The sequence below is a fragment of the Myxococcus sp. CA005 genome (genome assembly GCF_006518205.1).
In the GTDB taxonomy this organism is placed as follows: domain Bacteria; phylum Myxococcota; class Myxococcia; order Myxococcales; family Myxococcaceae; genus Myxococcus; species Myxococcus xanthus.
This window is the reverse complement of record NZ_SRLV01000007.1, coordinates 115,344-158,362: the sequence shown is the minus strand read 5'-3', so window position 1 is coordinate 158,362 and position 43,019 is coordinate 115,344. Positions and strand designations below refer to the sequence as shown.

Annotated in this window: 34 protein-coding genes (1 of these 34 only partly in view); 28 read left to right on the top strand and 6 right to left on the bottom strand. The window is 66.4% G+C overall.

Annotation, left to right across the window (positions count from 1 at the left end; genetic code table 11):
* Window positions 1-488: 488 nt before the first annotated feature.
* A protein-coding gene (locus tag FMQ63_RS05035; RefSeq protein ID WP_086009337.1) for an IS3-like element ISMxa1 family transposase occupies window positions 489-1,683 on the bottom strand; the annotation gives its coding sequence in 2 pieces (ribosomal slippage) (window positions 489-1,392 and window positions 1,391-1,683; 1,197 coding nt in all).
* Between the two features lie 997 nt (window positions 1,684-2,680).
* On the opposite strand from FMQ63_RS05035, the gene FMQ63_RS05030 reads away from it, so the two are divergent.
* On the top strand, window positions 2,681-3,598 hold the full coding sequence (locus FMQ63_RS05030; RefSeq protein WP_044275700.1) for a hypothetical protein: 918 nt from the start codon (window positions 2,681-2,683) through the stop codon (window positions 3,596-3,598).
* Complete coding sequence (locus tag FMQ63_RS05025; protein WP_011554471.1) at window positions 3,595-7,155, top strand: DEAD/DEAH box helicase; 3,561 nt, start codon at window positions 3,595-3,597, stop codon at window positions 7,153-7,155. Before FMQ63_RS05030 ends, FMQ63_RS05025 begins: the two co-directional genes overlap by 4 nt.
* Window positions 7,156-7,430: 275 nt before the next feature.
* Here the strand turns inward: FMQ63_RS05025 and FMQ63_RS05020 are convergent, their stop codons facing one another.
* The 3 genes from FMQ63_RS05020 to FMQ63_RS05010 are packed head-to-tail and all read right to left on the bottom strand — an operon-like array spanning window position 7,431 to window position 10,049.
* Window positions 7,431-7,901, bottom strand: a complete 471-nt coding sequence (locus FMQ63_RS05020) for a hypothetical protein (RefSeq protein WP_020479162.1) — start codon at window positions 7,899-7,901, stop codon at window positions 7,431-7,433.
* Window positions 7,894-8,394, bottom strand: coding sequence for a hypothetical protein (locus tag FMQ63_RS05015; RefSeq protein WP_011554473.1), 501 nt, complete (start codon window positions 8,392-8,394; stop codon window positions 7,894-7,896). Before FMQ63_RS05015 ends, FMQ63_RS05020 begins: the two co-directional genes overlap by 8 nt.
* Window positions 8,391-10,049: a DUF2380 domain-containing protein gene (locus tag FMQ63_RS05010; RefSeq protein ID WP_309247161.1), complete on the bottom strand. Its 1,659-nt coding sequence runs from the start codon at window positions 10,047-10,049 to the stop codon at window positions 8,391-8,393. The genes FMQ63_RS05015 and FMQ63_RS05010 overlap by 4 nt, the downstream gene beginning before the upstream one ends.
* A gap of 281 nt (window positions 10,050-10,330) precedes the next feature.
* Between FMQ63_RS05010 and FMQ63_RS05005 the strand changes: the two genes are divergently transcribed.
* Entirely contained in the window at window positions 10,331-11,497 is a 1,167-nt protein-coding gene (locus FMQ63_RS05005; RefSeq protein ID WP_011554475.1) for a serine/threonine-protein kinase, read from the top strand.
* Between the two features lie 22 nt (window positions 11,498-11,519).
* On the opposite strand, the gene FMQ63_RS05000 is transcribed toward FMQ63_RS05005, so the two are convergent.
* On the bottom strand, window positions 11,520-11,867 hold the full coding sequence (locus FMQ63_RS05000) for a helix-turn-helix transcriptional regulator (protein ID WP_020479164.1): 348 nt from the start codon (window positions 11,865-11,867) through the stop codon (window positions 11,520-11,522).
* 135 nt (window positions 11,868-12,002) lie between these two features.
* On the bottom strand, window positions 12,003-12,254 hold the full coding sequence (locus tag FMQ63_RS04995) for a helix-turn-helix domain-containing protein (protein ID WP_225909340.1): 252 nt from the start codon (window positions 12,252-12,254) through the stop codon (window positions 12,003-12,005).
* Between the two features lie 199 nt (window positions 12,255-12,453).
* Between FMQ63_RS04995 and FMQ63_RS04990 the strand changes: the two genes are divergently transcribed.
* The 25 genes from FMQ63_RS04990 to FMQ63_RS04875 all read left to right on the top strand — a co-directional run.
* Complete coding sequence (locus FMQ63_RS04990; RefSeq protein ID WP_011554478.1) at window positions 12,454-14,406, top strand: serine/threonine-protein kinase; 1,953 nt, start codon at window positions 12,454-12,456, stop codon at window positions 14,404-14,406.
* A 9-nt stretch (window positions 14,407-14,415) separates the two neighbouring features.
* On the top strand, window positions 14,416-15,345 hold the full coding sequence (locus FMQ63_RS04985) for a DUF2381 family protein (RefSeq protein WP_011554479.1): 930 nt from the start codon (window positions 14,416-14,418) through the stop codon (window positions 15,343-15,345).
* Window positions 15,346-15,353: 8 nt separating this feature from the next.
* The gene (locus FMQ63_RS04980; protein WP_020479166.1) at window positions 15,354-15,704 is read left to right on the top strand and encodes a DUF2019 domain-containing protein; all 351 of its coding nucleotides are present in this window, start codon (window positions 15,354-15,356) and stop codon (window positions 15,702-15,704) included.
* Window positions 15,705-15,757: 53 nt separating this feature from the next.
* Window positions 15,758-16,108 carry a DUF2019 domain-containing protein gene (locus FMQ63_RS04975; protein WP_225909981.1) on the top strand — a complete coding sequence of 117 codons (351 nt, stop codon included), beginning with the start codon at window positions 15,758-15,760 and terminating at the stop codon, window positions 16,106-16,108.
* Between the two features lie 284 nt (window positions 16,109-16,392).
* Complete coding sequence (locus FMQ63_RS04970; RefSeq protein ID WP_026113982.1) at window positions 16,393-16,815, top strand: hypothetical protein; 423 nt, start codon at window positions 16,393-16,395, stop codon at window positions 16,813-16,815.
* Window positions 16,816-16,824: 9 nt separating this feature from the next.
* Entirely contained in the window at window positions 16,825-17,202 is a 378-nt protein-coding gene (locus FMQ63_RS04965; RefSeq protein WP_011554483.1) for a DUSAM domain-containing protein, read from the top strand.
* Between the two features lie 713 nt (window positions 17,203-17,915).
* Window positions 17,916-22,682: a DUF4157 domain-containing protein gene (locus FMQ63_RS04960; protein ID WP_225909341.1), complete on the top strand. Its 4,767-nt coding sequence runs from the start codon at window positions 17,916-17,918 to the stop codon at window positions 22,680-22,682.
* A 3-nt stretch (window positions 22,683-22,685) separates the two neighbouring features.
* On the top strand, window positions 22,686-23,435 hold the full coding sequence (locus tag FMQ63_RS04955; RefSeq protein ID WP_020477864.1) for a hypothetical protein: 750 nt from the start codon (window positions 22,686-22,688) through the stop codon (window positions 23,433-23,435).
* Window positions 23,432-24,466, top strand: a complete 1,035-nt coding sequence (locus FMQ63_RS04950) for a pentapeptide repeat-containing protein (protein ID WP_011554487.1) — start codon at window positions 23,432-23,434, stop codon at window positions 24,464-24,466. Before FMQ63_RS04955 ends, FMQ63_RS04950 begins: the two co-directional genes overlap by 4 nt.
* Before the next feature lie 151 nt (window positions 24,467-24,617).
* A complete protein-coding gene (locus tag FMQ63_RS04945) occupies window positions 24,618-25,211 on the top strand; it encodes a DUF4255 domain-containing protein (protein ID WP_074960177.1) in 594 nt (197 codons plus the stop codon).
* Window positions 25,208-25,939: a hypothetical protein gene (locus FMQ63_RS04940; RefSeq protein WP_074960179.1), complete on the top strand. Its 732-nt coding sequence runs from the start codon at window positions 25,208-25,210 to the stop codon at window positions 25,937-25,939. Before FMQ63_RS04945 ends, FMQ63_RS04940 begins: the two co-directional genes overlap by 4 nt.
* Window positions 25,940-25,995: 56 nt before the next feature.
* Window positions 25,996-28,368 (top strand): phage tail sheath subtilisin-like domain-containing protein, encoded by a 2,373-nt coding sequence (locus FMQ63_RS04935; RefSeq protein WP_225909342.1) that lies wholly within the window; start codon window positions 25,996-25,998, stop codon window positions 28,366-28,368.
* A gap of 18 nt (window positions 28,369-28,386) precedes the next feature.
* Window positions 28,387-28,842: a phage tail protein gene (locus FMQ63_RS04930; RefSeq protein ID WP_011554491.1), complete on the top strand. Its 456-nt coding sequence runs from the start codon at window positions 28,387-28,389 to the stop codon at window positions 28,840-28,842.
* 28 nt (window positions 28,843-28,870) lie between these two features.
* The gene (locus FMQ63_RS04925) at window positions 28,871-30,442 is read left to right on the top strand and encodes a hypothetical protein (protein ID WP_011554492.1); all 1,572 of its coding nucleotides are present in this window, start codon (window positions 28,871-28,873) and stop codon (window positions 30,440-30,442) included.
* Window positions 30,439-30,918 (top strand): phage tail protein, encoded by a 480-nt coding sequence (locus FMQ63_RS04920; protein WP_011554493.1) that lies wholly within the window; start codon window positions 30,439-30,441, stop codon window positions 30,916-30,918. The genes FMQ63_RS04925 and FMQ63_RS04920 overlap by 4 nt, the downstream gene beginning before the upstream one ends.
* A gap of 6 nt (window positions 30,919-30,924) precedes the next feature.
* Complete coding sequence (locus FMQ63_RS04915; RefSeq protein WP_011554494.1) at window positions 30,925-32,244, top strand: hypothetical protein; 1,320 nt, start codon at window positions 30,925-30,927, stop codon at window positions 32,242-32,244.
* 3 nt (window positions 32,245-32,247) lie between these two features.
* A complete protein-coding gene (locus FMQ63_RS37290) occupies window positions 32,248-32,421 on the top strand; it encodes a hypothetical protein (RefSeq protein ID WP_011554495.1) in 174 nt (57 codons plus the stop codon).
* 18 nt (window positions 32,422-32,439) lie between these two features.
* Window positions 32,440-33,516: a phage late control D family protein gene (locus FMQ63_RS04910; RefSeq protein ID WP_011554496.1), complete on the top strand. Its 1,077-nt coding sequence runs from the start codon at window positions 32,440-32,442 to the stop codon at window positions 33,514-33,516.
* Entirely contained in the window at window positions 33,513-34,211 is a 699-nt protein-coding gene (locus FMQ63_RS04905; RefSeq protein ID WP_011554497.1) for a phage baseplate assembly protein V, read from the top strand. The genes FMQ63_RS04910 and FMQ63_RS04905 overlap by 4 nt, the downstream gene beginning before the upstream one ends.
* On the top strand, window positions 34,205-35,749 hold the full coding sequence (locus FMQ63_RS04900; protein WP_216608685.1) for a hypothetical protein: 1,545 nt from the start codon (window positions 34,205-34,207) through the stop codon (window positions 35,747-35,749). Before FMQ63_RS04905 ends, FMQ63_RS04900 begins: the two co-directional genes overlap by 7 nt.
* Before the next feature lie 7 nt (window positions 35,750-35,756).
* Entirely contained in the window at window positions 35,757-36,158 is a 402-nt protein-coding gene (locus FMQ63_RS04895; RefSeq protein WP_011554499.1) for a GPW/gp25 family protein, read from the top strand.
* Window positions 36,159-38,501 carry a putative baseplate assembly protein gene (locus FMQ63_RS04890; protein WP_011554500.1) on the top strand — a complete coding sequence of 781 codons (2,343 nt, stop codon included), beginning with the start codon at window positions 36,159-36,161 and terminating at the stop codon, window positions 38,499-38,501.
* Window positions 38,501-40,921 (top strand): phage tail protein, encoded by a 2,421-nt coding sequence (locus FMQ63_RS04885; protein WP_011554501.1) that lies wholly within the window; start codon window positions 38,501-38,503, stop codon window positions 40,919-40,921. Before FMQ63_RS04890 ends, FMQ63_RS04885 begins: the two co-directional genes overlap by 1 nt.
* A gap of 5 nt (window positions 40,922-40,926) precedes the next feature.
* The gene (locus FMQ63_RS04880) at window positions 40,927-41,847 is read left to right on the top strand and encodes a hypothetical protein (RefSeq protein ID WP_225909343.1); all 921 of its coding nucleotides are present in this window, start codon (window positions 40,927-40,929) and stop codon (window positions 41,845-41,847) included.
* Between the two features lie 27 nt (window positions 41,848-41,874).
* On the top strand, window positions 41,875-43,019 hold the 5' portion of the coding sequence (locus FMQ63_RS04875) for a hypothetical protein (RefSeq protein WP_011554503.1). 709 nt of this gene lie beyond the right edge of the window; only the first 1,145 of its 1,854 coding nucleotides appear in the window; its start codon is at window positions 41,875-41,877; its stop codon lies off the right edge, out of view.

Below are 43,019 nucleotides of genomic sequence, written 5' to 3'. Positions count from 1 at the left end.
CTCCCTCCCCCCCCAGCAAATGATGCATCCTCTCGCGAAATCCTCGACGGAACCATCTCCGATCTTGTCAGCGCGATCAATCGCATTTCAAAAACACCCTCAACGCCGGACACCGATCGACCACAAAAGACGGCACACAACTCAACAACAGCCGACATTTCCTAGCGGTCTCGCCTCACCCATCCTCGAAACAAGGCCGCGAGTTCGCAAGCACGTGTACATCAGGGGATATACCAACGGGTCTTCCTGACGCAATGAGCGTGGCCATACCACTTCTGGACGACATGCTCGAAGCGACCGTGCACCATCCAAGTAGTGCAGTCCAAATCCTCGGGTAGTTGCGTGTTCCGGCGAAGGTGAGCCCCCATTCCGGCGCAAGCCGATCAGCCGTTCCGGCCACTGCGAGCAGTCGGAGCGTCAGCGACGCTGGGACGTTCGTTCTCTACTGAAGTTGCCCCGGTTCCGCAGAGCGTTCCGCGCTTTCGCCCTCAAGCGGCAGCGCGGTGCTTCTTCTCGTAACCAGCGGGTGACTCGTAGTCGAGCGCGGAGTGGCGCCGGAGCGGATTGTACCAGCCCTCGATGAAGCGGAAGACGGCCATCCGCGCCTCGGCGTGAGACGTGAAGCGGCGGCGTGCGAGCAGTTCGCACTCGAGCGTGGCGAAGAAGCTTTCACACATCGCGTTGTCGTACGCGTCGCCGACGCTGCCCATGGATGGGCGCACGCCAGCTTCCTTGCACCGAAGCCCGAAGCCAATCGAGGTGTACTGCGTCCCTTGGTCGCTGTGGTGCACGACGCTTTGGGGCTGACGCTGCCCCACAGCCATGTCGAGTGCCTGCACGACGAGCTCCGTCTTGAGGTGGCCAGCCATGGCCCAGCCGACGACTTTACGGCTCCATGCGTCAAGCACGACGGCGAGGTAGAGGAAACCGGCGTGCGTCGGAATGTACGTGATGTCAGCCACCCAGAGGTGGTCGGGTCCAGGGGCTACGAATTTCCGGTCGACCAGGTCGGGCGCAGGGCGTGCGCGCTCGTCGCGCGTCGTGGTGACGCACCACCTGCGGCGACTGACGCCCTCAAGGTGCGCTGCCCGCATGAGACGGGCGACACGCTTGCGGCCGATGTGCACGCCCTCTGCCGCGAGTTCGGCGTGGATGCGCGGCACGCCGTAGGTGCCGTCGCTCATCGCGTGGATGGCGCGAATGCGCTTGCTGAGGCCCGCGTCCGCGACCGCGCGCTTCGAGGGAAGGCGCGTCCGCCATGCGTGGTAGCCGCTCTCGGACACCTCCAGGACACGGCAGAGCGTCGTGATGCTGTGGACGGCCTGGTTCGCCTTCACGAGTCGGTACGCCGCTTGGGCGTCGCCACGGATTCCTGCGCGAACCAGGCCGCAGCTTTTTTAGGATGTCACGCTCCTCACGCAGCACCCGCACCTCGCGCCGCAGCCGCTCGAGTTCGGCGCGCTCGTCCGAGGCGGCCCTGCTCGCCCTCGGAGCTGGCCTGCTCTCGCCGTTGCTGCTGGGAGCGCTACTGCCACGACCCTCCAACTGCTTCTTCCAGTTGCGGATGCTCTGCTCGGTGCAGCCGAACTCTCGTGCGAGGCTTTTTCCGGAGCGGCCGGCTTTCAACAGCTCGACCACCCGCTCACGGAACTCCGGCGGGTATGGGGGACGTGACTTCGGCATCGTGGGACCCTTTTCGCACAGCGGGTGGAACTCCACGAAACCGGGGCAACTTCAATGCGGCTCTTTCGGGCAGTCCCCCACTGGGACAAGAGTTTCCGCAACTCCCGGAGTTGAACCTTTCGAAGGTCACGTCTCCCCAGAGCATCGCCCCAAGCAGCGAGGTAGTTTCGGACGTCCCTCTTGTAGTCTTGGGACAGTCCCTTCTCTGTGAAATGCCGCATGAGCCCAGCCAGCGTTTCCTCATCAATGACGACGGGAGCGTTCTCCGCTGCCGCTTGCCGCCTCGTGCGGTATTCGTCCGGGGCGCGCTCCCATAGCGCTAGTTCAGCGAGTGCCTCCCGCTCGCTGGCGACGTCGAGGGCCACGACTCGGCGCTGCCTCTCTATCACCCACACCAACCTACCCCGAGCCTCACGAACTCGCCCACCTACCCACTTGCCCACCCTCCTTGGTGCTGCTCCCATTCTGGACCTCGGTCGTTAGTGCGTCGTTAGCGCGCACCTTCCAAGTCCTTGATGGGGACGTTTTCCCTCTGTGGCCCAAGACTGCCTCCCTCGCCTTCAAAACCGGTGAGGGCCGCCGAGAGGCGTCCCTGGCGAGTTCGATTCCCGTGCCCTACCGCCAATTCCTCCGAGGGATTGCGGTCCACAGCAAGAGCATCAGAGCTGCCATCCTCCACCCAGGCACGTTCAACAGATGGCGCCAACTGTGCGTTACTACAGCACGTCTGTCAGTCTGAGGTCTAAACCGACCGCATGCCTCATCAGTGAAGCACCGGTCTGGGCAAACCAGCCTTGACAACAAGGGCTCTCCCCCATCGCACAGATCGCTCCCCGGCACCACTCACGCACAGCACAAGGCGTGTTCCTGAGTGGTTGAACTCCTCCCCAACCTTGACCCAAACTAGCCAAGCCCCCTTCACGACAGGTTCCCATCTACAGCAAGCAAGTGCAGTCCTCAACCCACGCATCAACAGCGCAACAAACACTGCCACATCATGATTCGAACCCGGCGAATTACACTCTCAAATCTCAACACATGGCTAGCAGAAAAAACCTTCAACTCAACAAACAACAACTACTCGCTTCGCCTATGGGACGAAGATCCCGCAGCTTTCAAAAACATAGAATCCGAACTAAGACTATACGTAGACGAAGCCCTAAATGACGCTCGCCAGCGACTACGTCGCGGCTTTACAGACACTCTTTCTCCATTCAAAGATACGCCCCAAGACCCCGCCGCCAACTACCCTGCCCTTCTCCACCAAGTCACGCTACAAGGATACTTGGGCGAGACACTCGGAATCATCGCCATCGAGCACTGGGGCGCACACGGACGAACAGACTGGCAAGTGCCGGCTTTTCTATTTCGATTTCACGATGTCGAATTTCAACACCTCGAACGCATCAACCAAAAATTGCGCGCAGGCGAAACATACGATCCCAACAACTCAAAGGAAATGCGCCCCGGGAGAACTGGCGATGACGGTCTTGCATTTATACGCGATGACACCGGCCTAATCACTCACGTACTCGCAATCGAGGCCAAATGCCTAACAAAGCACAGCGCCACTACTCTCTCCGATGCCCATGCAAAAATCGCAACCACACCACAAATACCCGACAGCATCCGTGAACTAATCGAGCTACTCTCAGAATACGACAACGCCCAAGCCCAAGGATGGCGCGAGGCCCTATTGAAGTTCAGGTACGAAGGACACAAGAACGCAACTAGACTCAACAGCGTCACATATGTCTGCGAAAACAAACCAATTCGCCCCCCCAAACCAACCTGGATGGCAGCAGACGCACCTCACTCGTCGTACAGCGCAAACCACAAACTCGAGGGGATGGAATTCCACATAAGAGACCTCACGAAAACCATAAACACCATCTACCGAATCGCAGCCAAATGACAACTCCCGAGACCCTTCGAATAGCCAGAATCGCTCGAGTTCAACTTGCCACCCCCGCGCTAACAGAATCACAAGCAAAACTATACAGCCAGAGCGCTCGCCTGCAAATGGGGCGATTAGGGCTCTCTAAGTTCACCTCAAACGACATTTCAGCTTCATTGGACGAGGCACTGCTTTTGATTCAGGCAGCGCTAATTGAAAAAAAGGCCGACAAGTCCGAAAGATGGCGTTCTGGAATGAAACGCGCAGGAGAAATCCTTGAGTGGTTGTCACAGCGCGACCTTAGACGAGCAGGCCAACCACTTCATTTTCTCTCAGCGGCAGCATATCAACTCGCAGGGTACCCAGCGCTCGCGCACGGACACATTCGCCAAATCCCAACTGGCGACCCGACGTCTGAAATTCTACGCGAATACCTCAGAGCCAACTTCCCAGGAACAATCAAAGCAATCAAATCCTACTGGGCAGGCTGCTCACGTCAGGAAACCGGCACGGACGGAACAGATGGCCACCTTTCCGACCTAGCCATCCAACACACCGTAATGTGCATTGGACTGATTTGCGAGCACCTCCGCACAGGCCGCGAAGAAAGAGTCGCCCGTGCTCTCGACAAACTCGATAAACTCGCGAGCGGATTTCTACACAGCAATGACCCTTACTCATGGATCCTCGCCCGACTAACAGCAGAGATCTCGCACAAGTACATCGAAACATCTCTTTGGACGCAAATAGATAACATCTCAACGAATTCACACGAGCTCGCAGCCTCTGCTCTTTCTCAGTTTGCACGAGCCTCTTTTACAAACTGTCGCGCCCTTGTGTGGCCTTCACAAGCAAAAGGAATCGAAAACCTCCGTACAGACGACTCTTTTATTCTATGCACACCAACAGGCTCAGGCAAGACCACAATCGCCACCCTTGCCGCAATCAAATCCCTATTCACCGCCCCCGCAACTGCTCCTAGCGACGACCAACGCCAATCCGGAAATCTCGTCCTATACTTAGTCCCATCCCGGGCACTTGCCGCTGAAGTTGAGTCTCGTCTTGAGCAGGATCTTCGCAGCGTCGCTCAAGATCCAGTCATCGTTACGGGGCTATATGGCGGAATTGACTGGGGACCTACCGACGCATGGATTGATAGCGACCGACCTACGGTCTTGATATGCACATTCGAAAAAGCAGACGCCCTGCTTCGGTATCTCGGCATTCTTTTTCTCCACCGTGTTCGACTAGTAGTCATAGACGAAGCACATATGGTGGATTTTGAGAGAAGCAATGCTTCCTCACTTGAAGACGGAACATCTCGTTCATTCCGCCTTGAACTACTCGGCACGCGACTCTTACGAGCCCAAGATGCCTATAATTTTCGCATAGTAGCCCTATCCGCCGTTGCCGCTAATGCAGCTCCCGCCTTAGCCCGTTGGGTTACAACCAATCGAGACTCCGTACCGACTCGTTCAGACTACAGAAGCACCAGGCAAATGCTTGGCCGTCTAGAAGTAAGTCCCACCGGAGTTTTTCGTATTACCTACGAACTCATGGATGGACGTTCATTGCGTTTCAAGAACGGACGGACATACGAGAAGCCATTTATTCCTGCACCGTTCCCCCCATTACCCAACGAAGTACAGGACAGCCTTGGGCCAGAAAAGCGGCTACGCGGCCCAACACTATGGGCAGCACTACACCTCGCAGCGCGCCGTTCTGACGACACCAGACCCACGGTACTTATCTCGTTAACTCAACACATTACACCATTCGCGGAAGACTGCTTAGAACACCTAGACTCATGGAACACTCACCTCCCCGACTACTTTCCAACACCACCAGCAACTGACACGTGGGCAAATTGTCTCGCATCCGTTGCGGACTACTTTTCGGCGGACTCAATAGAGTACAAACTACTAGTCCGTGGGATAGCAGTTCACCACGGCAAACTCCCTCCGCTTGTCTCGCGTCGCTTAAAACAAGTAATCGACTCTGGCCTTGTAAAAATCATCATTGCGACTTCAACCCTTTCGGAGGGAGTAAACATCTCCGTCAACTACCTACTGCTACCCAGCGTATTCCGTGCAAACGACGCATTCACAGTACAGGAGTTCAGCAACCTAATTGGGCGCGCAGGGCGACCAGGGGTTTCCACTGAAGGGCATGCTCTCGCCGTCCAGATGGCGGACAATGAAAAAGCTAATCGCCAGCGGCAAGGATTTGACACACTGGTACATGAACTCAAGGAAGTAACAGACAACGCAGCACTCAACGAACAAGAAGACGCATCAAGCCCACTATTCAATTTAATATTAGCCATATGGGACGCCTGGAGCGACATCTCGCCAGACGGCACTCAAGATGAATTTGAAGAGTGGCTCGAGATGACGGCAACCCAAAGCTCAGAAAACGCCGCCACCATACGGCTAGATGCGCTTGACAATTTCATCTTGTCAACAATCGAAGAAGTGGAGCAAATCAAAAACGGAGAACTATCCGATACTGAACTCGAAGACGAGCTCGCCCGCATTTGGCAGAAAACATATGCCCACGCCTGTACAACTGAAGAAGACAGACTGCGCTCAGCATGGCTGACACGGGGACTGTCACTTAAAAAATTTTACCCCTCCACCGACATCAGGCGTCGGATATACAAAAGCAGCTTACCTCCGCGCTCAGCGCTGGCTCTGATCGAGAAAACTGAAGATCTTCGTTCAGCACTTCTAGACGGCTCCGATTACGCCATCTGGCCATCAAACCTTCGCTTTGAGTTCGTCGCCAAAATAGTCAACCTCGTATCAGAAGTACCTTCGTTCTACATTTCGAAGAAATTTGGCTCGAAAAGATCAGAATTCACCGACTGGCAAAAGGTCCTCCAGTGGTGGCTCGCAAAAGACACTCTTTCGAAACAGCCCAGCCCCAAAGAACTGCCAAACTGGTTTGACTACGCGTCCCGAAACTTCCTATATCGCTCTAACTGGGGCATCGGAAGCAGCCTAGGACTCTTGCTAGATGCAGGTGATGGCTCAATGCCAATCCGCCCCCTTGAGATTTCCGACTGGCCACGCAGTGGCTTGCCGTGGATCGCATTCTGGCTAAAAGAACTTCTCTCCTGGGGAACTTTAGAGCCCGTGGCTGCATATCTTCTCGCGCGGGGTAACGCGGTAGATCGAAAACAAGCAGAAGCATCCGCATCCGAGTACTATTCTGCAGTGGCGGAAATGAACCTTACCCCCAATGAACTCTTAGATCCTCGACGCATCCGTAATTGGATTCAAGCCCACGCCCCCAAACCCAGCAAGCCACTTAAGAAAAGCCACTTTGAGATAAATGTCAGGCTCACACACGATCCCTCCCATTACAACCAGGGTCGCATGAGTGTTCAGCCCATAGAAACCGAAGACGGATTAAACTGGATTGAACCTGCAGGCTACATTGTCGCAGTTAGCGACAAGCCCGAAAACTGGCCATCACAAACCCAGCACTTGGACTTCGAGCTTCTCACTGTCGAAAGACAAGTATTCGGAAGTCCGTATCTAGCGCATTCGACCGCTCAAGAGAGCCAATAGCCCCTCTCGAAAATCGGGACTGAACTGGCTGTTGGCAAGGACCATCCCCAGGTTTAGGGGCATGGTCCAAGAACTTGGACCCTATGCATTCTGACAGAGTATCGCCCCTCTGCGTCCGCCACCGAGGCCCAAGAAGAAGGTGGGCCGACCACGGGCAAACGATGGTGTCCTTCCGGCAGGCCAGCCGAGGCGACATCTTCCCTGACACAGGGGGCCGGTACCGTCGGTCAAGTCCCGAATCGTGTGTAGTTGGTCCGGAGGGGGTTCCGGGGGGTTCAGACTTCTTCGTCCGGCAGGAGCGTGAGCAGCAGCTCGTCGTCGGGACGGAGCGGGCGCCAGCCGGGGGACGGTGGCGTGGCACGGAGCGCTGCCATGATCTGATCGGCGCGCGCTTGGTGAGTTTCTAGGGTGTAGGCAAACCAAGAGCCGAGCGATTCAGCGACCTTGAAACGGTTGGCGTCGTCCATCACAGCCGGCCAGCCTTCGGGGAGGCTCTCGGCGAGTTCTCGTACGAGCACATCGCGCACTAACCGCGTGACCTGCTTGTGCCGCGCTGCCTCGGCGAGCAATCCACTGAACACCTGCACCGCAGCGACGTCGCCCTTGCCAAGCTCATCGGCCAGTACGTACAGCGAGACGGCAGGGCGTGCCTCGGCGAAGGCAATGAGCGAATCGTAACCGCGCTCGCGGACCCGCTCATACAGGCGCGCCCTGATGCTCCCCCGCCAGGCACCTCCGTCACTCATCGACCTCTCCCGGAGACGAAGTCCAGACCTCTTCGTCCGGCAGGAGCGTGAGCAGCAGCTCGTCGTCGGGGGCGAGCGGACGCCAGCCGGGCGGTGGTGGCTTGGCGAGGAGCGCTGCGCTGACCTGTCTTGCTCTGTCCTGATGAGTATCTGGGGTGTAGGCAATCCACGAACTGAGCGCCTTGGCGACTTCGAAGCGGTTGGCGTCATTCAACACGGCCGGCCAGCCGTTGGGGAGACCTTCGGACAACTCGCGCACAAGTACGTCGCGAACAAAGCGTGTGACCTGCTTGCGCTGCTCCGCCTCGCCAAGCAATCCGCTCAATACTTGCACTGCTGCAACGTCATCCTTTCCAAGCTCTTCGGCCAGCAAGTACAACGGGACGGCAGGACGCGCCTTGGCAAAGGCGGTGAGCGAATCGTAGCCGTGCTCGCGGACCCGCTCATACAGGCGTGCCTTCACGTTGCCCTTCCAGGCACGCTCGTCGCTCATCGTCCTCTCCAGCGGGTGAAGTTCATCGGGATCTTATAGTCCCTCATATTCTTCGCGACGATCTCCAGGCTCTCGTTTCGCGTCAACATCCGTCCGGCCAACACCTCGGCCTCAAGCAATCGGCTCATGATCATCCGGTTCCATTCACCGGGCCATGTGCGTCCCAGCTTCCAGTCGCCCCCGCCGTGGATGGCCTCGTGGTGAGCCTGCTCCAGCTTGACGCAGAACTGGTCAATGTCCATGTCGCCAGTGAAGCCGCGCTTCTCGAACCATTCGCGGAACTCTTTTGGCAGGACGTGGTGCCGCGGTGGCTCGGCCATGCCAGCCCCCGCCTTGCCCGTCACGCGCATGGCACGCACTTCGGGTCCGTCGCCCAACGCCTCGCGCACGCCCTGCGGCAACTCGCCATGCGCCTGTGCCAGCATCACCTGGCCCGCCTGAATCCGCACGGCGGCACTGACGACGGACAGGGAGAGGACGCCTGCGCGCACCAACTGGCGCATCATCTCCACCCACTCGGCGGACACGACCGTTCGCGTGCCCATCATCACGCCGTTGCCTCCCACCGAGAGTCCAATGCCGAGCAAGGCGGGAGCGGACGGAGACACCGGGGGCAGCGAGAACTTCAACGCCGAAAGCAGGGTAAGCGCCTCGATGGCATCCTTGAGCACCAGCATCTTCGCGACGTTCTCGGCTCCCTTGCGCACGGTCGCGATGGTCGCGGCGAGCTCGCCCGAGAGCTGGCCTACAAGCGCGGGGACGTCTTGCGCCGCGGCCTCCATCTGCCCGGGCTCCAGAGAGGAGAGCGCCGCCATGGCGGGCTTGAGCATCTCCTGCCAGCGCCACAGATCCGCGAACATCCTCTCCACGCTGTAGAGCTGCTGGGCGAGCACGGCTTCAGCGAGGAGGAGAAAGTCGAGCCAGACGGCGAGCAGGAGCGAGCCCGTCATGGCGGCCTCAAGCCGTGGGCCAGCGAGGCGCAACAGCGCGAGCTGCATGTCCGGGTCCTCCACCTCCGAGGCGGCGTTGGCCAGCCGGGTGACGGCGGCGAGGTGGGCGTCAATCCACCGCAACTGCTGGGTGCCGAAATCGACGTAGCGGACGAAAACGCCGTCTCCGACGCGAATCCCCCGCCAACGGGCCTTCAGCCTGGAGAACTCGCCGGCGATGCGGCGGGTGGGGTCCGAAACGTCGAGAAAGGCGCTGCGAAATGCCAACTGGGCCGCGAGGGCACCCTGGTGCGCATCCCTCTCCGCGCGGTCCAGGCCCACCCCTGTCACTTCCACCCGGGAGGCCTGTCGCCGATGCAGCCGCTCCGGCGTTTCGGACTCAGGCATTGAGGCGAGGACACCCGGAGCCTCAACGCTTGGCCCCTCAACCGAGGTAGGCGCCGCCGCCTCGTGCGGCGCGTGACGGAGGTTCATCCCCCGGCCGGGCGGTGGTGTCAGTGACAGGCAGCCTGTGGACAGCAGGGCAAGAACGAGCAGCAGACCCACCCAAATTGCCCGGAGCGAGTCAGCGCGCATGGTCCATCCCAAGCCCACAGAGCCAAACGCCCCCGGGAACAGCGCACCTATGCCTTCCGGGAACAGCAGCCTGGATGTCATGGAGACCTCCGGAACAGGAGCCTCCTGACTACCACCCATCCCCGACATCCAAGAAAAGTCAGAATGTAGCCCCTTTGGCAGGGAGTATCTCCTCCGTGTCCTTTCGGCAGCCGAGCGTGAAGGGCCCTGGCGCCCCTCGGCACCGTCTTCGGCCCATTGGCGTAGCGCCGAGTCCCTGGGAGCGATTTCAATACCTGAAGGGTCTATAAATAGTAGACCCATGACCGCGACAGCCACCGAGCCCGACTGCCGCAGCCATGGCCAATCAGAGCGCCGGGATGCCCGTGCCAGCGCCCGCCGCGCGTCTCAACCCCACCAGGAGGCCGCCCATGACCGATGACAGCACGCCGACCCACGAAACGAAGTTCGAGGACCCGACGCCGGAGAACAGCTCCGACCTGGAGCGCGCCCGACCCGGGCTCCGGTTCACCATCGACACCACCACCTACGCGGCACTCCGCACGCTGGAGCGGCGGGGCAATGGCGAGGTGGTGCTCCTGGCCGAGCGTCACCTCCCCCATGGCCTCGCCGGGCATGTCACCATCAAACGCCTGCGCAACCCCGCATCCTTCGAGCGCTGCCAGCGGCTCATCGAGGAGGTCCAGCTCGCCTTCCGGCTCCACCACCCGGCCATCGCCCAGGTCCATCACCTGAAAATCCACGCCGACAGGCCGCACATCATCGCGGAGTACGTGGACGGCCCCACGCTGGACACCGTCATCAGCCTCGCCACCATGCGTGAGCGGCCGCTCTGCGCGCCCTTCGCCCTCTACATCGCCGCCGAGATTGCCGACGCCCTCCACCACTCGCACACGCTGAGGGATTCGGAGAACCGGCCGCTGGGCATCATCCACCGCGACGTCGCTCCTCGGAACATCCGCGTGGCCCGGAGTGGCGAGGTGAAGGTGACGGACTTCGGCGCCGCCTACTCGCTCATGGTGGGCCGGGAGGAGACCCCGGGCCTCCTGCTCAAGGGCGACGTGGCGTACGCCTCGCCCGAGTACCTGCTCCGCAAGCCCATGGATGGCCGGTCCGATATCTTCTCCCTGGGCCTCGTCCTCATGGAGATGCTGACGTGCAAGCACCTCTTCGACCTGGAGGACGCGCAGGCCCCCATCGCCGCCCTGGACGTGAAGACGGAGGAGGTGCCCTCCGTGCCCCTCACGCAGATGATCGCGCTCGTCAGCCGCTACCGCTCCGAGGACGTGGAGCACGCGATGGCGGGCCTGCCGGACGCGCTCAAGGCCATCATCCACAAGGCCCTCCAGCGCAAGCCCTCCGAGCGCTACACCTCGGCCGCCGAGCTGCGCGATGCCCTGCGGGCGGCGCTCGCGGCACAGGCCCAGCCCTTCGGACGGAAGGAGGCGGCTGAGGAGCTGGCACGGATGCTGTCGGACGCCTCCGTCCTGCGCGACCGGGTGGAGCTGGACGAAGCGGGAATCTTCCCCGAGGGACTGGACGCAGACGAAGCGACGCTCGCGCCGAACTCGAAGTGAGCACGGGCGGCCGGGCGACGCTTCAACGCAGCAGCACCTGGGCCACCTTCACGAGGGCGTCGAGTTGCTCCTCGTCCATCTTTCGCGCGAGGCCGGTGAGCTGCCGCAGCCTGGGCGCTCCGCCCGGGCCTCGCGCCCCCTTCCCCTCCTCCGCGTCCGCGAGCCCCAGCAGCTCGTCCGAGCCGATGCGCAGCACCGCGCACATCCGCAGCAGCGTCTGCACGCTGGGCAGCATCTTCCCGCGCTCCAGGCGGCTGTAGACCATGTGCGCCAGGCCCAGCTTCTCGGCCACTTCCGCCTGCGTGAGCCCGAGCTGCGTCCGGGCCTCTCGGGCGGCACTTCCAATGCGGGTCGCCAGTTCTTCGTTCATGCGTCGAGGTACCAGGAACACCGAGGACCCCGTCTGCCGCGGGCAGGAGGCTCGCGACTCGGGAACGCCCTTCCTGCCGCATCTTGGCGGCCGTGTCGATGCGCGACGAGCCCCTGTCACACAGCGCCGCCCCACCTACCGGCCGGCCCCCTCGGGCGCGGGAAACGCCAGGCCCTCGCCGCTCAGGAGGAGGTCCACGGAGACACGAAGGACGCCGCACAGGTCCACCAGCGTGGGGAGGCTGGGCAACAACCTGCCGCGCTCCAGGCGACTGAGCACCAGCGTCGGCACGTGGATAGCCTCGGCCACCTGGGCCTGCGACAGGCCCACTCGATGCCGGGCGGCGCGGACCTGGGTTCCAATCCGCTGGGAGAGCTTCGCGTACATGAAGAGACCTGGGAAAAGAGGAGAATGCCGCGGGGACGGCACTCCGAGCATATACCTCAACAGGTTCAACCATGGTATCCGTCCAAGGTCTATGCCCCTCCCGCGCTGCTTCGCGGGGGGAACCCTCACGAGTTCCATTGCCCGTTGAGCGCATGTCCAGGAACGCCGAGCCCGTACGCCCCGCCGAAGGAGAGGTCTCGTGAGCCCGCGTCTGCATCCCGTCGTGCCCCCGGGCACGGACATTGGCGGGTACCTGGTGGAGGAGCGGCTGGGGGCCGGGGGCTTCGGCGCCGTGTACCGCGCTCGGCGTGGAGAGCGGAGCTCCGCGCTCAAGCTCATCCCGCTCTGGGGGCTGGCCGAGTGGGCGGAGCGCGAGGTGGCCATCCTCCTGCGGCTCAAGCACGCCAACCTGGTGCGCATCCGTGGACACGGCCAGTGGCCGGACGAGGCGCCCCAGTCCTTCTTCATCGTCATGGACTACGTGGAGGGGCGCCGCCTGGACGTGTGGGCCACGGAGGAGAACCCCTCGGCCCGTGAGGTGGTGCGCAAGGTGCTCGGTGTGGCGCGCGGGCTGGGCGCCGCGCACCGGGCGAAGGTGGTGCACCGGGACTTGAAGGAGAGCAACGTCGTCGTGCGCGACTCGGACGGCGAGGCGGTGGTGGTGGACTTCGGCGCGGGCGGGTACGAGAGCGCCCCCAGCATCACCGGCGGCGTGCTCCCGCCGGGCACCCTGGAGTACCGCGCGCCCGAGGCCTGGCGCTTCCAGCAGGAGCACGGCGACGAGCGTGGCCGCTCCTACCAGCCCGGCCCCTCGGATGACCTGTACGCGCTGGGCGTCGTGCTCTATTGGCTCCTGACGGGCAGGCAGCCCTTCCTGCCGGACGAGGCCGAGGGCGTGGAGGCCGTGCTCAACCGCGCCCCCAGACCGCCCCAGGCGCTCAACCCGCGCGTCCCCGGGGCCCTCGGCGACGTGTGCATGCGCCTGCTGGCCAAGACGCCCGAGGAGCGACACCCCGACGCCGACACGCTGTGCGCGGAGCTGGAGTCCCTGCTCGCCCAGGCGGACGAAGCCTGGGACGTGAAGCTCTGTGACACCCATGGCGCGGACACCGCCACCACGCTCGCGGAGGCGCCGCAAGCGGTCGAAGACGAGCTGGCGCAGTGGCTGAAGCGGCGCAAGGCCCGGCCTCGTCGCGGGCCTCGTCCGCCACGAGGTGGGGACGCGTACGAATCCGATGCAAACGCGGTGGCCATCCCGTTCGAGCCGCCGCCCGCGGCACGCGCCGGTCATTCCAAGGCCCTGCGCGTGGCGGCCTGGATGGCGCTCCTGGTGGTCTTGATTGTGGGCGGACTGGTGCTCGCGCGCGGACTGATGCCCTCCTCCCCTCCTGCCGCACGTCACGGGATGGCGCCCCATTCCCATGTCACCGTGGGCTCGCCCCCCGGCGGTTCCGCGTTCGTTCCCACGTCCTGGAGTCCCGGTCAGGAAGTGGCGGCACCCTGGAGGCCACTGGAAGCTGACGAGGCCGCAGGCTCGCTCGATGGAGCATCCACCCTTGCGGCCGTCGCCGTTCCCGCGACGTATTCCAAGGAGAAGGCCTCCGTGAAGATGAAGAAGGACACCGGCATGCTCCCCGAGCCCGAGCCGCAGCGCCTCCAGGGCACAGCCGCTGGCAAGGCGATTGGCCTGGGTGTCGCGGCCTGCCTTTCGATGGCGTGCCCTGGTTCCCAGGTGCGCCCGACGCCGCCTCCCGAGGACTGTCCTCCAGGGGCCATTGAGGCCATGGAACAGCTCGGCCTCTTCGCCCCCGGACTCGAGCGGCCTTCAACCACGTTCGACCTGAGCCCCGGCAATGGTGGCAGAAACATCAAGGTCCGTGAGGGCACGACGACGGTTCGCATGGGGGTCCATTGGGGACGCATGCCGCCGGGAACCCTGTTCTCCGGGCAGCTCCTCGTCGGTCCAGAGCGGGTCTACGGACGACTCACCGAGGCGCGTACTCCCAAGAATGAGCGCATCCCCGTCTGCGTGCAGTTCGTTGAACCGGAGGACGGCCGCATCGGACTCCTGAAGATGGAGCCAACCCGAGCCCCCGGCACGGCCACCGTCTACTCCGCGCTGGATTTGAAGGCCGTGCGCCGCTTCGAGTGAGGACCGACCGTGCCCGCGTCACCCATCGCCTTTTTCGTGGTGCTCGTGCTCGCGTCAGGCGCCGCGACCGCCCAACCGTCTCCCACGGTCTCGGGCCTTGGGGTGCGCCGCGTCGAAATCTCGGCGGAGCCATCCTCGGCGGTGCCGCCTCCAGAGGTTCAGATAAGCCCACGCATGTCCACGTCCTTCGAGTTCGACTCCGCCCTGGATCCGGCGAAGGTCGTGCTCGAAGGCGAAGAACGCTTTTCACTCGTGGACCTCGGGCGAAGCACGCTCCGGCTGGTGCCCTCGGAGCAGCTCCTACCCGGCGAACGCCTACTGCTGACGGTGCGCTTCCAGGATGGCTCGGTCCCCCTTGATGCGGCCTTCGTCCTCGTCGCCCACCCCGCGCGCGGCGAGCGCATCGTCGAGGTGTGGAGACAGGCGCGCACGGCGGAGTCCTACCAGCAGGAGGCGAAGGAGGCCCGAGCGGAAACCCAGCAGTGCCACGAGGAGAACGCGCGGATGAGGGCGGAACAGCGGGAACCGAGCGGCATCGCGGGCCTCCTGGCCAACGGTGTCATCCAAAAGGAGGAGGGCGTCGCCGCGAAACTCCTCCGCGTCAACGAAGAGGTTCGTCAGCATCCAGGCAACGCACTCTGGGCACACCGGGCTTGGAGCTATCGCGCCCCTGTTCGCGTAGCCGTAGCGGTGGAGTTCGAGAACCCGGACGCCGCGAACCCCTGGACCGCGGAAGGGGCATCGCTGGTGAGCAAGCCGGGCACGTCCCTGAAGATCCTGACCGTCTGGCAAAAGGCCCCCATCTCTCGCTATCCGTTCGGCCGCGTCGTGGTGGAAGCAGAAGCGACGCCGGATGCGGCGCAGGGGCCGTTCACCCTGAAGCTGTGGGGACCGGGCGGGCTGCGCGCCATCACCCTCTCCGGCGTGACGTTCCCGTAGGTCTGGTGATGAAGTTGGAAGAACTGGTCGAGCAGTTCGCTCGGAATGTCGCGGCCCAGACTGATGCCATTCATCGAGGAGATTCCAGGGCGGGGAACAAGCACGCCAAGCAGTACACCGCCGCGCTTCAGGCGCTACGCGCGCAGGGGGATACTGGGCGAGAGGCCCTCGCCGTGCTGCTGAAGCATCCTCGTACGGATGTTCGAGCCATGGCGGCTGGGTTCCTGCTCCGCTACCGGACGGCGGAAGCCAAGGCGGTACTGGAAGCGGCAGCGAACGAGGGAGGGGTGGCCGCCATCAGAGCGATCATGACACTACGACGTTGGAAGGACGGCACCTGGGCGCTCGATCCGGAGTAGGCCAGCGAGTTCGGGTTATTGGCCCTCAAGAACATCGAGAAGGGGCTCTGGTGATGAAGTTGGAGGATCTTGTCGAGCAGTTCGCCCAGAACGTGGCCGGACAGAACGAGGCCATCCTCCGGGGAGACGCCAAGATCGGGAACAAGCACGCCAGGAAGTACGGTGCCGCCGTCGATAAGCTCCTGGCCAACGGCAATGCCGGACGTGACGCTCTCGCCGTGCTGCTCAAGCATGAGCGACTGGACGTGCGCGTGATGGCCGCCGCGCATCTGCTTCGCTATCGGACGGACGGAGCCAAAGCGGTCCTTGAGGAAGCTGCCAAGGGGCAAGGGCTGGCCCCATTCGGAGCGCAGCAGGCATTGAAACGCTGGGAAGAAGGAACCTGGGCGCTCGATCCAGAGTAGCCCGCATCGGAGGCCCCCTCGGCGCTGTCCAGGCGAGCCAGGTATACGTAGTCGCGCTTGAGGTCACCGGCGTCTGGGATGACCGCCGCTACCTCGACATGTTCCTGCTGAAATCCCCCCTGCCCCGCCGCTGATTGATGCCTCCGAGGCGCATTCCTCCCCCGAACCCCCTCCGAAACAACTACACACGATTCCGGACTTGACCTCGCTCGCGCAGTTCAACTAGGCGCCCCCCACTCAGGGTGATAGACGCACGATATCTGGACGTGACTCGTCCGCGCATCATGCCAAAGTTGAACATCGCCATTAGCCTGTTGTGCCTCTTAGCCGCCGTGTCGCTGGGTTGCTCCAGTAGCGCCACCGGCACGGCCAGCCGCCGCGACGCCTACGCACTGGCGTCCTGCACTGACACCGTGTCGTGCTGCGTACAGCGCAACCCAGCAGTGCCCGAAGCGTGCGGCCTCACGGCGAGCGAAGCCGCCGCGTACACCGCGACCATGGATGCCGCCATGCAGCACGCACAAGACAAGGCGAAAGAAGAGGAGGACGACGCCGAAGACGGATGGAGGGAGCACTGCACCAACACCTACGTCGCCTGCCGAGACCAGAAGAAGCCGCGTTGGGATGGCGACTGCTATGCGTGCTTTCGGTACTGCGAGGGGCAAAGGCAGTGGCCCTTCGAACTTTGCAGCCGTAGAAGTCGATAGGGGCTTTCGATGCCGGAACACCGCACTTGGCACGAAATCAGGGAGTTGAACCGCCGCGTTACCGACCTTGGAGAACCGCTCGTTCTCACGGATGAAAACCGCGCGCTCCTGACCAATACCGCTTCCGAAGTAGCCATAACGCCACGGGAAGTCACCCAGGCACTCCAGGACGATGTGAGCGCCGCCGCGCTGCTCAAAGAGATTGCGAAGCGTATCCGGGTGGGCTCGCGGCGCCTGTCGCGTGCCATCACCGAAGCAATCAAGCACCAGGAGGCAGGCGACCTTGACGCCGCACGCGCGCCATTCCTGGAACTGCTCAATGTTGAAGTCGTCCCGTTCTACCGTGAGCTTGCCCAGGTTCAGCTAGACGCGCTCGACGAGCCGTAACGACAACGGGGGCGCGACTGACGCCGCGCCCCCGCCATACTCAGGGGGGAACTACCGGGCCTGGAACGACTGAGCTGACATGACGGCGGCCCGCCGCTGGAGCCCCAGGGAGGGCCGTCGTGTGCCTCAATGCGCGTCCACGACCGCCGGCTCGGCCTTCCGGAGACATGCTCCAAACCGCGTCTGCTTGAACACGTCCCACCCGCGCCCCAGCTTGCTCCGGCTGCGTCAATTCCAAACCTCTCAGGTCGGATTGGGATTCGCGCTGGCAAAATCTCCTGCCTCACCGGGCTCTCACAGTCGGCTCCAGTTCACCACAGTGCCGCCCATTGACACTGGCAGTGAACACATGAACTCCTCCGGTATGAATCACCAGGGGGCGAGCATCCGTGAGCCGAGCGACGTCAAAGTCGGTACGCCGGAGTGAGTCGACCCGGCCTTCGGATTCATCCAGACGTCCTGAGAGCGCGCCGTCGGAGCGATCTGCTCCTGGCGTTCCCGCCTTCCTGCGCGGGCGGTCCGGCGAGAGCGGCCCTGGCGCACGCGCCCGCCCCAACTCCGCATCGGGTGTCCCGCGTTACATGCGAGGTGGATTGGCGTCCCCCCTCAGGACTCCGGTCCAGACGAAGTGCGCGGCATGTGAATCCGGAGGCGGCCCGTGCGCGGCGTGCGGGGAGAAGGACGCGGTGCAGCCTCAGGCAGCCGGAGGCACCGTGGAGTCACGGCCCGCGGCCATCCGGCGCGAGGCCCATGCAGGTGTGAAGGATGCCAGCGCTCCCCTTCCCCACTTCGCACAGCTTCAGCAGGCGTTCGGCCGCCATGACCTGTCGAACGTCACAGCCCGTGTGGGCGGTGAGGCCGCGCTCGCGAGCGACCGGATGGGGGCCCATGCATTCACAATGGGCAATCGCATCGCCTTTCGTGGCCCACCTGACCTGAGCCTGGCAGCACACGAAGCGGCGCATGCTGTTCAGCAGCGCTCCGGCGTACAACTCCATGACGGCGTCGGCCACCCAGGAGACCCCTACGAGCGCCAGGCGGATGAGGCCGCTGACGCCGTGGTCCGAGGCGAAACCGCCGAGCCCATCCTCGACCGCGCGGTGGGCCCCTCCGGTCCTCCGGTGACGGAAACGTCTTCGAGCGCAGCGCCCGTCCAGCCCTTTCTCGCAGCCAACGTCCACCGCCTCTTCGAACCGCCTGCGGCACCCTCCCGAATGCCCAGGCCGCAAGGTGGCGGTGGCACCTCCAACGGCGGTTCGCTCGAATCGACCGAAGGCCGCTCGGCCCAGGATGGACAGTCCACTGACAGCGGCTCGGGGGCCGCGGGAAGCGCGCTTGGCGCCGCGGCGGGCCCCGCGACGGATGCACTGACTTCCGGTCCAACTGAACCCACGAGCGACACGGCCGCCCCTCCCGGCGGCACCGAGGGCGCACAGACCTGCGCGGGCGGCGGCCCCCAGAACGCAACCTGCTACACGGAGGCCATTGAAGAACCCGAGGGCGAGCCCGAACAAGAGCCTCCCGAGCCAGCGCCCACGGAGTCACAGGAAGCCGCATCCAGCGTCAGTCCCGATGCCGAGGAGCGAGACAACTGCCCCATTGAGGAAGCCATCTCCGAGCAGGCGCCCTCCTCCACGGAAGCCGCGGCGCCCGCGCAGTCCACGCTGGACAGCAACGCTTCCACCCCTGAATCCGCTGGAGCTTCCGCGGAAGGGGCCCCCACGGGTGACGCCACGGCCGCACCGTCCTCGGAGGCATCTGGGGGCAACGGCGGGGCAACGGCGGAAGACGCCGCGAATGAGGCCGCTCGTACGCCGCTGGACGAAGCCATCGACACAACCGAAGTCCAGCGGTGGGATGCCGTGGCAGCACATGGCAGTGCGTCCGCCTCGCTCGCCAATGCCGGAGCCGGTGCCATTTCGCTCCGGGGCGGCGTGCAGTTCGTCCCGGCGCCAGGTGCGACGTCGGCGGACGACGCGCGACGTGTTGACGCGAACTCACGCGCGGACGCGTTCTTCCTTCAGGCGGCCAATCGAATCGAGGACGCGGTTCTCCTGACGCGGGATGATGTTCCAGCCCGCATCGGCGCGCTCGCCGAGACGTACAAGAGCGCGATCTCCGCCTCCATGGAGGAACAGAAGGCGGCCATCAGCGCCAGCGTGGAGCAGGCGCGCGTCGCCGCCACCGCCCAGGCCGAGGGAGCCCGCCAGCAAGTCCTGTCCGAGCATTCCACCACCGTCTCCACCATCCACTCGGAGACCGACAGTGCGATCGAGTCGCTCCGGGCCGCCTACGACTCCGGCCTGATGCTCGTTGACGAGCAGGAGTCCACCACGCTGGACAGCGTCAACTCCCTCTACGCCCAGGCCCGCATTGCCCACGAAGCACTCGGCCCGACAGTGGGCGATGAGTGCGTCCAACTCGGCGAGGAGTACGCGGAGGAATACGAAGACTGCAAGATCAACAAGAAGGACAGCTTCTTCGCGGGCTACCTGACCGACCGCCGCGCCGAGGCCCAGATGAAGGCCGCGCGCGAGACGGCCAAGGGCTATCGCAAGAGCCTGGTGGACACGGCCACGAAGCAGGCCGGCGAGGCGATGAAGGGGCGCCAGTTGGACCGCTGCGGCGTCATCGCCGCGGCCCGCCGTGCCCGCGAGACGCTCGACACGCAGTACGAGCAACTCGTCGCCGCGCTCGAAAGCAGCCGGACACAAGCCCTGACGCAGGCGGAGACCACGCGCGACTCGATGATGGCCTCCGTCGACTCGGCCTTCATCGCCGAGTTGGCCCGGCTGGACCGCCACGAACACGACCAGCGTCAGTCCGTGAATGACACGGGCTACCTGCAACAGGTCCTCATCGAGCTGGCGGCCTTCGCCTCGGCGACGTCCATCCAGAGCGCCGTGACGGGCGCCATCGACACCCTGGTGCAGGCGCTCACGGGCGTGCGCGACCTGTTCTCCACGCAGTCCGCTCCAGAGGGCGAACAACTGGAGCGCATCCTCGGGCAAGCCATGGGCGGGCTCGAAGGCGGGCTGGATGGCCTCGTCTCCCAGGTGGAGCATGGAGCCGCCGGCGCCCTGGAGCGCGTGGACGGCGTGGGGAACCAAGGGCTGGAGGCCATGCTGCGGCTGGGCCAGTCCTCCGAGGAAGCGACAGCGGCCCTGGTTGATTCCTTCACGGCATCCATGGGCGCATTGGCGGCAGGAGCGACCACAAGCTTCGGCCAGCAGCGCGACGCGTTCACCACGCAAGCACAACAGGTGGCTTCGGACGGAGCCACCGGCCTGGAGACCGTGGCCACCGGCTTCCAGACGACCTGCACGACGATTCTCACCCATGTCGAGAGCGCACTGGTGGACTCCGCGGATGCGCTGGAACAGAGCCTCCGCGACTCCAAGGCGCAGCTCGACTGCGACATTCCCGTCCAGGCCCAAGAGGCGGCGTCGAAGGAACAGCCCGCCTGGAAGGGCGTGCTGGCGGTGGTGCTCATCATCGCCATCGTCATCGTGGTGGCGCTGGTCGTCGGCCCGGCGGTCATTGGCGCGGTGGGTGCGGCGGCGAGCGCGCTGGGCGCCACCGCGGCAGCCGCGACCATTGGAACCATCGTGGGTGGTGCCATTGTCGGCGCGGCGACGTCGGCCGCCATCCAGGTCCTCAACAACTGGGCGTCGGGCGAGCGCCTCATGGCGGGCGTGGGCAAGGCCGCGCTCCTGGGTGCGATTGGCGGCGTGTTCGGCGCGGGCGCGGGCGCCCTCATCCAGAACGCCGTCAAGAGCGTGGCCCTTCAGTTCGTGGCCAACATCGCCGCCGATGCGGTGCTGGAAGTCGCCACCCAGCTCATCACGGGTGAGTTCTCCTGGCATGCGCTGGGCATGTCGGTGCTCATGTCCGTCGTCACCGGCGGCTTCGGCGAAGTCCCTCGCATCAAGCGCGTCCAGCAACGGTGGATGGCTCGCGGCGCGGGCGTCGTGCCTGGCTCACGGGCTCGCGCTTTCCGCGAGTCCATCGCTCCCCGGCCCACAGCGGAGAGCGATGCCGCAACCACGGCAAGCCCCCGCCCCGAGGCAGAGACTGACGCCCCCGACAGGCTGAGTCCCGAAGCCGAGGCTGACGTCTCCAGGACACCACGGCCCGAGTCGGAGACCGACGGACCCAGCACGCCACGTTCCGAGGAAGAAACCGACGTCTCCACGACGCCACGACCCGAGGAAGAGTCAGCGTCCCCCTTGAGGACCGAAACAGAGCCCGTCCCCCATCCAGAATCCCTTGCCGGGTCGACCTCGCGTGCCACAGTAGCGGTAAACTCTGAAGGCGATGCGGCCGCGTCAAGCGCCACCAGTACGAGTCCCTCGAATAATCGTGACAACTTTGACGACATTGAATTCAACCCAAACGATCGAGCGCGTCAGACAGTAGGCTGGTCTGACATCCCCGGCACCCCGGCCGCGAGCGCGACACATCTTGAGTTCATCAAAAATGGCATCGACTTCATGGAGGGTATCTCCAAGGGGATGCGTAGCCGCCTGGATGACCTCGTCCACAAGATTCTCCCGAACGAAGCTGCTGCACTTGCCGATATTGACGCCCGTATTACGGCCAATTCCGAAGACCCGCTTAATACGAAGAACGCCTGGGTCGGCGAGAACGGCCGCAAGCCATCCCCGGAGGACATCGAGCGAACCCTCGCACTACAAGAGGACCTCCGACATGAGTACGCCCGCCTCAAGAACGACCGTAACCAACTCCTCAAAGAGATCGAGCAGCGGTCCAGCGACAATCAGGAAAAGGCCACGAGGGTGATGGTTGAATTGCGCAATGCGCTTCTGGGGACTCCGACTCCACAGGCAACGGCGATCGCTGCCGGAGTGACCATCACACCGGCGGGCCAGAATGCCATCAATGCCTCTAAACGCACCGAGGCAGATGTTCGCACCGATATCGAAAGACACTATCGAATGACGGGCAACGATCTCCCCCAAGGCTTCATCCTGACCAAGGGGAGCCAACCTCGCGACGTGCGTGCGCATTACGATCATGACGCGAACTCCATCAATCTGGGCAAAAACCCCAAGCCGGAGACCATGCACCACGAACTCGCTCACCGCATCGAGCACGTCGATCCCGATGTCTCCACGGCCTCCAAATCCTTCGTCAAAGCCCGCGCCCAACGTCTTGTTTCATCAGGGGAACCGGTTGCGCGGTCGATGAATGATCTCACGAACACCAAGGACTTCGACTCCAAAGAGATGGGCTTTGAGGGCGGCTTCATCAGAAAATACACCGGGAAAGACTATGGCGACGGCGACCCGGCAACGGAGGTCGTCACGACGGGTATTGAGCACTTCCTTACCCCCTACGAAATGATGAAACTCTATCGTCAGGACCCGGAGCACTTCTTCTACGTCTTGGGTGTCATTCAGAGGACGAGGGCGCGCGCCGGACTCCCCATGCCCACTACTGGCACCTCAAGGAAGTGAGTGATGATCCGCTACAGGTTGATGCCCCCTTCCACGTCATCGTTCGCACGCATCAAGAATGAACTCTTCGTCTGGCTCGATGCCGACTACCAGGACCAACTGGGCCGCCTGCAGTTCGAAGGTCCCGCTCCGATTGTGGCGGAAGTACGACGGGCACTTTCGAATGCGCCAGGGTACCGAGAAAGCAAGATGAACGTCGATGGCATGGTCATGCCACTCGACTTGCGGACAGCGATGGGCAGCAACGTCATGCGGCCGTTCCAACCGGAGCTGGTCGAGGGTGCGAACGTACTCACAAGCCCGAGTCCTCCGACTCTGACGACGGAGGAACTCACGGTCGAATTCGCGAGCCGATTCGCGACCTGGGTCGTCACGAACCTACCAGGCCCTGTCAAAGTCCAGAGCTATGCGTGGGAGCACCTCGTCCGAGGACTCCAGGGAACACTGTTCGAGTGGTCCTTCTGGCGCCCCAAGTACCCGTCCGAGGAAATGGCCGCCAGCGCCCTTGCGGTCCCCCTCCGCGAGGCGCTGGCCCATGAGACGGCGCGTCTCAAGAACGTGTACGAGAGGCGCCCTATCGACCAGCGCCTCGTTCCCCCCTCGCTGACGCCCGAAGAAGCGCAGCAAGTAGCGAACGTCTTCGTCGAAGCGCTCGACACCGCGGCACCTGGTGATGATGGCGCCGCGACGCTCATCGTTCGGCTCCACGAGCAGCTCCTCGCGCTCGGACTCATGAGCCGGAGAGAGACATGACCGCCAGCGCGCGAGACATCCTCCAGGCCCTCCTCCAGAAAAAGGCTCGCGCGCGGGACCTTCAGCTTCACGGTGCGGACCTCACTGGCGCCCCACTCGACGGACTGCGTGGAGACGGCTTGGACCTGGGCACTGCCAGCCTGCGTGGCGCCAGCTTGCGCGGTTCGCGGTTCTCCGCATGCTCGTTCGAGCGCGCGGTTCTCGAGGAAGCCGTGCTGGAAAGTGCGACGCTCCGGCAGTGCCGGCTCGACGGCGCCGACCTGCGACGGGCGCGACTCTCCGAGGCCCGCATCGAGGACAGCTCCGCGCGCGGCACAGACCTATCCCAAGCCGACCTGCGCAAGACCCGGCTCTCGGAGACATCGTTCTCACGGGCCATCCTCCGCGAAGCCGTGCTCGACGGCGCGGAAGGCGTCGGCGTGGAGCTACGAGGCGCGGACCTCACGGGCGCGTCACTCGTGGACGTGCGGCTGGACGAGGCGGACTTTCGCGGCGCCGACCTGACGGGTGCCAACGTGTCAGGCGGGAGCTTCCGCCACGCGGACTTCCGAGGCGCCATCGTGGACGGCGTGCAGTGGACCGGGTGCGACCGCACCGGCGCCCGCTTCGATGCGGAGGACGCCACCCTGCCGCGCTCCCAGCCCAGCGATACGGGCATCCCGCCCAGCGCTCCCGAGAACTTCGATGCCCCAGCGATGGCCACCTGGCTCGGAAACCTGATGGAGCACGCGCTGCGCTCCGCGCCAGGCAGCGTGCACGGCGCAGCCACACGAGGCCCGGAGACACCCGCCGAATTGTTACAGCTCCTCGGCTCGCTGCAGCAGGACCTCGGCGCCCGTGGCGTTGAACTCCCGGACCTGACCGCTCGCGTCCAACCGCTGCTCTCCGCCCTGGAACAGCGTGGCGATGAACCGCCCGAGGAATGGAAGGCCTTGCTCGAAGCGCTCACCCCCACGGGAACCGAGGGGCGTGACGCGAGCGCCGAAGACATCGTCCGCGCGCTGCTCGCCAGGCTTCAGCCACCTCGATAGCCATCTCCCACCGTCGCAACAGGTCTCAAGCTTTTCACCCACCGCGCGAGGTGACTTGACTCAAGGTGGATGTTTCGACACCATACCCATACTCAAAGGCGATTCTCATTCACCTTTAGAACATACACGCGGTGCACTTGGGGGGACCAACGTGGCCGGCTTTTCCGCCATCTATTCGGTAGGCGATTCGCTGGTCTCATATCTGAGACACGCCTACGAGTTGTCTCACGAGCCCGAAGGCCTGCCCACGTGCCGTTTCGAGCTCGTCCCAAGCGGCAAGATGGCTGGAAGCGAGACAAACACCCCTCCGGTCGAAGTCCCAGGCGTCACCCTCTTTCTCTACCGCGTCGCCGTCAACGAACACCTCCGCAATGAGCCACGCGCGGAAGCGCCTCCGCCGCTCGCGCTGGACCTGCATTACCTGCTCACGGTCTGGGCTGAAAACGTCGACGACGAGCACCGCATCATGGCCTGGGTCATGTTGCAGCTTCACACGCACAACGCGTTGAGCGCCTCTGACCTGTCCCCCGTGGGCGTCTGGCGGCCGGACGAGCTGGTGCAAATCGTCCCGGCGGAAATTCCTCAGGAAGACATCTTGCGGATGTGGGACGCCTTGCGACGCCCTTATCGCCCTTCCGTCACGTACGTCGCCCGCGTCGTCTGCATCGACGTGCAGGGCAAACCCGCTGGACGGCCCGTCGTCGCGCGGCGCTTCGACTTCACGGACGAGGTGCCCAGGCGATGATTCTCGAGCGCACCGAGAGCCGCGCCCTGGCCGCCATCCGCTTCCTCGACGCGGAGACGCAACGCCCCCTCACGGAGCCCATCACCGTCGCGGGGCATGGCCTCCGCTTCACTCGCAACGTCCGCGGGCTGCACGTGGTGACGGACGCGCCGGGCTTCTCCGACTACGCGGCGAGCTTCGATTTGCCGAACCCGCTTCCCGCCGCAGCCGCCTTCACCCTGGTGGCGAGCGACCCCACACGCCACTATCTTGCCCGGAGCTTCACGCTCGAATTGCCACGAGACGCGACGGCTCCGCCCACGGGCCAGCCGCTCCCGCCAGATTCCGTCTTCCGCCCAGTCGACGTCACGCTCTACCCGTCGCCGCTGATGCGCCCGTCCGCACGCAGTGCCGTGGTGCGGCTCCGTGTCGTGGACGCCCACGACACGCCCCTGCCCGGCGCGCTGGTGTCGCTCGCGCTGGCCGACCCGGAAATCACGCGCTGGGGCCAGTCGAACGAGCGGGGTGACGCGCTCATCCTCGTGCCCGGCATTCCCATCGCGGACTGGGGCAATCCCGAAGCCCCCGTCCACTTCACCTTCAGCCTGGCCGCTGCCTGGGCGGCATTGCCGCAGCCTCCGGACCCCGACGCACTCTCCCAGGACTTCCACCCCTTGAGCAGCACCCTCGACGTCGCCGCCGGCGAAGAGGTCACCACCACCATCAAGCTCGATTGGGTCGAGCTCTGAACGCAGACCAATGACGGCGCGACCGCGCGCCACGTAACGAGAAAGTGGGGGCTCGCGTGCCTGAATATCTCGCACCCGGTGTCTACGTCGAAGAGACGAGTTTCCGAGCCAGGTCCATCGAGGGCGTCAGCACCAGCACCAGCGGCTTCGCGGGTCCGGCACGCAAGGGCCCTGTTTCCGGCCCCCCGTCGCTGGTGACGAGCTTCCCCGAATTCGTCCGGCTCTTTGGCGGCCTCGCGGACCTGGACCTCACCGGCACCCAGGAGACGACCAACTACCTGGCGCACTCGGTCCGCGCCTACTTCAACGAGGGCGGCTCCCGCCTCTACGTGGCTCGCGCCTTCTCGGGGACGCCGGCCAATGCCACCGCTGGCGCGGACGTCATCCCCAACGCGGACGCGAACCTGCGCGCACGCTTCACCGCGAGGTTCCCCGGCCGTGCGGGCAACGGGAGCATCAGCGTCCGGGAAGTGCTCGCGCCCGCCACGGTCGGCGCCATGCGGCGCGCGCCCACGGGCAGCCTGGTCCGGCTGAATCAGACCGCCGCCTCGGCCGCGCGCATCGTGGGCACCCTGCCCCCGCCCTTCAATGTCCCCGATGGCACCACGCTCACGCTGACGTTCGACGGGAACACCGACGTCACCCTCACCTTCTCCGGGCGAAATGCCGAAGCCGCGGCGGCGGCGGAGCTCGACCCTTCGACGACATTCCTCGAAGCCAACCAGACGCTCACCGTCACCCTGGGCGGACAGGCGCAGACCCTCACCCTGCCCACCGATACGCCGTTGACGCCCGCGGAGGTCGTGGACACTCTCAACCGGCAGCTTCGGGGTGGTTACGCCCGGCTCAGCGGCGCCGATGACGCCGCGCCCGTCGGCCGTCTCCTCCTGGGCACCGATGCCCGCGGTACCGGGGCCATCATCCAGGTCTCGGCCAACCCGCAGCTCAAGCTCGCTGCACAGACGGTCGACAACGCGGCGGACCCGCAGAGCAACGTGAGCGACCTGGGCGCGGTGTCCCTCGCGGACATCCAGGTACTCCTGGGTGCCAACGCCACGGCGTCCGTCGATGACAACAAGCTCGTCATCAGCCACCCGCTCCCCGGTGCCAGCCATTCGTTGGAGGTGGCCTCGGTGAGCTCCAGCGCGCTGGGCCTGGACGCGGCCACCTCGGAGCCCGGGACGGACGGCACGGCGGGGGTGACCTGGTGGTTGAAGCAGGCGAACGGCACCTGGTCCAACGGCAGTGACACGTTGCCGCTGCCGAACGACACCGCGTCGCAGTTCCAGCAACTGCCCGGGAACAGCCAGTTCGTCACGCTCACCGTCACCACGCAGGACGGTGACGGGCAGGAGCGGCTGTATGAAGGGCTGGGCGTGGACCGCGCCCATCCCCGTTACCCGGGCCACGTGCTCACCCCTTCGCCCGCCACGCTCTCCGAGCAGATGGAGCGGATGTACGCGTTCGAGGCGGGCAACGGCGTTTCCGCGTTCGCCCTGCGCACGGCGCTGGCCGCGGGCCCCTTCACGCTCACCGGTGGTTCCGACGGGAGCGAGCCAAGCGCGGCCTCGTACGAAGACGCGTTCGAGCGGCTGGGCGGCGTGGAGGACATCTCCATCATCGCCGCGCCGGGCTCCTCGGCGTATGCGTCGGCGCAGGCCGTAAGGCTCGGGCTCATCAGCGCCGCGGAGCGACGCCGTGCCTATCGCATCGCGGTGCTGGACACGCCGCGCGGATACGGGCCGCAGGACGCGCTGGCACTTCGCGCGCAGGTGGACTCGACCAAGGCCGCGCTCTACTACCCCTGGGTCGTCGTCGCCAACCCGCTGGCCGGGTCCGAGGCGGCCGATGTCCCTCGTGAAATCGCGCTGCCGCCGTCCGCCTTCCTGTGCGGCATCTACGCCCGCAGCGACATCGAACGCGGCGTGTTCAAGGCGCCCGCGAATGAAGTGGTCCGTGGCGCGCTGCGCTTCGAGCAGGACATCCACTTCGCGCAGCAGGAGACGCTCAACCCACAGGGCATCAATTGCCTGCGCTTCTTCCCGGGACGCGGCTACCGCGTGTGGGGCGCGCGCACCGTCAGCTCCGACCCGGAATGGAAGTACGTGAACGTGCGGCGCTACTTCAACTTCCTGGAGCGCTCCGTGGACGAGGGCACGCAGTGGGCCGTGTTCGAGCCCAATGGCGAGCGCCTGTGGGCCAACATCCGCGAGACGATTGGCAGCTTCCTGGAGAACCAGTGGCGCACGGGCGCGTTGCTGGGCGCCGACCCGAAGCAGGCGTTCTTCGTCCGGTGTGACCGCACCACCATGGACCAGAACGACCTCGATAACGGCCGGCTCGTCTGCCTCATCGGCGTGGCGGTGGTGAAGCCCGCTGAGTTCGTCATCTTCCGCATCGGCCAGAAGACGGCGGATGCCCGGACCTAACGCAAAGGACTCGCCGCCATGCCTACCCGCCCCACGCCCTACGGCGCCTTCAATTTCGAAATCAGCTTCGACGGCACGTCCTTCGGTGGGTTCTCCGACGTGTCCGGACTCAGCACCGAAGTCACCCTCTCCGAGTACCGCGAGGGCAGCGACCCGGAGAACCACGTGCGCAAGGTGCCCGGCGCCTTCAAGACGGGCGACGTCACCCTCAAGCGTGGCGTCGTCGACTCTCGGGCCATCTGGACGTGGGTGGAGGACGTCCGCCGCAACGGGCCGCTGGGCCGCAAGGCCGCCGTCACCATCCGCTTGCTCGACGAGGCGCGCAACCCCGTGCAGTCCTGGAAGCTGGTGAACGTCACGCCCATGAAGTTCACCGGCCCCACGCTGGCCGCCAAGGGTGGCGGAGACGTGGCCATGGAAGAGCTCGTCCTCGCCGCTGAAACGGTGCGGATGGGCTTCCCGGACGTGGACTGAGCGGAGCATCAGGGGGAGCTCCCGGGCCATGCGGCGACTGACCTTCGAAGTCACAGAACGCGCGGCGCCCACCGCGCCCGAGCGGATGGACGTTGCCCTCTTCGTGGGCTTCGTCCGCCGTCGACCGGGCACTTCCGTGCCCGCCGCGCTGTCCCGCTACCTGTTCGAGCAGGGGTGGATGACCGCCCCCACGCTCCGCGTGGACCCCAACGATCCGCAGGCCCCGCTCACCGACGTCCCCCTGCCCTTCGAGAGCTTCGCCGCCTTCGAGCGCATCTTCGACTGGCGAGCCCGCGCCGGAACCGCCCCCGACGAGTTCACCGCTCTGGGAGCGGCGGTGCAGGCCTTCTTCGTCCAGGGCGGGCGCAAGTGCTACGTGGTGCGCATGGCGGACCCGCTCACTTCAGGGGCGGAGCGCGCCACGCGGCTCGGGCGGCTGAACCTGCTGCTGCCGGGCAGCAGAGTGCCGGCGCCTCCCGGCATGGAGCACCCCGCCTCCGCCGTGGACCGCACGACGTGGCACGGCGCGGCCCACCTGTTCGGCCTTCAGGATGTGTGCTTCCTCTGCCTTCCAGACCTGCCGGAGCTGGTGGCGGATGCGCCCGAGCCACTCCCCATCCCCCGCCTGCCACCCGCGGGTGCCACAGGGTTCGTGGAATGCGCCACGCATGGCGCGGCCACCGGGTCCGAGTGGAAGACGCCGGAGCGCGCGGCGCCTCGCTGCGGACTCACAGCCTACCTGGACTGGGCGGCCTTCCTCGCCGTAGTGGCCGAGCTCCTCCGCGACAGGCGCCTGCGGGAGACGCACCTGGTCGCGGCGCTGCCGCTGCCCTCGACAAGCCTGGTCTTCGATACTTCCGCGGGCAAGCGCGCCGCGACGCAGGATTTGGGCGCGTTCATCCATGCCAGCGGAGTGCTCACCCCATTCCAGAGCGCGTTCATCCAGCTCGCCTATCCGTGGCTGAGGACCGCGTCCTCGGAGGGACTTCCGGAGCGGTTGGCGGCCCCTGACGGGGCGCTGACGGGGGTGCTGGCACGCAACGCACTGCTTCGCGGCACCTTCCGAAGCGCCCTGGGACTGGGGCTCGCGGAGGTACGAGAGGTCTTCCCAATCCCAACACGCCTGGACCAGGAACCACGCGATCCGGGGTCGCCGCTGCGCGCACTGGGCGAGCGCGTCACGTTGCTGGGGCCCACGCCCCGCGGAATGCAGGTGTTGTCCGACGTGACGTCCAGCCAGAGGGTCAGCCACCGCCAGGCTCCGGTGAGCCGGCTCATCTCCTCGGTGCTGCGAGCGGCGAGGCAACTCGGCGCGGACCTGACGTTTTCACCCTCCAACGAGGACACCTGGTTGGCGCTGCGCTACCGGATGGAGTCCGTGCTCGGCCGGTTCTTCGCAGAGGGCGCTCTGCGAGGAGCGACGCCGCGCGAGGCTTTCTCCGTGCGGTGTGACCGGACGACCATGACGCAGGACGACCTCGATAACGGGCGGCTCATCGCGCTGGTGGAATTGGCTCCCGCGGCGGCAATCGAACGGGTGCAGGTCCTTCTCTCCGCGTTGGAGGGTGACGTGTCACTCCAGCAGGAGGAAGCCGCATGAGCGGAGACCTCTGGCCACTGCACACCTTCCGCTTCGAACTCACCTTCCAGCCCGAGCCGCTGTCGGGCAGTGGCCCGGAAGAGGCACCCGTGGACGGGGCCTTCTCCGAGTGCACGGGTCTGGAAGCCACCATGGAGCCGAAGGCCATTCGCGTGGGCGGCCACAACCTGGGCGCCGTGCAGCGCGCCGGGCCGGTGAGCTTTGGCACCGTGGTGCTCAAGCGAGGCCTCTCGTCGGGCGAGCGGCTGGCTCGCTGGTTCATGAGGGTGACGGACGGCGACTACGGGTACCGGTGCACCGTGCGAATCCGTCTCAAGGCCCCGTCGGAGAACGGAGGGACCCAGACGGTGCTCACCTACAAGCTGGAGCGCGCCATGCCGGTGAAGTTCAAGGCGGCCGACTTCAACGCCCGCGCGACGGACGTCGGTATCGAAGAGCTGCACCTCGTGCACGAAGGACTCTCCCTCGAGGACTAGCGCGCCATGCCAGATACGACTCCCGAGAGCGCGAGCTTCATCAACGAGAGCAACGGCGAGGAGGTGCTGGTGCACTTCAACCCGAGCTCGCTCCAGTACACCGTCACCAACAAGCTCCAGAACGCCCAGGGCCAGGAGAACCAGCAGTTCGTCTCGGAGAGCAGCGCGAAGCTCACCCTGGAGCTGGTCTTCGACACCACCGGCACGGGCGCCAACGTCTGCGACCACACGATACGCATTGCCCAGTTCATGGGCGCCAAGAGCCAGATTCCTCCGGACGTCACCTTCCGGTGGGGCGCCTTCGAATTCACCGGTCTGGTGGACACCTATCGGGAGACCATCGACTTCTTCGCATCCGATGGCATCCCCCTGCGCTCGACCGTCTCGGTGGGCATGACGCGGCAGCAACGCGTCTTCTCCAGGGGAGCCGAAGGCGAAAGTTCGCGGCAGATGGCCGCTGCGCGCAACCAGCCCATCTCGCGCGCCGTCGCGGAGCAGAACAGTGAAGACAATCCGCGCTTCCCCAGCCAGGACGTGATGACCGTCGACCCGTCCGTGCCACTGGCCCCGCCCACAGCGTTTGCAACAGGCGGAGCCCTGAGCGCGGGCCTGGCGGGTGGAATCGGAGCGGGTGCCGGGTTCGGTGTTGGAGGTGGGTTCAGCGCGGGGGCGGGACTCGGCGTTGGCGGTGGGTTCGGGGCGGGAGTGGGAATTGGCGTTGGAGGTGGGTTCAGCGCAGGGGCGGGGCTCGGCGTTGGCGGTGGAATCGGAGCGAGCGGCGTGTTCGCCGCTGGTGGTGGATTCTCGGCCGGCGGTGGCATCTCAGCGGGTGGCGGATTCTCGGCCGGCGGGGCCTTCTCAGCGGGTGCGGGCGTTTCCGCAGGTGGCGCCTTTTCAGCCGGTGCCTCGTTCGGAGGCAGTGCCTCATTCAGCGCAGGGGCCATGGCGGGAGGCTCTGCCTCATTCGGCGTAAGTGCGTCCGCATCGAGCCCCATCTTCTCCGCGGGAGCGTCCTTCTCCGCTGGAGCCAACTTCCCCGCGACCACGGGGGCATCCGCCTCGGGCTGGAGCGCGAATGCCTGGTCTGGCGCGCAGTCCTCCGCGGGCCTCTCGGCCACAGCAGGCGCGTTCGCGGGACTGCGTGCCAGCCCTCCACGCACCTCCGTCCGACTGGAGACCGTGCGCTCCACCGGGCACGTCGACACCTACACCTACGAAACCACCGGAGACGGCCTCTTCGAGCTCGGAGGACGCGCCCGGGTCACCAGGCCTCGCTTCGGCGCGACCCTGCCCCCCCGGGGCCGCCTCCGCTTCGAGGGAGATTGAGCCATGTCCATCGTCTTCGACGAGGTCCAGGGGTCCGTCGTCTCAGGTTCCACGCCAGACGCGAGCCAGCGCCCGGCCGCGGAGCCAGCGCTCACGCCGCCTCCCGTGGATCCGACATCGATTGCCCGCGCCATCCGGCTCATCACGCAACGCAAGGCCCGGCTCCTCGCAGACTGAGTCCGCTCCCCGTTCTCCATGACTGACGCCACGTCACAGCCAGAACATCACCGCCCCACGGTGCGCATCTTCGGCAAGGCCGACGCACGCGTCACCGGTCTGGTCAGCAGCATGCGACTAGAGGAAGCCGAAGGCGGCCTGTGCTCGCTCGAGCTGCGCTTCGAGGCAATCGCACGCTACGCCGACACCGTGGCCGAGCAGGTCTTCGAGGACGAGCAACTGCTCAGGCTCGGGGCACCCATCGGCATCTACACCGGTCCCGAGAGCGCCCCTCAGGAGATTTTTCGCGGCGTCATCACCGGAATCGAAGCCGTGTTCTCGCACGACTCCGCGCCGGAGTTCGTCGTGCTCGCAGAGGACGCACTGCAGAAAGCAAGGCTCGCGCGGCGCACGCACGTCCACAGCGACCTCAAGCTGGCCGAGCTGGCGGAGAAGCTCGCCCGGGACCTGGGCCTGACGCCCATCATCCCAGGCCTTCGCGAGTCCCTGGGCCTCCAGGTCCAGTGGAACGAAAGCGACCTGGCCTTCGTGCGGCGATTGCTGGCCACGCGGGATGCGGACTTGCAGGTGACGGGTGACGAGCTCCACGTCTCCGCACGGAGCGCGGTGCGCCGGGGCATCCTGGAGCTGACCCTCTACTCTGAACTCCGCCGGGTGCGCGTCACGGCGGACCTGGCGCATCAGGCCACCCAGGTCACTTGCACCGGGTGGAACGCCATCCAGGGCGCCAGGGTCTCCGGCCAGAGCTCCGGCTCGCGACCCGGCCCGGGCGCGGGGCGTACCGGCGCGGAGCTGCTCCAGCAGACGCTGGGCCCTCGGACCGAGCACCTCGGCTCGCTGCCCGTGTCCACCAGCGACGAGGCCACCGCCATCGCCAGGGCCGCCTTCGATGCGCGCGCCCGGCGCTTCGTCCGCATCGACGCCACTGCGGAGGGCACCCCCGCGCTCCGCGTGGGGACCCACGTGAGGCTCCGCGGCCTGAGCGCTCGCTTCGACAACACCTACTACGTGGTCCGTGCCAGCCATCGCTACGACACCCTCCACGGCTACGAGACGGACTTCGAGGCCGAGTGCGCCTTCCTGGGAGAGCCATGACCGACACCGCACACGCTCAGGAGCGCCGCCTGCTGGGCGCCATGCTCGGCACCTATCTGGCGAAGGTCGTGTCCGTGGAGGACCCCGAACACCTGGCGCGCGTCAAGGTCCGCCTGCTCACCGCGCCCGAGGGCCTGGCCGATGCGGACGTGGCCTTGTGGGCGCGGGTCGCCGTGCCGTTCTCCGGCAGTGGCTGGGGCGCGCTCTTCCTCCCGGACAAGGATGACGAGGTGGCCGTGGTCTTCGCCGGAGGAGACCCGCGCCAGCCGCTGGTCGTGGGGGGCCTGTGGAACGGGCGTGCCCGTCCGCCGGAGACGCCCGGTGGAAATCGCGTGGACCGATACGTCATCAAGGCCCGGAATGGCAGCCGCATCGCCATCGTCGAAGCGAGCGAGGGCACCGCGCAAATCACCCTGGAAGTCCCCGGTGGCGTGAGCGCCACGCTGAAGCAGGCCAACGGAGGCGAGCTCACGCTGGAGGCAGCGGGCAACACCGTCACGCTCGCCCAGCAAGGCGTCACCGTCCGGGCCGCGACCACGGTGTCCGTCACCGCCAGTCAGGTGGAGGTGAGCGCCGGTCAGGTCACGGTCAACGCGGCGATGTCGTCCTTCTCGGGCGTCGTGAAGTGCGACACGCTGCAGACCAACTCGGTGATGGGCGTGACGTACACGCCAGGGGCGGGCAACGTATGGTGAGCCACCCCGTCAAGCTGCGCGGGCTCGTTTTCGACGGAGCCACCGGAGCCCCGCTGGCGGCCCAGCGCGGCGCCCCCGCGTTCATCGAGCGGCAGGACCAGGAGTTCGTTCAAGCCATCTTCGGAGAGCTCAGGTCCGAGGAAGGCCGCAAGGCGCTGGCGGGCACCCTCATCTCCGATGGGACACTCAACCCCCAGGGGCTCAAGCTGCTCCAGCCCGTTCACGGGGTGTTCAACGTGGCCTTGCTGGAGGCCTGCTGCGACGTGTTCGGTGAGCCTCGGGTCGAGGCGACCCGAATCGAAAGCGCGGGGCTCGTCATCCGACGTGTGGGCGCGGGCAATACGCGCGAGGCCTGGGTTCGGCGGGACGGCAAGGTCGCCGGCTGGGTCACGCTCGACGGTGAGGAACAGGAGCGCGAACCCGACCCTGGACGGCGCGAAGGGCCCGCGGGCCCCGGCCCCGCGGACGTCCGGCGCGAACTGCTGCGCCTCATGCGGGCCACCAGCCGGGACCAGGAGACCGTGACATCGCTCTTCATCGCGCCGCCCGACGCGTGCGCCGCGGCGAAGCGCACCGTGCTATACGGGCTGCTCCAGGTAGCGAGCGGTGAAGCACCGGAGGGAGCATCCAGCACAGCGCCCGCGTTCGATGACGCGCAGGTGCGGAGCCTGCTGTCCCCCTACTTCGCCGCGGGAAAGACGGTGGACTGGACAGGGCTCGAAGGCCTGTCGGTCACCTACCAGGATGTCGCCCAGCGCAGATTGCCGCAGGCGAAGCACGACAAGCTCGCCCTGTTCATCGACTTCCTGCGTGGACTGGTCGCGGTGTTCGACGCCTTCCAAGTGCCCGCGCTCATGACGGCGATGAACCGCGTACAGCTCGACTATGGCAATGGCCAGAAGCGGCCCGCGGGCACGGCGCTCTCCGGGCTGGCGGACGTCCTCGTCCAGGGGAAGACGGGCACGGTGGTGTTGCCTCGTTCGTGGACGCATCCCAATGCCTCGGAGGCGGCCCAGGTCCTCCAGGCGGCGAAGGCCGCCACCGCGCCACGGATGCGGGACCTCATCCCGCCTGAGCGGCGCTTCGAGCGGCGTGGCTCGCGCTACGTGGCCAGGGCCTTCGTCCGGATCCACCGCGAAGATGGCTGCCCACCCGCCATCGTCTGGAGCGAGGAGAGCGCGCCCTTCACCATCGCCGCCTGGCACGAGCGCGGAAAACGGCCGCCCGTCCTCATCCCCCTTCCGTCGCTCAAGGACCTGAGCGCCTTCAAGCCCAACGTCACCTTCCAGGTGCCGCCGGGGATGAACGAGCTGCTGAACAAGAACTCGCCGAAGGACTTCCTCGAAGGCTCAGCCAGTACCCCCGCGGGTCAGGGCATCGGGTGGCTCTGTGGGTTCAACATTCCCATCATCACCCTCTGCGCCTTCATCGTCCTCAACCTCTTCCTGTCGCTGCTGAACATCGTCTTCTTCTGGATTGCCCTCATCAAGATCTGCATCCCCATTCCCGCCTCGCTGCGCGAGCGGTTCGAGGACTGACCGCGCCATGAGCCCGAAGCCTCCCGACAGGCGCCCTCCCGTGGGCTTTCCGCTGCGGCTCGTGCCGGACGAACGCGGCGAGCTGGCGTTTCCTTCGCTAGAAGCCAGCGTGCGGCAGTCCATCGAGGTCATCCTCCGCACGCGCCCCGGCGAGCAGCTCATGCGACAGGGCTTCGGCGCCGGGCTGGAGCGGATGGTGGGACAACCCAACACCGTGTCCACCCGCCGGCGCATCCAGGAGCTGGTGCAGCGCGCGCTCACCGAGTGGGAGCCGCGCCTGGAACTCATCCGCGTGGACGTGCTGGAGCTGGCGGACCTGCCCGCCCAGGTCCGCGTGGAAATCGTCTACCGCCTGCGCCGCACGGGTGACGTGCAGCAGCTCGGGCTCGCCATGGACCTCGGAGGCTAGATGCCCATCATTCCTCCCCGACTCGACGACAGGAGCTTCCCGGACCTCGTCGAGGAGCTGCTCTCCCGCATCCCGGGCCATACCCCGGAGTGGACCCATGCCCGCGTGGGCGACCCGGGGCGCACCCTGCTGGAGCTCTTCGCCTGGCTGGCGGACTCCATCCTCTACCGCGCCAACCTCATCCCCGAGCGCCAGCGACTGGCCTTCCTTCGGCTGCTGGGCGCGAGCCTGCGCCCCGCCGAGGCCGCCACCGGCGTGGTGAGCGTGCACTTCGACACCGAGGTGCTCCAGCCTTCCGTGTCGCTGCGGGCCTTCGCCGCGTTGCGCAAGCCCGTGCCCTTCGAAACGCTGGATGAGCTGACCGTGGTGCATCTCACCGCCGAGGCGTACCGCAAGCGCCCGCTCACGGAGACGGAGCGCCAACAGCACGCGTCGATGCTGCCCCGGCTCGCGCAAGTCTATGGCCTGGACCCCAAGGCCCAGCACGGCTTCTACGCGACGACGCCCGTGTTCCCCCTCGGCGCCGCTGACCCGCGCGGGCTGGACCTGGTGACGGAGACGGTGGACGGAAGCCTGTGGCTCGCGCTGCTCGCCCCCAAGGCGGAACACGTGGTGGCCCTCCGTGAGGACCTGACGAAGGGGAACGGACAAGGGCCTCGCGTCCTGAGCGTGGGCGTCTCCCCCGTCATGGAGGTCCCCGCCCTGTCCGAGCTGCTCGGTGCGCGCGGCCGGCTGCCACACGTCTGGGAGGTAACGGGCACTCCCGCCGCGGACGGGTTGCCGGTGTACCACCGGCTCACCGTCGTGGCGGACTCGACGCAGGAGCTGTCCCGCCGGGGCGTCGTGCGGCTGCTGTTGCCATCCGACCTGGGCGCGCCGGTCAATGACGTGAGGGCGGACGCGCGCGCCGGCCTGGGCGACCGGCCGCCACGCCTGGACGACCCAAGGGTGGCGGCGCGATTGGTGACCTGGCTGCGCCTGCGTCCCAGCGGAAAGCCGGAGCGCTTCGCGCTGGGCTGGGTGGACATCAACGCGGTCGAAGTGGACCAGCGCGAGACGACCGGCGGACGCCTGATTGGACAGAGCGACGGCAACGCGGAGCAGGAGTTTCGCCTGCCCTCCGGCTCCGTGGAGCGCGCAACGTTCCAGCTCTTCATCGAAGAGCCAGGGGCGGGCTACCGCGAGTGGCGGCTCATCGAAGACCTCGCGCTGGCCCGCCGCGACGAGCCCGTCTACGCCCTGGACTCCGAGGCAGGCGCCGCCCGCTGTGGAGACGGCGTGCGCGGACGCGTGCCTCCCGCGGGTGCCCAGGTGCTGGTGGCCCGGATGCGCAGCGGTGGCGGCGCCGCGGGAAACCTCCCGCCTGGCAGCTTGAAGGACATCAGCGCCTTCCGGGTCGATGGAAGCCCCGCGCCGGGGCTGCGGGTGCAACAGCCGGAGCCCACGCTGGGTGGCCGGGACGCGGAGACGCTGGCGGAGGCCGAGCGCCGCATCCCCGCGCTGCTGCGCCACGTGGACCGGGCCGTGACGGAGGAGGACTATCGGCGGCTCGCGGCCAGCACCCCCGGCGTGCAGTTGGGGCGCGTGGAGGTGCTGCCCCGCTTCGAGCCAAGGCGACGGCGAGACGGTGTTCCCGGTGTCGTCTCCGTCATGGTGTTGCCCACGGCCACGCGGCTGGAGCCGCCCTACCCGCGGGCGGACCGGCCGCTGCTGGAAGCCGTCCATGCCTACCTGGATGCGCGCCGGCCGCTCACCACCGAGCTCTACGTGATTGGCTGCGAATACGTCCCACTGGGGCTCGGCGTGGGCATCACCGTGCGTGAGGGCTTTGGCAGGGAGACGGTGGTGCAGGCGGTGCGGCAGGCCGTGCGCCGCTTCATCTTCCCGCTGCCGGCGGGAGGCCCCACCGGAGAGGGCTGGCCGCTGGGCCGGGATGTCCAGGACCGGGAGCTCTATGTCGCGGTGGCGCAGGTCCCCGGGGTGGCCAGCATCGCCGGGGTGAACCTCTTCGCCTGGGGAACGGTAACGCGCGTGCTGAGAGACCCTCGCCGCGCCGGAGCCACGGCCGACGTGGCGCGCTTCACGGTGGAGCCCCCTGCTCCGTCCGTCCGGCAGGCCGAGGGCCCGGTCAACCCGAGCTGGCTCCAGCTCAAGGGAAGCACCGCGACGACACCGGTGGAGCTGTCCATCGCGGACTGGCAGCTCCCGGAGCTGCTCAAGGTGGCGGTGAATGCCGACGGAGAGGTGCCGACGATGCTCCACGGCATCGGCGATGAGGGAAGCGGTGGCATGGACTCCTCGCAGGCGGGCGTGGCGGTGCCCATGGTCCCCGAGGTCTGCTGATGGACGCCAACCGCCTCCGGTTCTACATGCTGGCGGATGCGCCGGACTGGGTCACGGAGAGCTCGGTCTCCGCGGGCGAGGTGTGTCTCTACGACGCGAAGCGCAGGACGCTCCGGCTGGGAAGCCTGGGAGAGAGCCGCACCTTCGATGAAGCACTCGACCTCGCGGTGCTGGAGCCCAGGCTCGCTCGCGTACCGGGCGCGGTGGATGCTTTCGGCACGTGGGCCTGGTGGGACGACGTGGCCGGGCAGGTGCGCGCGGCGGGCGGAGGCGCTGGCACCACCCTGCGATTCGAGCCCGCCCAGGTAGGGCTGTCCGGCGCGGTGACGGACCTGTCGCCTGGAGCTGGCGGCATCCTCTACGTCGCGGTGGCCCAGCGCGTAGTGGCGCTCCACCTGCGTAAGGTGTGGTCCGCCGTGGTGTTCCCGGCCGAGGGGCTCGCCGCGCACCGTATCGCCGCGGACCCGCGGGGTGGCGCCTACGTCCTGAGCGGTCCGCCTTCCTTCGCGCCCAACGCGCCTCCCGCCGTACTCGGCCGGATGGACGGGCAGCCGCTTCTGGACGTCCTGTCCATTCCCTCCGGCGCTGGTTTGTTCCGCCCGATGGAAGAGAACCCGGACCCGCCTCGGACCCGGGTGCTGGAGACGCTCGCGTGGCCTGGCGAAGTGCCGGTGGCGCTCGCCTGTGACACCGAGGGACGGCTGGCGGTGCTGAGCTGGGTCATGGACCCGGCGCTCGCGGGTGTGCCCCCAGACGCGGCGCACGCGCGACTGCGCTTCTACTCGGGCCGCTTCTCCACGCCCGTCGCGCTCCCGGGCGTGCTGCGGCCCTTCAGTCTCGCCATCCTTCCGGACGGCCGCGCCGCGGTGCTGTCGCTGCTCGACGACGGCAAGGTGGAGGCGGTGGCCTACGCGCTCCCGGCTGGTGCGTCGGAGGCGATTCCCCAGGGAGACTACTTTCCCCTGCCCGGCCATGACGGGGGTCCCTTTCTCCAGGGAGCGAAGCCTCCGCACCACGCCGTCAACCCGGGGCTGGCCGACATGGCGCCAGTGCCGCTTCAAGCCCTGTCGCTGCCCCGGTGCGCCGAGCGGGGCAGCGCCGCCAACCCGCCGAACCGGCCCTTCGACTCGGGCGACGGGCGCACGGTGTGGCACCGCCTGTACGTGGAGGCGCTGCTGCCCCCACGCACCGGGGTGCGCGTCTGGCTTGCCGCCACCGACGAGCCCCTGGCTCCGCCGAGCGACTCGCCGCACTGGCACGAGCATCGCCTGGGCCTCATCCCGGAAGCCCCTGTTCATCCAGACGTCCCGCACGGGAGCTGGGTGCCTCTTCCGTCGGAGGTGCCGTTCCAACCGGGAATGCTGCCCGCGCCGCCGGCCCCGGGCGAGAGTGGCCTGTTCACCGTCCTCATCCAGCGCGCCCACGCGAAGGTGCGTGCGCTCTCCGGACGGTACCTGTGGGTGCGGGTGGAGCTGTTCGGCGACGGCCGCCGGACGCCCGAAGTGGGAGCGCTGCGCGCGTATGCATCGCGCTTCTCCTACGTGGACAACTACCTGCCGTCCCTCTATCGCGAGGAGCTCTTCGGCGAGGACGCGGACACCACCGGCCGGGCGACTCCCGCGGACTTCCTGGAGCGTTTCCTCGGCATCGTCGAGGGTGTGCTGACGCCCATCGAGGACCGCATCGCCCATGCGCACGTGCTCACCGACCCGGGGCACGTGCCTGGTGATTCGCTGGAGTGGCTCGCGAGCTGGGTAGGCCTCTCCTTCGACCCCGTGGTGGGTGAGAGCCAGCGGCGCGCGATGCTCCGGTCCGCGCCCGCGCTCGCCCGGCGGCGCGGCTGCGTCGAGGGCCTGCGCCTGGCGCTGGACCTCGTCACCGACGGCGCGGTGAACCGAGGCGCGGTGGTGGTGGTGGAGGACTTCCGGCTTCGGCGCACGCTGGCGACCATCCTCGGCGCGGACCTCGCGGACACGGAGGACCCGTTGCTACCGGGCCTGGCCCGGAGCGGGAACTCCTACGTGGGCGACACGCTCTTCCTCGGGGATGAGGCGCGCAAGGAGTTCCTGGCCGTCTTCGGGGACGAAACGCTGCAGAGCCGGGCGGAGGCGGAGGCGGTGGAGCAGCTCCTGGAGCGGCTGGCACACCGGCTCACGGTGCTGGTGCACCAGGGCACGGACACGCGGACCCTGGGCCTCATCCGGAAGGTGGCGGAGCAGGAGGCCCCCGCGCACGTGCAGGTCTCCGTCATCACCGCGAGCCGTCCGCTGCTCGTCGGAGTCGCGTCGCTGGTGGGCGTGGACACCTACGTCGGACCCGCCCCCGCCCCCACCTCGGTGCGAGTGGGCCACAGCGTGCTGGGGCTCGCGGACGTCATTGAACGCCCGTCGAGCCTGGACCCCAGATTGGAAGGAGGTTGATGACCATGTCGCCCCCGAATGACGCCTTGCTCGACGCGGAGACGCGAGACCGGCTCCACTACGACACCGGCGTGCTCCTGGACGCGGGAGACTTCACCGCCGAGCAGACCTATCACCGAGGCCGGCTCACCCGGGCCCTGGCGTACCTCCACGGCGTCGGGACGGTGGCTGGGCTCAAGGTGAGTCACCACGAGGGCGCCGAGCCGGAGCATGAGGAGCTCCGGGTGTCCGCCGGGCTCGCGTTGGACCCCTTCGGCCGCTTGGTGGAAGTACCCACTGACGCGTGTCTCAAGCTGGACCGCTGGTACTGGCAGGAGCCGCTGGAGATGGCCGACTTCGGCGTCTTCACGCCCGCCGAGTACCGGCTGAGCCCCGATGCCGCGGGATTTCCGCCCACGGGGGTGGTGGCGGACCTCTTCCTGCGTTTCCTCCAGTGCGAGCGCGGCAAGACGCCTGCCTTCGCGGCGGGGCCCTTCGACGCAATGGACGCCGTGGTCGCTTCGCGCATTCGCGACGGCTACGAGCTGCGACTGGTGCCGCGCTCCACGGCGTATCCCCCTCCGGAGGTCCCCAAGAGCCCCTTCCCGGACCCCGTGGACGAACCAGACCCGGTGCAGCGACGCATCAAGCTGCGGCAGGCCGTCTTCAACGCCTGGCGAGGCAGCCGCGAACAGGAGCTGGCGAAGCTGTGGAGTGACACCTTCATCCCGGCCTCGCTGCTGACGGACCCGACCCAGCCCGACCTCAAGATGAGGGATCCCGCGTGGGTCTTCCTCGCCCGCGTCGTCATCGGAGCAACAGGCGTTGAGGACGTGCGCGGCACGGAGGTGCGGCCCACGCGGCAGGGGAATGTCTACGTCGACAATGACCTGAGGCCCTTCAGCCTCTCGACCGCCGCGCTCGCCCGGTGGATGGGCGTCTTCTAGGCCCGACTCTCTCGAAGGGGGATAACCGTGTTCAACCCAACCAGTGGACCCGCCCGGGAGAAGCTCACCTGGGAGACGGCACAAGCGCTGGAGACCGCCCGGGCAATGGTGCACGACGACCGGCGCGTGCGCTCTTTCTTCTTCGACGGGCGCTTCCTCACCGCGAAGGACCTCACGCGGGAGCAGAACTACTTCCTCACGCGACAGGCCGACCTCTCACGCGCCAATGGCACCGGGGTGATGCACGGGCTGACCGTCACGCCCAGCCAGGACCGCACGACGCTCACCGTCCGCCTGGGCCATGGGCTGACACCCGGCGGCGAACTGGTGGTCGTGCCCCGTGACTTGACGGGCATCCGCCTGGACGACATCCCGGAGATTCAACGGCTGGACGCGGCCTTCGGACTCGCCCCCGTGCCGCGCGAGCTGGCACGGAGCCGCTCTGGGTTGTACGTGCTGGTGCTGCGCCCCGTGGAGTACACGGCGAACCCGGTGGCGTCGTATCCCACGTCGATGGGCGCCGCGCGGACCACGCAGGACGGCGACATCATCGAGGCGGTAGCGCTGACGCTCATCCCCTACCCAGACCCGGTGAGCGGCGGCACCTTCGAGACGCGCCGCAGCCGCGCGGCCCATGAAGTCTTCGCCGGTGCGGGGATGCGGAACCTCCCCGTGGACGCGCTGCCGCTGGCGATGCTGGCACTGGACCGAGGCACCCTCCGCTGGCTGGACACCTTCCTGGTGCGACGTGAGGTGGGCGCCGAACAGCGCAGCGTGGTGGGCTTCGGCGTGGCACCACGCGAGCTGCGTGAAGCTCACGCGCTTCAATATCAGCAGCACCTGAAGGAGGTGCTCCAGGCGCGTCGCGCGGCGGGCCAGAGCGAGCGGTTCCTCGCGAGCGAGCACTTCTTCACGCTGCCCGCCGCGGGGACCCTGCCCGCGGCGGCCATCGAGGCGGGCAGCCTCACGGAGTTCTACTTCCCGCCCGAAGTGGACGTCGAGCTGACGGTGGTAGCCGAGGACGAGCTCGGCGCCATCCTCGACGAGTCCCTGCAACTGCCCCCCATCGACCTCACACAAACAGGCGAGGCCCTGGAGTCGGTGTCCGTCCTGGTGATGGTGCCCCTGGCGCGCCATGGCATGGCGCAGCGGCTGGAGGGCCTCCGCGAGGT

What these genes read in the sequence shown, in the direction of transcription:
- FMQ63_RS37290 (WP_011554495.1), top strand. Translation starts at nt 32,248, where the DNA reads ATGTCCATCGTCTTCGACGAGGTCCAGGGGTCCGTCGTCTCAGGTTCC.
- FMQ63_RS05015 (WP_011554473.1), bottom strand. Translation starts at nt 8,394, where the DNA reads ATGAGCGACGAGCGTGCCTGGAAGGGCAACGTGAAGGCACGCCTGTAT.
- FMQ63_RS04880 (WP_225909343.1), top strand. Translation starts at nt 40,927, where the DNA reads ATGTCGCCCCCGAATGACGCCTTGCTCGACGCGGAGACGCGAGACCGG.
- FMQ63_RS04995 (WP_225909340.1), bottom strand. Translation starts at nt 12,254, where the DNA reads ATGTACGCGAAGCTCTCCCAGCGGATTGGAACCCAGGTCCGCGCCGCC.
- FMQ63_RS05005 (WP_011554475.1), top strand. Translation starts at nt 10,331, where the DNA reads ATGACCGATGACAGCACGCCGACCCACGAAACGAAGTTCGAGGACCCG.
- FMQ63_RS05030 (WP_044275700.1), top strand. Translation starts at nt 2,681, where the DNA reads ATGATTCGAACCCGGCGAATTACACTCTCAAATCTCAACACATGGCTA.
- FMQ63_RS04965 (WP_011554483.1), top strand. Translation starts at nt 16,825, where the DNA reads ATGCCGGAACACCGCACTTGGCACGAAATCAGGGAGTTGAACCGCCGC.
- FMQ63_RS04900 (WP_216608685.1), top strand. Translation starts at nt 34,205, where the DNA reads ATGGTGAGCCACCCCGTCAAGCTGCGCGGGCTCGTTTTCGACGGAGCC.
- FMQ63_RS04925 (WP_011554492.1), top strand. Translation starts at nt 28,871, where the DNA reads ATGCGGCGACTGACCTTCGAAGTCACAGAACGCGCGGCGCCCACCGCG.
- FMQ63_RS04940 (WP_074960179.1), top strand. Translation starts at nt 25,208, where the DNA reads ATGATTCTCGAGCGCACCGAGAGCCGCGCCCTGGCCGCCATCCGCTTC.
- FMQ63_RS04895 (WP_011554499.1), top strand. Translation starts at nt 35,757, where the DNA reads ATGAGCCCGAAGCCTCCCGACAGGCGCCCTCCCGTGGGCTTTCCGCTG.
- FMQ63_RS04970 (WP_026113982.1), top strand. Translation starts at nt 16,393, where the DNA reads ATGCCAAAGTTGAACATCGCCATTAGCCTGTTGTGCCTCTTAGCCGCC.
- FMQ63_RS05010 (WP_309247161.1), bottom strand. Translation starts at nt 10,049, where the DNA reads ATGTCGGGGATGGGTGGTAGTCAGGAGGCTCCTGTTCCGGAGGTCTCC.
- FMQ63_RS04920 (WP_011554493.1), top strand. Translation starts at nt 30,439, where the DNA reads ATGAGCGGAGACCTCTGGCCACTGCACACCTTCCGCTTCGAACTCACC.
- FMQ63_RS04915 (WP_011554494.1), top strand. Translation starts at nt 30,925, where the DNA reads ATGCCAGATACGACTCCCGAGAGCGCGAGCTTCATCAACGAGAGCAAC.
- FMQ63_RS04905 (WP_011554497.1), top strand. Translation starts at nt 33,513, where the DNA reads ATGACCGACACCGCACACGCTCAGGAGCGCCGCCTGCTGGGCGCCATG.
- FMQ63_RS05020 (WP_020479162.1), bottom strand. Translation starts at nt 7,901, where the DNA reads ATGAGTGACGGAGGTGCCTGGCGGGGGAGCATCAGGGCGCGCCTGTAT.
- FMQ63_RS04930 (WP_011554491.1), top strand. Translation starts at nt 28,387, where the DNA reads ATGCCTACCCGCCCCACGCCCTACGGCGCCTTCAATTTCGAAATCAGC.
- FMQ63_RS04910 (WP_011554496.1), top strand. Translation starts at nt 32,440, where the DNA reads ATGACTGACGCCACGTCACAGCCAGAACATCACCGCCCCACGGTGCGC.
- FMQ63_RS04890 (WP_011554500.1), top strand. Translation starts at nt 36,159, where the DNA reads ATGCCCATCATTCCTCCCCGACTCGACGACAGGAGCTTCCCGGACCTC.
- FMQ63_RS04950 (WP_011554487.1), top strand. Translation starts at nt 23,432, where the DNA reads ATGACCGCCAGCGCGCGAGACATCCTCCAGGCCCTCCTCCAGAAAAAG.
- FMQ63_RS05000 (WP_020479164.1), bottom strand. Translation starts at nt 11,867, where the DNA reads ATGAACGAAGAACTGGCGACCCGCATTGGAAGTGCCGCCCGAGAGGCC.
- FMQ63_RS05025 (WP_011554471.1), top strand. Translation starts at nt 3,595, where the DNA reads ATGACAACTCCCGAGACCCTTCGAATAGCCAGAATCGCTCGAGTTCAA.
- FMQ63_RS04955 (WP_020477864.1), top strand. Translation starts at nt 22,686, where the DNA reads ATGATCCGCTACAGGTTGATGCCCCCTTCCACGTCATCGTTCGCACGC.
- FMQ63_RS04980 (WP_020479166.1), top strand. Translation starts at nt 15,354, where the DNA reads ATGAAGTTGGAAGAACTGGTCGAGCAGTTCGCTCGGAATGTCGCGGCC.
- FMQ63_RS04975 (WP_225909981.1), top strand. Translation starts at nt 15,758, where the DNA reads ATGAAGTTGGAGGATCTTGTCGAGCAGTTCGCCCAGAACGTGGCCGGA.
- FMQ63_RS04885 (WP_011554501.1), top strand. Translation starts at nt 38,501, where the DNA reads ATGGACGCCAACCGCCTCCGGTTCTACATGCTGGCGGATGCGCCGGAC.